The organism is Pseudomonas citrullilanati (genome assembly GCF_030580855.1).
Lineage (GTDB): Bacteria > Pseudomonadota > Gammaproteobacteria > Pseudomonadales > Pseudomonadaceae > Aquipseudomonas > Aquipseudomonas citrulli.
In genome coordinates, this window is the sequence record NZ_JAUQOP010000031.1 from 1 (window position 1) to 57671 (window position 57671).

Consider the following 57671-nt stretch of genomic DNA (forward strand, 5'->3'; position numbering starts at 1 on the left):
GCTTTCGACTGGAAGATCGCCATCGCGAGCAAGCTCGCTCCCACAGTGGATGTCTTGTGAATACAAAACTTGTGTTCGCTGAAAATCCAACTGTGGGAGCGAGCTTGCTCGCGATGAGGCCGGCACAGTCACCATGAATGTAACGGCCTCACCGCGACGGTCAGAGCGCCTCGCGCCCCGGCACGCCATCCACCAACCGCAGGATCCCCAGCGGGTTGGCGTTCTTCAACGGCTCGGGCAACAGGCTGTCAGGATAGTTCTGGAAGCACACCGGCCGCAGGAAGCGATCGATCGCCAGGGTCCCCACCGAGGTGCCGCGGGCATCGGACGTCGCCGGGTATGGCCCGCCGTGAACCATCGAATCGCACACTTCCACCCCGGTCGGATAACCGTTGAGCAGGATGCGCCCGACTTTCTGCTCCAGCAGCGGCGTCAGTTCACCGAAGCGCTCGAAATCCGCCGGCTCGCCGATGATCGTGGCCGTCAGCTGACCGTGCAGGCCATTCAACGCGGCGGTCAGTTGCGCCTGGTCGGCCACTTCGACGAACACCGTGGTCGGGCCGAACACTTCTTCCTGCAACGCCTCGTCACCATTGATCAACAGGCTGGCATCGGCCTTGAACAGCTGCGGCTGGGCCTGGTTGCCCTGTTGCGTGCGCCCGGCCAGGTGTTCGATGCCCGGGTGGGCGAGCAACTTCTGCAAGCCCTTGCCGTAGCTTTGCAGGGTGCCGGCGTTAAGCATGGTCTGCGGCGCCTGGTCGCCGATCAGCGTGGCCACTTGTTGGGTGAACGCGGTGAACTCCGCCGAGCGAATGCCAATCACCAGGCCCGGGTTGGTGCAGAACTGGCCGCAGCCCTGCACCACCGAGGCGGTAAGGTCGCGGGCAACGCTGTCGGCACGGGTCGCCAGTGCCTGGGGCAGGACGATCACCGGGTTGATGCTCGACATTTCAGCGAACACCGGGATCGGCTGGGGCCGCGCCGCCGCCATGTCGCACAGCGCCCGTCCGCCCTTGAGAGAACCGGTGAAGCCCACGGCCTGGATGGCCGGGTGCTTGACCAGCCACTCGCCGACGCCGCCACCGTAGATCATGTTGAACACGCCCGCCGGCATGGCGGTTTTCTCCGCCGCGCGGATGATCGCATCGGCGACCTGTTCGGCGGTCGCCATGTGTCCGCTATGAGCCTTGAACACCACCGGGCAACCGGCGGCCAGGGCCGCTGCGGTGTCGCCACCGGCCGTGGAAAACGCCAGGGGGAAATTGCTCGCGCCAAACACCGCCACCGGCCCCAGGCCGATGCGGTATTGGCGCAGGTCCGGACGCGGCAACGGGGTGCGCTCCGGCAACGCGCGGTCGATCCGCGCGCCATAGAAATCGCCCCGGCGCAGGACTTTGGCGAACAGGCGCATCTGGCCGCTGGTGCGACCGCGCTCACCCTGGATCCGGGCGGTAGGCAAGGCGGTTTCACGGCACACCACGGCCACGAACTCGTCGCCCAGGGCGTCCAGTTCGTCGGCGATGGCGTCGAGGAATTCAGCGCGGCGCGCGGCGCTCAGGCTGCGGTAGGCCGGGTACGCGGCGGCCGCGGCCTTGGCGGCGGCGTCGACTTCTTCGGCGGTGGCCTGGATGAAATCATGGGGCAACGCTTCGCCCGTGCTGGCGTCGAGGCTCTGCAAGCGAGTCTGGCCGGCTGCGCTGCGCGCGCCACCGATGTAGTTGTGGCCAAGGATCTGGTTCATGCAAGTCTCCTTCTAGAGTGTGCCGATAGTACCCGGGTTGAACACCGCGTCCACCGGGGCGATGCCGTTGACCAGCGGCGCGCCGAACTCGGCCTGGCTGATTTCGAACACGTCCCCCGGCTGGGTGCGGATGCCGTCGGCGAACGACAGGGTCGCGGTGCCGAAGAAGTGGACGTGTACATCCCCCGGACGCAGGAACTGACTGTACTTGAAATGATGGAATTCCAGGTTTTCGAGGCTATGGCACATGTTGGCCTCGCCGCTGAGGAATTCGTTCTGCCACAGCACCTCGCCGTTGCGCAGGATGCGACTGGTCCCGGACAGATGTTGAGGCAGTTCGCCCACGCGAAGTTCCGGGCCGAAGCTGCAACTGCGCAATTTCGAGTGGGCCAGGTACAGGTAATTCTTGCGCTCCATCACGTGGTCGGAAAACTCGTTGCCCACGGCAAAGCCCAGGCGGTAGGGCTTGCCGTCGAAACCGATGACATACAGGCCGCTGATTTCCGGCTCCTCGCCGGCGTCCTCGGCGAACGGCGGCAGCGGGAACGGCTGGCCCGGGCGCACGACGATGCCACCGTCGCCCTTGTAGAACCATTCCGGCTGCACGCCAGCCTGGCCCGCTTCAGGCTTGCCCCCCTCCACGCCCCACTTGAAGATGCGCATGGTGTCGGTCATGGCCGCCTCGTCGCCGGCCTGCTGGTGCATCTTGTCTCGGGCCGAAGCGCTGCCCAGGTGGGTCAGGCCGGTGCCGCTGACGAGCAGGTGCGCCGGGTCCGGGTGATCCAGCGGCGGCAGGATGCGCAGCTCGCCGAGCAATTGCCCGTAGTCGTGACTGGCGCCCAGGCCCAGGCCTTCGACCTGCTGCCCAAGCTTGATACCCGCCTCGATGGCGGCCAGCGCCAACTCACGCACGGTTCCCGCGCCCTGCACTTCCCGCACCCGATCGCCCTCGACCACGCCGACGCGGCGTTCGCCGTTGCTCAATTCGAACTGAACTAAACGCATATTCCTCTCCCTGCACACATCGCTTGAATGACACACTGATCCCTGTGGGAGCGAGCTTGCTCGCGATTGCAGTCTGACAGTCCACATCATGGGTGAATGCAAGACCGCTATCGCGAGCAAGCTCGCTCCCACAGTTGATCGGGGTTACCCCTGAAATTCTTATGTACGCGTCGCCCCCCGGGCGCTGGCCGCGAACTGATCCGCCGGCAGCACGTGCTTGCGCTCCAGCAACCGATACACCACGCCGGTCAGCACCAGGCCGAACACCATCACGCAGGACAGGAAATACAGTCCCGACGCCAGGCTGCCGGTGTACTCCTTCAGTGCGCCGATCACGAACGGCCCGATGTAGCCGCCCAGGTTGCCCACCGAGTTGATCAGCGCGATGCCCGCCGCCGCGCTGGCGCCGGCAAAGAAGCGCCCCGGCAAGGTCCAGAACACCGCCGTGCAGGAAAACAGTGCGAACGCCACCAGGCACAGCGCCGCCAGTTGCAGCACCGGCACCGACAGCCAGGCACTGAGGAACAGGCCAATGGCACCCAGCACATAGAGCACCGCCAGGTGGCCGTAGCGATCGTTCAGGCGGTCGGAGCTGCGGGGGATGATCAGCAAGCCGATGATGCCGAAGATGTACGGCACCGAGGAGACGAAACCGGTCACCAGGTCACTGCCGCCGAACTGCTTGATCAACGTCGGCAGCCAGAGGCCCAGGCCGTAGATGCTCAAGGTCACCGGCAGGTAGAACAGCGCCAGCAGCAGGACGCGCTTGTCCTTGAGGGCGTGCAGCGGGTTGCCGTGGCGGGTCTGGCCGTATTCCTGCAGATCCTTCTTCAGCTCACCGGTCAGCCAGTCCTTCTCGGCCGGGTCCATCCACTTGACCTGTTGCGGGCCGTCGGGCAGGTAGCGCAGCACCGGCCAGGTCAGCAGCACCGCCGGCAGGCCGATGACGATGAACAACCACTGCCAGCCATGCAGGCCCAGCACCCCATCCATGCCCAGCAGGCCGCCGGACACCGGGCCGGTGATCATCATGGCGATCGGTTGGGAAAGAATGAACAGGCCCAGGATCTTGCCGCGATGGCGCACCGGGAACCATTGGGTGATGTAGTACAGCACGCCCGGGAAGAACCCGGCTTCGGCCGCGCCCAGCAAGAAACGCATCACATAGAAGCTGTTGGGCCCCTGCACGAACGCCATGCCGATGGTGATGGCGCCCCAGGTGATCATGATCCGCGCGAACCAGCGGCGGGCGCCGAAGCGTTCGAGCATCAGGTTGCTGGGGATTTCCAGCAGGAAGTAGCCGATGAAAAACAGGCCGGCACCCAGGCCGTAGGCGGCATCACCGATGCCAAGGTCGGCGCCCATGTGCAACTTGGCGAACCCTACGGCGGAGCGGTCCACGTAGGCGATCAGGTACAGCAGGATCAGGAAGGGAATCAGTTTCAACGTGATGCGACGAATAAGCCGCAGTTCCTGGCTCATGGGACCGTTCTCCGATTGTTGTTGTTATAGAACTCGGGGGATTTCTCTGGCGAACGACCGCCAGGATGATCCCTCCGTTGCACCGGACTATATAGTAATACTATTTACCCAACAACACTTCCAAACGGCGTAAATTGCGCTTATGTTACGCTCAAGCAAGAACAATATAGTCATACAATAAGAGAATCGATCATGTCTGATAAGAAACCCTCCCTGCGCTCGGCCCAATGGTTTGGCACCGCCGACAAGAACGGCTTCATGTACCGCAGCTGGATGAAAAATCAGGGCATCGCCGACCATCAGTTCCATGGCAAGCCGATCATCGGCATCTGCAACACCTGGTCGGAGCTGACCCCGTGCAACGCGCACTTCCGGCAGATCGCCGACCACGTCAAGCGCGGCGTGATCGAGGCCGGGGGCTTCCCGGTGGAGTTCCCGGTGTTCTCCAATGGCGAATCGAACCTGCGCCCCACCGCCATGCTGACCCGCAACCTGGCGAGCATGGACGTGGAAGAGGCGATTCGCGGCAATCCGATCGACGGCGTGGTGCTGCTCACCGGTTGCGACAAGACCACCCCCGCCCTGCTGATGGGCGCCGCCAGTTGCGACGTGCCGGCCATCGTCGTTACCGGCGGGCCGATGCTCAATGGCAAGCACAAGGGCCAGGACATCGGCTCGGGCACCGTGGTCTGGCAACTGAGCGAACAGGTCAAGGCCGGCACCATCACCCTCGACGATTTCCTCGCGGCCGAGGGCGGCATGTCCCGCTCGGCCGGCACTTGCAACACCATGGGCACGGCCTCGACCATGGCCTGCATGGCCGAAGCCCTCGGCACGTCGCTGCCGCACAATGCCGCGATCCCGGCGGTGGACGCGCGCCGCTATGTACTCGCGCACATGTCCGGCATGCGAGCGGTGGAGATGGTCCGCGAAGACCTGCGCCTGTCCAAGATCCTGACCAAGGAAGCCTTCGAGAACGCCATCCGGGTCAACGCCGCCATCGGCGGCTCCACCAACGCGGTGATCCACCTCAAGGCCATCGCCGGGCGCATCGGCGTGCAACTGGACCTGGACGACTGGACCCGCATCGGCCGCGGCATGCCGACCATCGTCGACCTGCAACCGTCCGGGCGCTTCCTGATGGAAGAGTTCTACTACGCCGGCGGCCTGCCCGCCGTGCTGCGCCGGCTCGGCGAGGCCAACCTGATTCCCCACCCGGGCGCCCTCACCGTCAACGGCAAGAGCCTGGGCGAAAACACTCAGGACGCACCGATCTACGGCCAGGACGAAGTCATCCGCACCCTGGACAACCCGATCCGGGCCGACGGCGGTATCTGCGTATTGCGCGGCAACCTGGCGCCGCTGGGCGCCGTGCTCAAGCCGTCCGCCGCCACCGCCGAGCTGATGCAGCATCGCGGGCGGGCGGTGGTGTTCGAGAACTTCGACGAGTACAAGGCCCGGATCAACGACCCGGAGCTGGATGTGGACGCCGACTCGATCCTGGTGATGAAGAACTGCGGGCCCAAGGGTTACCCGGGCATGGCCGAAGTCGGCAACATGGGCCTGCCGGCCAAGCTGCTGGCCCAGGGCGTGACGGACATGGTGCGCATTTCCGATGCGCGCATGAGCGGCACCGCCTACGGCACGGTGGTTTTGCACGTGGCGCCGGAAGCGGCGGCCGGTGGCCCGCTGGCGGCGGTGAAGGAAGGTGATTTCATCGAGCTCGACTGCGCCAACGGCCGTCTGCACCTGGACATTTCCGACGCCGAACTGGCCGCGCGCCTGGCCGACCTCGCACCGCCGCAACAACTGCTCGTGGGCGGCTACCGCCAGTTGTACATCGATCACGTGTTGCAAGCAGACCAAGGGTGCGACTTCGACTTCCTGGTCGGTTGCCGCGGGGCCGAAGTGCCACGCCACTCCCACTGACCCCCCCCCTCCCTGTGGGAACGAGCTTTTGTGGGAGCCGAGCTTGCTCGCGATAGCGGTGTGACAGGCAATAGAAATATTGACTGCAAGGCCCTCATCGCGAGCAGGCTCGGCGCCCACAAAAAGCTCGCACACAGGCCACTAGCGACCCACCCTCGCCGCGCTGCTATCATGCGCGCACTCCCTCCCACAGGATCGCGCCGCACTCCATGGACTACCGTAAACCTTCAGACCGCAAGAGCATGCACGCGCGCATCGTCCAGGAACTGGGCATGCAGATCGTCTCCGGACGCTTCAAGCCGGACGATAAATTGCCCGCCGAAGCCCTGTTGTGCGAAGAGTATGCCGTCAGCCGTCCGGTGCTGCGCGAAGCCACGCGGGTGCTGGTCGCCAAGGGCCTGGTGTATTCGCGCCCGCGCGTGGGCACGGTGGTCAAGGCGCGCCGGGAATGGCACATGCTTGACCCGGACGTGCTGCACTGGCTGATGCAAAGCAGCCCGCAAAACGAATTCTTCGGCTTGCTGACCAGCGTGCGCAGCATCATCGAGCCCGCCGCTGCCGCCCTGGCCGCGCAGTTCGCCACCGACGAGGACATCGCCGCCATCCGCGAAGCGTACGAACGCATGGACGCGGCCCCGACCCCCGAGGCCTTGCTGCAACCGGACCTGGACTTCCATAGCCGCATCGCCGACGCCACCCACAACGACCTGTTGGCCAACCTGTGCAACATGCTTTCGGTCGCCATCGCCGAAGCACTCAAGCATTCCAACCAGCGTCCGAATCTGCATGAACTGGCGATGCCGCGGCACAAGGCGATCCTCACCGCCATCGAGAATCGCGACGCCCTCGGCGCCCGCCACGCCACGCTGGTGCAATTGGATGATGCCCGCAGTGCGTTGAACGTGGTGCTGGGCAGCGATCCCGCCTGAGCGGCTACACGCTCCCCTTACCGAGAAGCCCTGGCACACCCTGTGCGCAACCGGGTGGTAGGTATCTACCACCGCCACAGGACAACGATGTCGATACTTGCCTGGTCGTCATTCCGACGACCATGGCATTTATGAAAAGGACTTCCCATGAGCCTTCCCTCCACGACGGACGTTGGCCCGGCGCTGGCCCGTAACGTCAGCCTGCAATTCGCCAGCCGCCCTACCTTCGAGCAGGCGGCGCAACGCATGCTCGAACAAGCGATCCAGAAAAAATACCCGCAACTGAACCTGGACCTCGGCCGGATACAACTGGCCACGCCGGACGCGACCCACCGTGCCTGGCAATTCCAACCCTTCATGCCCCGCGTCCTGGATTACCTGGCCCAGGGCGTCCCGCTGGACCTGCGCCCCCAGGGCAACCTCGATTGCTACCTGTCCGATGTTTTCCCGCGTCGTCTGCGCTCGGGCGATGAAAAGGTCGACATCAAGGTCGTCGAGAAGCTGGTCCTGGAACTGCCCTGGACCGTGCCGATCGACCTGGAAGATGAATTGACCCGCTACTGGAGCGGCGACCTGGGCACCGAGGGCAGCGTCGATATGGCCACCCCCACCAGCCGCTGGCAATGGCTCAGCGACGTGCTTCGCAATTTGCTGAGTATCCGCGCGCTGCAACAGCCGGACCTCACCGACGCGGCACGCGCGGCGCTGGACCAGGTCGTCCGCTGGCCGGATCGGGCCCAGCGCCTGGGCCTGGCCGACCAGGTGCCCGTGCACGCCTACAGCCTGGAAACCCGGCTCACCCAGGGCACCTCCAGCAGCGTGCTGCCCAGTGGCGATATTCTGCTGACCTATGTGACACAGGGCAGCAGCGCCCTGTTGCTGTGCAGCCCCGGCAGCGTGGTGCGGGCGTTCCCCTCCCTGGAGGCCTTCGACAAACATTGGGGCGAGTCGATCGCCAGGCGCTACGTCGTCGACACCGTCACCTGCGTGCGTCACGAGATCGACGGCCATGCATTCGACAGCCAGGCCGCCATGCTGCTGGAGCAGCAACTGGCCGAGCTGAGGCGCGTTCGTTTACCGAGCCGGATTGGCCTGCAAGCGTTGAAGACGCTTTACCGCGATTTGACTGATCCGGCGCGCTTTCTGCTGGACGAACCAACCCCCGTAGCCAGCACATCGGCTCGTCTCAAACCACTCGTGCCCGCCTGGCTGCAGAAGGCCTCCGTCGTCGATCAAACGACCTTCCAGCACTTGAGCCTGGCACTCGCCAGCGCGAAGAAACGTCATCAGGGCCGTACATTTCTCAGCGACGTGCAGGACATCGAAACCTTCACCACCCAAGCGCTGCTGGAGCGCATGCGACAAGCGAACGACAGCCATCCGGACCCGGTGCCCGCGAGCCAGTTCCTGCCTGGCGATATCGTCCTGACGTTCACCGTATCGGCCGGTTATCCCGGCACCATCGGTATCACCCAAGAGCAGCGAATGAGCCTGGTCGAATTGGCCATCAAGAACCTCGTGGCCCGCCCCAGCGGCAACGCCAAGCTCAGTCATCGCCTGGGCCTGGCGTTGCCGGCCTGGCTGACGACCGATTTCATTTCCCGCAAGGGCGGCTTGATCGAACAGGTGGACATTGGCGCGAACTATCCACGCTACCTGCAAGAGCAACTGCTCGGCGGCACGCCCCAGGTACAGGCTCGACAGCGGATGTTCGCCGAACAGATCCCGGCCCAGTTGCGCCTGGAAGCGCTCAAGCAGGCGCTCAACAATGAAGATGGCATGACCCGTGAAGGCCTGCGCGTGCTCGAAGCGCTGCTGCAACAGGATGCGCAAGCCAACGACCGTGCCGTGACCCTCCGCCCCCTGGCCGTGCTGCGCAAACCCCAGGCCCGGCCGGATGTCGTGACCAACATGTTCGTCATCGAGGCCCAGGACACCCGGGTCGGCCCGCACCTGCTGTATCGCCCGCTGTACACACCCGCGCTGCAGCAATTTCCGACCCGCGAAGCACTGTTGCAGGCGATCACCCGCACCGGTGCGCTGCAAGACAGCGTCCTCACCTGGATGACCGACGCGGCACGCCCGGTGTATGCGAACGGCGGTTTCCTGGAACCGCATATCGTGCGGTTTTTCCCCGGCGACGAGTTCAGCGCCCCGGACAAACCCGCCCCGGCGACACTCGCCACCGACGACGCACTGGCGCAATCGCTGCTTCGCGACGAGTTGATGCCATACCTTTATGACTGCAACGCCCGGGCACTGGTCATCCAGGCCGACCGGACCTCGGTCTCCAACAGCGAAAGCCGCTGGGCGGTGCTCCTGGAGGGCGGCAGCCTGCTGTTCAACACGCTGTTGACCCCCTTGCTGCGCGGCCCGGCCATGACGACGTTCTGGCTATGGTCGCTGATGGCCAGTGCCAGCCACGACATCCCGGCCCTGAGCAACGCAGACCCGATCGCCCGCGAACTCGCCGCGGTGGATCTGTTGGTCAACCTGGCCATGTTGGTGATGCAGTTTCCCGCGACCCACGCGCCTGCCCATGAACCGTTAGCCGAGTCGATCGCCGACCAGACCATGCAACTTCCGGCGCCACGGGCCATAGCCGAGCGGTGGCCCGCACCACCCCCGCCAAGCATCGTGGAGAGTACCGTCGCCTTGCCAGGCGAGCGTGCCGAAACCGCCGGCAAGATCCTGGACGTGAGCTTCTCCAGTGCCCGTCATCGCCTGACGCCGGATCAACGCAGCCGGCTGCTGCGCTTGCAGGTGCCGCGTCCGGCCTCGCTGCCCGACCCGATCGAATACGGTCCCTACACGGGCCTGTATGTCATTGCCAACCAATGGCATGCCCTGGTTGAAGAAAGCCTGTACCGGATCAGCCCGGAAGCGGACGGCAGCGCCATCATCATTGACCCGCTCGACCCGTCCAAACGGGGCCCCTCGTTGCGGGCCGATGGCCACGGCCATTGGAACTTCGACCTGCGCCTGCGCCTGTTGGGCGGTGCACCCCCCAAGCGCCAGAAGGATTTGAGTCGCCTCAACATCCAACGCGCCACCGAATTGGTCGAGGAGTTGGAACAGTGCCTGGCGCAAGACCGCGACCGACAGAAAGCGGTGGACGTCGCCCAGGAGGTGTTGACCCGGCTCGAGGAGGGCGCGCACTACACCGAGGCGCAGCGCGCGCCCAAGCGCAAGCTGTTCTACGACCTGCTCACCGAGCAGATCGACAGGAACCTGAAACTGCTCAAGAGCGCCCCCGAACGCGCCAGCCTGAACATCCCGTTGCCTGCGGAGCTGGTTCGCGCGCTGATGGAAAACGTGGTGAACGGCGCTCGCAAGGCCTTTCTCGTCACCGTGATGGAGGACGACGCGCTCAATGCCACCCACTCGCACTTTCATGGCGAGCAGGGCGTGATATGGGCGTTCCTCCACGATCAGGAAGGCTACTTCAGGTTCCTCGAGACCAAGAGCGACATCCATGAACGCTCCATCCATTGGCTGGAACTCAAGGACGAATACCTGGAGAAACTGCTGAACCTGGATGCCGCGGGCGCCCAGGTATACGAACGCCTGACCAAGGACCGGCCGCTGGATGAACGGGACGCGATCGGCACCCGGGCCCTGCAGTTGACCACGCTGCCGATACTGGCGATCAACCACCCCGGATCGGACCTCACCGAGCGCATGCTTCACCTGGTCAAGCCACTGGCGCTGCAGATCCGCTCGCACACCGAACTGCGCCACTACGAGCTTCCACCCGCGGAACAGCTCGAGGTGCTGGGCAGCCTGACCGAGTACTACGGCAAGACCCTGGATGCCCTGCAAGGCATGAAGACCCTCTATGCCGACGATCTCAACGAGCTCTACTTCGACAAGCTGCTCAAGCTCGTGGACAGCCTGTATCAGGACGTATCCGGGAAATTGGCCGCGCTCGTCAAGCCAGAACCGAAACCACGCCGCCGTCCGCCCAAACGCGCCAAGGCGCAGGCTGAGCGTCTACAAAAAAAGGTCATCAAGACCCGTCACAGTGGGGTCCTGATCGGCGACCTGAAACCGGCGGGTACGGATTTGCCCATCGAGACCGTCGAACTGCGCTCGCAAGTCAACAACGAGGTACTGGCGACTTATTCGCGCCATGAAGACGTCTGGGATGTGGTCGACGTACGCCGACCGGCACCGGCACCTGTCCCTGCAACCCGGTCCATCAAGGTCATCAAGCGTGCTGCGCGGGCGCTGCTCGACGAGTTGGAAGAACGCCTGCGGCGGGCGCAGAGCTACCAGAAATACTGTCGCCATCCCCAGGAAATCGAGGAGATCATGAACAACGAGGCGGACCGCTTCCGTGTCGTCGACGAAGAACTTGGCAAGGCCCTCGCCGCTTCCCCGGCGTCACGCACGCCGGCGGACCAGGCCCTGAGCGAGCAACTGGTGAACGCCATTGGCCGTCTCAGGGCCAGGGGCAGCCAACTGCGGACCGAACTGAGCCTGCAATTGCCACCCACCGACGGCAACTTGACCTATCTGTTCGAAAAGAACCTGATCCAGGTCGCCCTGCTCGGCGAGCGCAAGCCCTTGAAAGGCGCCCGCAAGGACTTCCTCCAGGAATACGCGATCAACGACCGCGACGGCTTTCCCCTCTGGTACGCGCATTTCCATTACGAAAAAGCGGACACGCCAAAAGCCGACTACAGCGTTGCCCACCTGAAAACCAAGGAACAACGCCGGGAGCACTACCAGTCGCTGCTGGCCAAGGCCGACAACCCCTACGCCGTGGTGAATGTGCATCGGGGGCAGATTGGCAAGGCCCTGGCACAAGGTAAGTTCCTGCCGTTGGCGCCCTGATCCCGGAAACCGCACCTAGGTGAGTGAACACCTTGTGGCGAGGGGATTCAGCGAAACGTCGCACCGCCCCGTTGGGCCGCGAAGCGGCCCCAATTAGGCTGACGCATAAATCTGACTCATTGCGCAGGCCGGTGGGGGCTGCTTTGCAGCCCATCGGGGATAAATCCCCTCGCCACAAAGGCTCCTCATCCGGGCGGGGATCAGTGGGCAAACAACGAATTGCCCTTCTGCCCCGCCAGTTTCTCAGGCTTGATCAGGAACCGCGCCAGCGCCGGCAGCAGCCACAGGGCGCCGAACATGTTCCACAGCAACATGAACGTCAGCATCAGGCCCATGTCGGCCTGGAACTTGATGGCCGAGAAAATCCAGGTGCACACGCCAATGGCCAGGCACAAGCCGGTGAACAGTACGGCCTTGCCGGTGGATTTCAGCGTCTGGTAGTAGGCCTCCTGCAACGGCAACCCGGCCCGCAGGAAGCTTTCCAGGCGGCTGTAGATGTAGATGCCGTAGTCCACGCCGATCCCCACCCCCAGGGCCACCACCGGCAAGGTCGCGACTTTCACGCCGATGCCCATGAACGCCATGAGCGCGTTGCCCAGCACCGACGTCAGCACCAGCGGCAGCACGATGCACAAGGTTGCCGCCCAGGAGCGGAAGGTGATCATGCACATGGTCGCCACGCAGATGTACACCAGGATCAGGATGGTCAGTTCCGATTCCTTGATCACCTCGTTGGTGGCCGCCTCGATACCGGCGTTACCGGCGGCGAGGATGAACTCCAGGCCATCGCGGTTGTTTTCCTTGGCGAACGCCTGCACCGCCGCGACGGCGCGGTCCAGGGTCTCGGCCTTGTGATCGTTGAGGAACACCAGCACCGGCGCCAGGGAGCAACTGTTGTTGTACAGGCCATCGGCCCGGGCAATGGAGTTGTTCAGCACGTCGCGGTTGCGCGACAGGGTTTCCCACTTGAGGTTGCCCTCGTTCATGCCCTTGATCATCTGCTTGGACACGGTCACCAGGGAAATCGCCGACTGCACGCCCTCGGTGTTCTGCATCTTCCACATCAGCTCGTCGATCGGCGCCATGGCCTCGTAGCGCGAGCAGCCCTCGGCCTTGGTCTTGACCATCACCACCAGCACATCGGAACTGGTGGAGTAATTGCTGATGATGAAATTGTTGTCCTGGTTGTAGCGCGAGTCCGGACGCAGTTCCGGCGCGCCCTGGTCCAGGTCGCCGATCTTCAGGTTCTGGCTGTACCAGAGGCCGCCGCCGAAGGCGATCACGGCCAGGGCGATGGACACCGGCGCGACCTTGGCGCTGGCGAAGTTCGACAGCGCGCGCCAGAACGGATGCTCGCGGGTCGCGTCTTTCTTGCTGCGCTCGATGGCCCGCTTGCTGATGCCGACATAGGAGATCGCCACCGGCAGCAGGATCAGGTTGGTGAACACGATCACCGCCACGCCGATGGACGCGCCGATGGCCAGTTCGCGGATCACGCCGATGTCGATGATCAGCAAGGTGATGAAGCCGACGGCGTCCGCCAGGATCGCGATCATCCCTGGCAGGAACAGTTGGCGGAAGGTACGCCGCGCCGCCGTCAGGGCATTGTCGGCCTCGCTGGATTGCAAGGCGATGCCGTTGATCTTCTGCACGCCGTGGGAAATCCCGATGGCGAAGATCAGGAACGGCACCAGCATCGAGTAGGGATCGAGGCCGAAACCGGCGGCGTGCATCAGCCCCAGTTGCCAGACCACCGCCACCAGCGTGGTGCTCAGGACCGCGATGGTGCTGCGCATGCAGTGGGTGAACCAGTACAGCAGCACCAGGGTAATGACGAAGGCCACGCCGAAGAACATCACCACCATGATCAGGCCGTCGATCAGGTCGCCGACCTTCTTGGCGAAACCGACGATGTGGATCTGCACGTTGTGGTTCTGCGCCTCGAACTTGTTGCGGATCTTGTCTTCAAGCTCGTGGGAAAACTTCTGGTAGTCCAGGGCCAGCAACTTGCCCTGGTCCTGCGGGTCCGGATAGGACTCCAGCAGCGGGATGTCGATGATGCTCGACTTGAAATCGTTGGCCACCAGGCGCCCGACCTGGCCGGACTTGAGGACGTTGTTGCGCAGCAGGTCGAGGCTGTCGGCCGAGCCGTTGTAGCTCTGGGGGATCACCTCGCCACCGGCGAAGCCCTCTTCCGTCACTTCGGTCCAGCGCACGCTCGGGCTCCACAGCGACTTGAGCCCGGAACGGTCGACGCCGGAGATGTAGAACACCTCGTCGTGGATCTGGCGCAAGGTCTCCATGTATTCCTTGGAGAAGATGTCGCCGTCGGTGGCCTCCACGGAAATGCGCACCGTGTTGCCCAGGTTCGCCAGGTCATTACGGTGCTCCAGCATCTTCTCGATGAAGGGGTGCTTGAGCGGGATCATCTTCTCGAAGCTGGTGGACGGCCGGATCAGCGTGGCCTGCCAGAACAGGAAAATGCTGACCAGCAGGCAAATGACGATCACTGCCGGGCGGTTGTTGAAAATCAGGCGCTCGAGGAACGTCGCCTTGTCTTGGTGATGACTGCTCATGGGGTCCGCCTTCTTGTTTTTGTGCCCGTCGTGCAGGCTCGACTCATTTGCTCAGTTCAGCACCGGTGGCCGTGGTGGCGCGTACGCCACCCTGCCCCGCCAGGATCAGGTTGCCATTGCCTGCCGCCGTGACCGCGGCCACGGAAATGCGGTCCGGGCGGTTGTACACGCTGAAGCTGGCCCCATCGTCGGTGCTGCGCACCACGCTGCCGCCGTTGCCGACGATCACGATGGAACCGTCCGCCAGCAGCGTGCCCCCCGACAGGCCGAACTCCAGGGCGCCGCGGGCGGCCTTGAGTTCGACCTGCTCCCAGGTGCCGCCAAAGTCGGTGGAGCGATAGAGGTTGCCGCGCAAGCCGTAGGCCAGCAGCGTGGAAGGCTGGGCGGTGCCGATGACGCCGAACAGCGAGCCTTCATAGGGGCCTTCGAGCTTTTCCCAGGTCTGGCCCCAATCGGCGGAGCGGAACATGCTGCCAGCCTCGCCGACGATGAACAGCCCGGCGTCCTTCACGGCGGTGATCGCGTTGAGGTGGAACTGGTCTTCGTTATCGAGGCGATCGCTGGCGTCTTCCCAATGCTTGCCCCCATCGGTGGTTTCGAACAGCGCGCCATAGGCGCCCACGGCGAAGCCAGTGTCGGGGTCCTTGAACCAGACGTCCAACAGCGGCGCTTCGCGCTTGAGTTCTTCGAATTGCTTGGTCCAGGTGCTGCCACCGTCGTCGCTGGCCAGGATCTGCGCGTCATGGCCCACGGCCCAGCCGTGCTTGTCATCGACGAAGAAGACGGCGGTGAGCATCTGGCGGGTCGGCACCTTGGCCTGGGTCCAGGTACTGCCCTGGTCGTCCGAATAGACAATGTGGCCCCGATCACCGACTGCCACCAGGCGCTGGCCGGCGTGGACCACATCGAGCATCAGGGTTTTGCTGGCCTTGGCCGATTCGACGGAATAGATGACATCGGACGTCGACGCCGCGACAGCCATCACCGGTGCCGACAACACCGCAGAGCCCAGCAGCGAGAGCGCCGCAGCCAGCAGCGCGACTCTGCGCAGCACTGGCGGGCGACAGCGGCCCACCGCCATGACAGGCTCATTCATAGACCTTTCCCCCATTATTATTGTTATGGCTTGGTACGTTGCCAGTCCTGGAGCATTGTCCTGAAACCTGCAATCTAGAGCCACTTCGGAAGCTGACCTATCCTATCGGGCTTTCGAAAGGTCTGACAATCGACGCCACGTTATCTTTTGTTAACCACGGGGGATTGGCGCTGGGGGTGAATGGCGGGGTATTCGGTGGGGTGATGACCAGGACACCTCCCTCCAGCACAAGACAGCCATTACAACGGCCTCCTATATGGCTCATTCAAAATCAATATAAAACCCTGTTATTTCTGACAGTAGCCCTCTTCCCTTTCCTGATCGACACTCGCCACACCGAGCGGTGACCTCCGATAGATAAACCATTCGCTGATTGAATAACAATTGCAAGAGAAGCGAACACCATGACAACCACTGAACATGTTAATAATGAAAAAAGCTTCGATGTAGAACCCTATAACACCTACATCATGGATACGCCTACCGTAAGAAGGCTGCTGGAAGGAACAGGGCATTCATGGGACATGAACCTGCCTTCCTTCAATTTCACCAATAAATACAGGGGTGCCACCTTTATAAACTACAAAGTAATGGGGAGTATTGGGCATAGCAATAAATATTCTGCCAGCGTTACCTTCCATGATGACCTTAGACTCTTAAGCACTGAGTTCATTAAAGAAACAGATGATCCAGCACCAGAAAAGGAAGAAGCCTTGGTCAATGCGCTGAGCCTGAACATTCTACTTGCCAGAAACTATACAACGACTGAAAGCTTCTACGCGCTGGCCATTCTTGGTTCTGGAAAAGAACTTAACTTTTCTAAAATAGGCATTTAGCCGAATCACTGGGCCACGCCGATAAAGTCGATAAAACCTCAACGCACTGGCCAACTGGCTTTTGACGCTGTCGCGAACTTGCTGGCGATGAAGGCACTGCGGTCCGCCAGGCAGACCGCGCGCCTCCAAGGTTACGCCAGGCTCTTGCTCACCACCTCGAACACATCGCTGGACAGCCCGCCGGACGCCAGGATGCGTTCCAGCTCGGCTTTCATCAGCGCCTGGCGGGCGCTGTCGTATTTGCGCCAGCGGGTCAGCGGCGCGAGTTGGCGCGAGGCGATCTGCGGGTTGAAGCCGTTGAGCTGGATGACCAGGTCGGCCAGGAAGCGATAGCCGGAGCCGTCGGCGGCGTGGAAGTTGATCAGGTTCTGCCCGGCGAATGCGCCGATCAGCGCCCGCACCTTGTTCGGGTTCTTCAGATTGAACGCCGGGTGTTCCATCAGTGCCTTGACCCGCGCCAGGCCGCCCGGCAACGGGCTGCCGGCCTGGACGCTGAACCATTGGTCCATGACCAGCGGGTTGCCCTTGAAGTTTTCCGCGAACACTTCCAGGGCGCGGGCCTTCTCGGTTTCGAATGGCGAATTGACCAACACCGCCAGCGCGGTCAGGCGTTCGGTCATGTTGTCGGCGGTGTCGAACTGCTCCAGGGTCGCGCTCAGCACTTCGGGCCTGCCGGTGAGCATCAGGTACGACAGCGCGATGTTCTGCAACGCGCGACGGGCGAAATGCTCGGCCTCGGCCACGTAGGACGTGCGTTTCGACAGGTCACGGTTGGCCTCATAACGCAGCCACAAGGCTTCGAACAGGTTCTCGGCCAACTGCTGGCGGGCAAACTCGCGGGCGGCGTGGATCGCCTCGACGTCCGCCACCTCGCTGATTTCCGTCAGGTACGCTTCGCTCGGCAGCGAGAGCATTTCCGCGACCATGGCCTGGTCCAGGGATTCGTCCGACAGCACACTGCGCAGCGCGCTGACCAGCCGCGGATCCAGCGTCAGCGTGGCGCCCTGCTGGTGCTGGCCGATCAACTCCTGCAACACCTGCACCGACAATTGCTGGCCGGCGTCCCAGCGGTTGAACCCGTCGCTGTCGTGCTGCATCAGGAACATCAGCTGGTCGCGGTTGTACGGGAAGCTCAGCTTCACCGGCGCCGAGAAACCGCGCAGCAGCGATGGCAGGGGTTGTTCGGCGATGTCGACGAAGGTGAAGGTCTGCTCGGCCTCGGTCACCGAGAGCACCCGGGACGTGCCGCTCGCCGCCGCTTCCCCGGCCAGGCGCAACGGGATTTCGGCGCCCTTGCCATCCAGCAGGCCCAGTTCGACCGGAATCACGAACGGCAGCTTTTCCTGCTTGTCCGGGGTCGGCGGGCAGCTCTGGCTGAAGGTCAGGCTGTAGGTCCTGGCCGCGGCGTCGTAGGACTCGGTCACCGCCAGTCGTGGCGTACCGGCCTGGCTGTACCAGCGCTTGAACTGGCTCAAGTCGACGCCGTTGGCATCTTCCATGGCCTTGATGAAGTCGTCGCAGGTCACGGCCTGGCCGTCGTGACGCTCGAAGTACAGGTCGCTGCCCTTGCGGAAGCCTTCCGCCCCCAGGAGCGTGTGGATCATGCCGACCACTTCCGAGCCCTTTTCGTACACGGTCAGGGTGTAGAAGTTGGAGATCTCGATGAAGCTGTCCGGACGCACCGGGTGGGCCATGGGGCCGGCGTCTTCAGCGAACTGGTGGGTGCGCAGGTAGGCCACGTCCTGGATACGCTTGACGGTGGCGGAGTTCATGTCGGCGGAGAAACCGGCGTCGCGGAACACCGTGAAGCCTTCCTTGAGCGACAGTTGGAACCAGTCGCGGCAAGTCACGCGGTTGCCCGACCAGTTGTGGAAGTATTCGTGGGCGACGATGGCCTCGACCCGCTGGTGCGCGGCGTCGGTGGCGGTTTCGGCGCGGGCCAGCACGGCGCTGGAGTTGAAGATGTTCAGGCCCTTGTTTTCCATGGCCCCCATGTTGAAGTCGTTGACCGCGACGATCATGAAGATGTCCAGGTCGTACTCGCGCCCGTACACCTCTTCGTCCCAGCGCATCGACTTCTTCAGGCTGGTCATCGCGTGCTGGCACTTGTCGATGTTTTCCGGCTCGACGTAGATACGCAGCGCCACGGTGCGTTGGTTCATGGTGGTGAAGGTGTCTTCGACGCACCACAGGTCACCGGCCACCAGGGCGAACAGGTAGGCCGGCTTCTTGAACGGGTCTTCCCAGGTCGCCCAGTGCCGGCCGTCCTCGCCGGGGCCGCTGGCGATCGGGTTGCCGTTGGACAGCAGCACCGGGTAGCTGTGCTGCTCGGCCACCACGGTGGTGGTGAACTTGCTCATCACGTCCGGGCGGTCGAGGTAATAGGTGATCTTGCGGAAACCCTCGGCCTCGCACTGGGTGCAGAACATGCCACCGGACTTGTACAGGCCTTCCAGGGCGGTGTTGGTTTCCGGGTGGATCCTTACGGTGGTGTCGACGGTAAAGGCCTGGGCCTTGGGCTGGACGGTCAGGTGGCTGTCGTCCAATTGATAGTCGCCCGGGGCCAGGTCGCTGTCATCGAGCTTGATCGAGACCAGCTCCAGGTGCTGGCCGTCGAGCACCAGCGGCGGCAGGCCGGCACCGCGCTCGGGGTTGCGGCGCATCACCAGTTGCGCATGGACCAGGCTGTGGTCCTCGAACAACTCGAAGGTCAGGTGCGTCTCGTCGATCAGGTACTCGGGCGCCTGATAGTCCTTCAGGTAGATCATCTTCGGTTGTTCGGTGCGCATGGGTCGAATCCTTCTACTGATGCACGGCGAGCTGGTAGGCCGTGTATTTACGAATGTTGATCACGCCGGTATCGAAAATCAGGTACTGGCCCTTGATTCCCAGCAACGTGCCCTCGGCGATCGGGTCCTTGTCCAGGTTGAAGCTGACGATCTTGGCCGGGTACTGCATCACCGGATAACGGATCTCGACGGGCTCGACGTCCGCTATGGTCTGGATCGCCTGCAAGCCGAATCGTTCCTGCAAGGCCTGCAAACCCTGGGCGCAACTTTCAAACAGCGCATCGCGGATCTGCGGCAAGTCCACCGCGACGGCGTCGCCCTTGAGCAAGGCGCGCCAGTTGGTCTTGTCCGCCACCTGGCTGCGGAACAGGTCCTCGACGAACCCCGATTGCTGGCGGGTGGCGACCCGCAGGATCGGCAGCGCCTGGCTGGCGCCCTGGTCCAGCCAGCGGGTCGGCAACTGGGTGGCGCGGGTGATGCCGACCTTCACGCCGGACGAATTCGCCAGGTACACCACGTGGTCGGTCATGCAGAACCGCTCGCCCCACGCCGGCTCGCGGCAGGTGCCCGCTTCGAAATGGCAGCGCTCGGGGCTCATGATGCACACATCGCACTGCGCCAGCTTGGTCATGCACGGGTAGCAATAGCCCTGGCTGAAGCTGGTCTTGGTCCGGCGCCCGCAATGGCTGCAATGGATCGCGCCGAGGAACTCCAGGCGCAGCGTGCTGCCGATCAACGGGTTGACCGGCACCTCGACATCGCCCAGGCGAAAGGCATATTGAACGGTCGGCCCGTCATCGAGGCGTGCCGACATCTTGCTGATTGCACCGCGGCCAATCTCGATCAATGGATGGCGTCCGACTTGAACAGGATATTCGGCACCTCGGTCGATTTCGACTGGCACTCCTGCGGGCCCATGTAGCCGGTACGCTCTTCTTCGGGCAGGTTCTGGATTTCCCAGGCGATCATCGCCTGCAGCGACAACTCGCGCTGTTCGGCGGTGAGTTTGTTGCCATCGGCCCATTTGCCGATTTCCACCGCCAGTTTCAGGCTGCGGTAGATGTCGGGGGTGATGTTCTGGATCATTTCGTTGAACGAGGACATGGGTTCTCCGCGCGTTCGTTTAAGGGCCAATATAAATAAGGTCGACTGTCGGGCACGGTCCTACCGCCGGGACATTTTACGCCGGGCGAACAACCCGCCCAACAAGCCCGTGAAGCAACCGATGAGCAACCCGCCCACATGGGCGCCGTTGGCGATCTCGCCGAAACCGATCAGCGAGACCAGCCCGGACAGGCACAGCGCCAGCCACCCCAGCATCATTGCCAGGACCCCACGGGGCAGCCGATAGGCCGGGTTCGGCGCCAGCCATTGATAGATCCAGCAATGCCCCAGCAGGCCATACAACACACCGGACAAGCCGCCAAACAGCGACGGGCCGCTGACCAGGTACTGGACGAAATTGGACACCAGGCTGAACAGCAGCGTCAGCCCCAGCAGGTTGATGCCGCCCTGGCGCGCTTCGATCCGGCGCCCCAGCTCCCAATACCACAGGCCATTCATGGCGATGTGCAGGAAACCGAAATGGATCAGCATCGGCGTCACCAGGCGCCACCACTGCCCCGCCGCCAGGCTGTCGGCCAGGGGGGTGAACTGGATGTAGTCGCCGGCGATGCGAAATTCGAGGAAGGTCAGCCAATGCAATGCCTGGAGATTCTCGCCCAACAGGGTCACCACGCCCACGGCGAGGCTCAGCAACAGCACCAGCGCGGTGATCGGGCTGCGGGTCACCTGCTCGACGAAACCCGGCCGTTTCGGCGGGGTGCCAATGATCGGCAATTCCAGCGACTGGTCGGGATCGCCGTCCGGAAAACGTCCGTAGAGGATACGCACATCGTCGCCGATGTCGTCCGGCACCCAGAGCACTTGCTCGCCCGCCTCTTCGCTGACCCGGTGAGGCACCTGCAGGCGTTGCAACAGCGTGACGAAACCGCTCAGGTCCGCGGTCAATGGCAAGCGCACCACGGCGACCAGGTTCACTGCACCACCTCGGGCCGCTCGACATCGACCCAGACAAACTTGTGCGGGTCCAGGCGGGTTTCCTGGTCGAGCCGGTAGGCGACCAGCTTGCCGTAGAGCACCGCGCTGTAGTCCAGGCACGCCAGGTTCGGCCGGATGGGCGCCGGCTTGCCGCTGCGCCAGTAGTGACCGACGAACAGCAACGGTTCATCGATGCCGTAGCGCAACAGGTTGTTCTTCTCGTCGGGCGACAATGGCCTGCGCGCCACCGGTTCGGGCAGCGCATCGGGCTGGAACACGATGTCCCCATAGGTCTTCGGGTCGTCTTCCCAGAACTTGGTGCGAAAGAACGACCGGGTCAGGCCATCGCCACCCGTGAGGGTCATGCCATGGGGCAGGCGCATGTCCGTGCCGCGCAGCAGGCGGTCGAACACCGTGCAGGCGAAGCTGCCCGATTGCGCCGAGGCCTGGAGGAAATGCTCGTCGATGCAGCCGTCGGGGAACAACCCCCGCAGCGGCTCGATCAGGCCGGCATCCCAACAGGCATGCACCACCCGGAACCGGCCCGCGTCGACAAACAGCGGCAGCTCATAGAACCACTCGAGGAAATCATGCCAGTCGCCAGGGTGCTGCTCGAACTGGGTCAGCGTCTCGTTGAGCAGGCGGGCATGGCGCGGGGTGTGTTCGCGCACGTAGCGCTGGCCGCTGCCGGGCAACGCCGGGGTGCTCCAGCCCAGGGCGTTGAATTCGTGGTTGCCCATGATACACAACGCCTGGCCGGCCTCGACCATGTCGTGGACGATGTGCAGCGCCTCGCGGATCCGCGGCCCACGGTCGATGATATCGCCCAGGAACACGGCCATGCGCGACGGATGCCGCCAGACCCCGCCCTGCTTGTGGTAACCGAGTCGGTCCAGCAGGTGTTCCAGGGTCAGGGCGCATCCGTGCACGTCACCGATCAGGTCGTAACTGCGCGCAGGATCGAGCATCAGTCGCCTCCACCCCCCAGCCGACTGCCCCAGCCGAGCTTGGTCCGGCAGACTTCATAGTAGTTGTGATCCAGCGGGTGGATCAGGCGCAGCTTCTGCGCTTTCTTGCTGACGGTGATGGTGTCACCCGGCGCGCAGGTGAAATGGTTCTGGCCGTCACAGGACACTTGCGGGTAGATCTGCATATCCTTGGACACGACGATTTTCAGCTCACTGTTGCCATCGACCACGATGGGTCGCCCAGACAAGGTATGGGGGTACATGGGCACAATCACAATAGCGTCGAGCTTGGGGTGCATGATCGGGCCGCCCGCAGACAGCGCGTAGGCCGTGGACCCTGTGGGGGTGGCGACGATCAGCCCGTCGGCCTTCTGGCTGCAGACGAACTGGCCGTCGATGTACAGCTCGAATTCGATCATCCGGGTCGACTTGCCCGGGTGCAGCACCACGTCGTTGAGGGCGTCGCCCTGGCCGATGGCTTCGGCGTGGCGGCGGACTTCGGCTTGCAGCAGGAAGCGGTTTTCCACCAGGTAGTGGCCGTCCAGCACCTCGGCGACCTTGATTTCCAGCTCGTCCGGACGGATATCGGTCAGGAACCCCAGGCTGCCGCGGTTGATCCCCAGCACCGGAATGTTGTGCCGCGCCAGCGCCCGTGCGGCCCCCAACAGGCTGCCGTCACCGCCGACCACGATCACCATGTCGCAGACTTCGCCAAGCATCTTGCGTGAAGACGTTTGCAAGCCATGGCCAGGCAACACCTCGGCGATGGTGTCTTCGAGGATCACATGCAGGTGTCGCTCCAGGAGGAAGCGTTTGAGACGGCGAACGGTGTCCAGCACCTGCGAACTGCCCAGGCGACCGATGATGCCGATATTGCGAAATTGCTCCATGAGGCTCCTGCGAGGGTCTGCGGCGGGCGAAAATCACGATTATGGGCGAAAGCGCCCGTTAGACAAAATTCTTTAAGCCTTCGCCGCAACGGCTATGCTCGCAAAATGATCCTGTTCCCTGAATTGCTGGACCTGCCCCGCCGCCTGCGCCACCCCGAGGTGCGCGACCTGGCGTGGGCGCTGCTTGCCCCACCGATGCTCATCGACACGCCCTGGCCCCAGCGCCATCCGCTGACCCGCAGTGACTGGGTACGCAACCCCGATCGCCTGGAGCACTGGCTGAGGCAACTGGACCGTGACAGCTACTCGCTGTTGCAGTGGCTGTCCCAGGGGCGAACGCGGCGCCTGGGGTTGTATTACGAACGGTTGTGGCAGTTCGCCGTGCAACATGCACCGGGCATCGAGCTGATCGCCGCCAACCTGCCGATCCGGCGCGAAGGCCATACCCTGGGCGAGCTGGACCTGTTGTTGCGCGATGACGAGGGCATCCATCACCTGGAACTGGCGATCAAGCTCTACCTCGGCCCCCGACAGGGGAATGGCCAAGACACCGCGCAATGGCTGGGCCCGGGCAGCCACGACCGGCTCGACCGCAAACTGACCCACCTGCGCGAACACCAGCTGCCGATCTCGGCGCGCCCGGAAAGCCGCGAGGCCCTGGCGGCGCTGGGCATTGAAGCGTCGGGGGGCGAATCGCTGCGGTCCGAACTCTGGCTGGGCGGCTACTTGCTCTACCCCTGGCCAAACCCGGCCGAACCGCCGATGGGCGCCCACCCCCGGCATTTGCGTGGCCGTTGGCTGCATCAGCGCGACTGGCCGGCATTCGTCGCCCAACGTCCGCCGGGGCGCTGGCAACCCCTGCCCCGCGCCGCCTGGCTGGCCCCGGCGCATTATCCGGCCGAGCAAACCTGGAGCGGCGCGCAGCTGGAGGCCTGGCGGATGGCCCTGGACCCCATGGCCCCCGCGCAACTGCTGGTGCGCCTGGGGGAAAACAGCGAGGGCGAGTGGGAAGAAGCCGAACGGGTGTTCCTGGTGGCGGATCTTTGGCCGGATGTGCCGGGGAGTGGTTGAGTGTCGCGGCGCCTGTCAGGGCCTCATCGCGAGCAAGCTCGCTCCCACAGGTCATGTGCAGATCATCAATGCTGCAAGCTACACAAATCCACTGTGGGAGCGAGCCCGCTCGCGAAGGGCGCGCCTCGGTCTAGAAGGACAACCGCACCGCCAACGCCGCCAGCGTCACCAGCAACACCGGCGCCGTCAGCACGATCCCGACCTTGAAGTAATAGCCCCAGCCGATCCGGATATCCTTGCGCGCCAGCACATGCAGCCACAGCAACGTGGCAAGGCTGCCGATCGGGGTGATCTTCGGGCCCAGGTCGCTGCCGATGACGTTGGCGTAGATCATCGCCTCCTTCACGGCCCCGGTGGCCTGGCTGGCGTCGATGGACAAGGCGCCGATCAGCACCGTCGGCAAATTGTTCATGACCGACGACAACAGCGCCGTCAGCAGGCCGGTGCCCATGGCCGCGCCCCACACCCCGTAGGCCGCGAAGCCGTCGAGCCAGTGGGCGAGATAGCCGGTCAGCCCGGCGTTGCGCAGGCCGTAGACCACCAGGTACATGCCAAGGGAGAAGATTACGATCTGCCACGGCGCCTCCTTCATCGCCTTGCGGGTGGAGATCTTGTGGCCACGGGCCGCGACGCCCAGCAGCAACGCGGCGCACACCGCCGAGATCGCGCTGATGGGAATGCCCAGCGGCTCCAGGGCAAAGCAGCCCACCAGCAGGATCACCAGGACCGCCCAGCCGGCGTAGAAAGTCGCCTTGTCATGGATCGCCGTGGCCGGATCGTCCAACTGATGGGGGTCATAATCGCCGGGGATGTCGCGCCGGAAGAACCACAGCAGGATCCCCAGGCTGGCCGCCACGCTCACCAGGTTCACCGGCACCATGACCGCCGCGTAGCGGTTGAAGCCAATGCCGAAGAAGTCCGCCGACACGATGTTCACCAGGTTCGACACCACCAGCGGCAGGCTCGCGGTGTCGGCGATGAAGCCGGCGCCCATCACGAACGCCAGGGTCGCCGCCGAGGAAAAGCGCAGCGCCAGGAGCATCGAGATCACGATCGGGGTCAGGATCAGCGCCGCCCCGTCGTTGGCGAACAACGCCGACACCAGCGCACCGAGCAACACCATGTAGGCAAACAGCTTGCGCCCACTGCCCCGGCCCCACCGGGCCACGTGCAGGGCCGCCCAAGCGAAGAACCCGGCCTCGTCCAGCAACAGGCTGATGATGATCAACGCGACAAACGTGCCGGTGGCATTCCAGATGATCTGCCACACCAGCGGGATGTCGGCCAGATGCACCACTCCGCTGAACAAGGCCAACAGGGCGCCTAACGTGGCGCTCCAGCCAACGCCGAGCCCCTTGGGTTGCCAGATCACCAGCGTGATGGTCAGCAGGAAAATCAATGACGCGATGAGCATGCGCTACAGCCTTGGAAAAACGCCTCCACGCACCCGCAACGCCACGCACGCGTGGAAGTGGTCGGCCGGCGCCGTGGAAGACAATCGACGGGATAATAGAGGCCGGGCTTGAGGATCATGCCTGGCGGACAACGGGCGAATATAGTCCAGAATGCCGCACTCTGGCGAGAGCGCTCGCCCCCTCGCCAGGGTGCCCGTCTGGCCGATCAGGGCTTCAGGCCTTTTTATGCTGCTCGACCCATTTGCCATAGGCGTCGATGAATTTCTGCAGGAACGGCTTCAACGACGCCGACAACTGGCCTGCCTCGTCGAACGCCGTGCCGGCGCCGCTCAGGTAGCCTTCCGGTTGCTGCATGCAGGGCACGTCGAGGAACACCAGGGACTGGCGCAGATGATGATTGGCGCCGAAGCCACCGATGGCCCCCGGTGACGCGCTGATCACCGCGCCTGGCTTGCCGCTCAGGCAACTCTGGCCATAGGGGCGCGAGCCAACGTCGATGGCGTTCTTCAACGGTGCCGGCACCGACCGGTTGTACTCCGGGGTAACGAACAACAGTGCGTCCGCCGCGCCCACCCGCTGGCGGAACGCAGCGTAGGCGGCCGGCGCTGGCGTCACATCGATGTCTTCGTTATAGAGGGGCAAGTCGCCAATCTCGACGATCTCCAGCTTCAAATTGGCAGGCGCCAGGTCGGCCAGCGCCAGGGCGATCTTGCGGTTGATCGATGCCTTGCGCAGGCTGCCCACCAAAACGGCCACGGTGTAGACATTACTCATGAGAGGCTTCTCGACTATCGGCTCAAAGGATCTGTAGTTATAGATGATCGGCGTTACATTTGGACCAGTGGAACGCCGAAATCCCGTTGGCTGGACTATTTTTTTCTTGTGGGAAAACTTACCGCGTTTGCCCAAGGTCTACAGAACCGCAAATCGAGTGATCTATTTCCAGAGGTTCTAAGCAATGGCAGCAGTACTTGTCGGACAATTCCATGCACGAGACGCCGAAGGCCGCGTCTATTCGGTGCATGAGTTCCAGGAATCGACCCCGTCGCCCGAGGGATATGGCAAGGAGCCTGTCACCACTTATAAGCTGGCCATTGGTGATCGCGTCAACAAACTCGACGAAGACCGGTTCCTGCTGGTGCAGTCGGGCATCGAACTCATCCGCGAACCTGAAGCGCAAATCGCCTTATAACCGTTGTTATGAGCAGAAGTCTTGCCGGGACTTGGGTTAGGATTCGGCCACCCCATGGCTTATCCGCCGAATACGGACTTCTTGCATGCGTTTACGCCACATCGAAGTGATCCAGGCGCTGCTGCAGACCAGCCACCTCGGCACGGCGGCCGAATGGCTGCAATTGCCGGTGGCAGAGGTCGAGGCCACCCTGCGCGACGCCGAGGCGCAACTGGGCTTCATGTTGTTCGCCAGCGTGCGAGGACGCTTGCAGGCGACGCGGGAAACCCTCGAACTGCGCGACGCCATCACACGGGTGTATGACACCCTTGAGCCGGTGCAGCGACTGGCCAGCAGCCTGAAACATTACCAGGCGCCACCGCTGCGCATCATCTGCACCCCACCGCTGGCCCAGCAATTGGTGCCCCAGGGCATCGCCGCCCTGCGCCGACGCTTTCCAGATACCCCGTGCACCCTGCTCAGCCAGCCAACCCGCGCCATCGTCCAGAGCCTGCTCCTGCGCGAAAGCGACCTGGGGCTCAGCCTGCACAATCCGCAACATCCCGACATCCATTGCCAGGCGATCGCCCAGGGCAAGCTGCAGTTGCTGGCCCCCCATGGCTGGCTGCAACCGCGACAGAAATACATTTCAGTTCAGGATCTGGCGGGCCAATCGCTGGTGGGACTCGAAGGCCACGACCCGTTGAGTCCGGCATTCGAGCACAAGCTGGGGGCCTTGCGCCCGGCGCCGGTGGTCCAGATCCGCGTCCAGACCCACCAGATGATGCGCGCCATGGTCGAGGCCGGCGAAGGCCTGGCCATCGTCGACCCGTTCACCGCCTCGGGCGCCAAGGGTGCGGGCCTGGACACCTGCCCGCTGTCGCCCGCCATCATGATCGACCTCTATGCGCTGCGCCTGAACGGCAGCGAGCCCTCGCCCGCCATCCAGTCACTGCTCGAACTTGTCACGGAACAAGCCGAGGCGCTGCTGGGCCACTGATCGCCATGCCCAGTGGATCGTCGAACAGTCGATACCAGAACAGCGCCACTTCGGCGGTGTGGCGGTCGATGCCGCGATAACGCAGGTGGTCGATCCCCCCCAGCACATAGCCGCAGCGCTCGTAGAGCCGGCAAGCGCCCAGGTTGTTGTTCTGGGTTTCCAGCATGATGCCCGGCAGCTTCTTCTTGCGGCTCCAGAATTGCGCGACGTCGAGCAAGGCCCTGGCCACCCCGTGGCGACGGGCCGGCGCGTGCACCGCCAGTTCGTCGATGTGGGCGAAACCGTTCCAGTTGGTACTGACCACCAGGTGCCCCACCGGCTGGTCATCCAGGTACGCCATGAAGATCTCGCTGTCTGGGGCATCGCGGAAGCTGCTGAACTCCTCGGGATCGATGCCGTAGCACTTGCGATAGGGAACGATCGGCGTCACCGGCCACTGGCTCACCGGGCGACCGACCTGCGCCGTGCCGTAGTCGCTGACTTCGAAGCTGAAGTCGCTGCCCCAGATATAGGCGGCGAAACCGTCATCGACAATGCGCACCGACAGCCCGGGGTGCTTGGGGTTCATGACCGGTTGCATACTGGGAAACGTCCTCATTCCTTGAGACAACCAACGGCGCATTGTCCATTGCCCTTGCCTTTCAAGTCTTCACTCATCAAGCGGGATCCGTAGCCTGCCCGCCACCTCAGGTTAGAAGGTCGCGGCGATTGTGGCGAGAAATGAACGATGGATGATCCCTGTGGGAGCGAGCTGGCTCGCCCCACAAGAGGGTCTCATCAGTGCGTCGCGGCCTGCGACTCAGCCAACTGCGTCCACAGTGCCGGAGCACCGGCCGACTTGGCGATGGCTTCCAGACGTGCGGCATGTTCGGCCAGGTCGCTTTCGCTGGCCCGGATGATCCGCGCCGGGCGGCGATCCGCCGGCAGGCGCCGGATTTCCGTGGCCTGGCTGCCCGCTCCCTCGCCGGAACCGTTGCCATCCGAGGCGTTACCGGCCAGGGACAGGCTGGTCTGGCCACCGGTCATGGTCAGGTAGACGTCGGCCAGGATCTCCGAGTCGAGCAAGGCGCCGTGCAGCTCGCGGCCGGAGTTGTCGACGTCGTAGCGCTTGCACAAGGCATCGAGGCTGTTGCGCTGCCCCGGGTGCCGCTCCCGGGCCATCACGAGGGTATCGAGGATGGTGCAATGCTGGCTGATGTCGGCGCGGTCGTGCTGGCCTGCCAGGGCGAATTCGTTGTTGATGAAGCCGACGTCGAACGCTGCGTTGTGGATGATCAACTGCGCGCCCTTGATGAATTCGAAGAACTCATCGGCCACTTCGGCGAACCGCGGCTTGCCCACCAGGAACTCGTTGGTGATGCCGTGGACGCCGATGGCGCCCTCGTCGCTTTCGCGGTCCGGTTGCAGGTAAACATGGAAATGGCGACCGGTCAGGCGCCGGCCGATCAGCTCGACACAACCGATTTCGATAATCCGGTGACCATCGGTCACCGGCATGCCGGTGGTTTCGGTATCCAGTACTACAGATCTGTTGGCCATCAGGGTTCAGCTCTCAGCGGGCAGGCTTGCAAAAGCGCGGATGTTAACACGCTCTTGTAGGGGAGTTAGCCGCAGACTGCCTTTGTGGCGAGGGGATTTATCCCCGCTGGGGCGCGAAGCGGCCCACTCGATCTGCCTGACCAGCACTGTGTCAGGATTTGGGGCTGCTTTGCAGCCCAGCGGGGATAAATCCCCTCGCCACAACGCCATCCACTCCAGATCCTGCCGAAGTGGGAATCACCCCTGCTTGTAACCCCGCACCTCATCCACCCCGCGGTTGGCCAATTGGTCGGCCCGTTCGTTGCCCGCATGGCCGATGTGGCCGCGCACCCATTTCCAGGTCACGTTGTGGCGGTTGACCTGCTCGTCCAATTGCTTCCACAGGTCGGCGTTCTTCACCGGCTCCTTCGCGGCCGTCTTCCAGCCGCGCTTCTTCCAGTTGGCCATCCACTCGTTGATGCCTTTCATCACGTACTGCGAGTCGGTCACCAGCAACACATCGCACGGGCGCTTGAGCTCTTCCAGGCCGCGAATGGCGCCCATCAGTTCCATGCGGTTGTTGGTGGTATTGGCTTCGCCGCCCCAGAGCTCCTTCTCCACGCCCTTGCACACCAGCAATGCCCCCCAGCCGCCCGGGCCGGGGTTGCCCTTGCAGGCGCCATCAGTAAAGAGTTCCACGCTATCGCTCATGCCAATCTATCCAGGAAAAATGCAGGGGCCCGTCGGTCGAAGCCGACAACGCCCGTGGCCGACGTGTCGGCCAGACCAAGAAAACAAGTTTACGGCTCGATGTGGCGACGATTGACCTTGGCCATCGGCAAGGGAATCAGCTTGCCCATCGGCTCGCGTCGCGCCTGGCGCACCGGGCGCAGCCCCACGGCGATCTTGCGCGCCACCAACAGGTAGAAGCCGCCGCCGGACAGTTGCCAGTCGCCGGCCTTGCGCTCCCAGCCGGCCAGACGGGCCTGCCACTTGGGCGACGCAAGCGGCGGACGATAGCACCCGAAGCGGCGTTTCTCCAGCGCAAAGCCCAGCAGGTTGAGCCAGTCGCCCACCCGCGAGGCCGAGATGCAACGGGCCTGGCGCAGGGCGTCCTGGGCGAAGACATGGCGCAGGCCCCAGCTGCTCCAGGGATTGATGCCGATGATCAGCAGGTGCCCACCGGGGCGCACGCTGCTCGCCGCTTCACGCAACAGGCCGTGGGGCGACAGGCAGAAGTCCAGGCCATGCTGCATGACCACCACATCGGCGGCATGCTCGCTCAGCGGCCAGGCCTGCTCCTCGCAGACAATTTCCACCCCGGGCAAGGGCGCGCCCAGGCGCACATTGCGCTGGACCTGCGGCGCCGAAGGCGGGGTCTGCGCCGACGGCCCGTAGTGCACCAGGTAGCCACCGAAGAACCGGCCCAGCTCCTCTTCGAGCATGCGCCGCTCTTCATCCAGCAGGAATTGCCCGACAGGACCGGACAGCCATTCACGGGCGGCGCTGATCAACGCCAGCCAGTCGGGATCGGCCTGGGCGAACGCTTCATCGGTCATTGCATTCTCCAACGCGTCAGGAAGTTCTAAGATGCGCCTTTGTTTTCAGCTTGGCGAATTCCGCGATGATACAGATCAGTGCCCTGCCCGCGTTCACCGATAACTACATCTGGTTGTTACAGGATCACTCGACCCAGCGCTGCGCGGTGGTCGACCCGGGTGACGCCGCGCCGGTCCAGGCCTGGCTCGACGCGCATCCCGGCTGGGTGCTGGGCGACATCCTGGTCACCCATCATCACCACGATCACGTCGGTGGCGTCCAGGCACTGAAAACGGCGACAGGCGCCACCGTCCATGGCCCGGCCGGGGAAAACATCCCGGCGCGGGACACTGCCCTCGAAGACCACGACAAAATCAATGTGCTGGGCTGGGACTTCGAGGTCTTCGCCGTGCCCGGCCACACCCTGGGGCATATCGCCTACTACCACCATGGCCTGCTCTTCTGTGGCGACACCTTGTTCGCCGCCGGCTGCGGCCGCCTGTTCGAAGGCACCCCGGCGCAGATGCATCAATCCCTCAGCCGCCTCGCCGCGTTGCCGGAAGACACCCTGGTCTACTGCACCCACGAATACACCCTCGCCAACCTGAAATTCGCCGCGGCCGTCGAGCCGGGCAACCCGGACATCGCCGCGCGCCTGGCCAAGGTCAGCCAGCAACGCAGCGACGGCATCATCACCCTGCCCTCGACCCTGGCCCTGGAAAAACGCACCAACCCGTTCCTGCGCACCGCTGAAACATCCGTTAAACAAAAAGCAGACGAACGGAGCGGCCAGCGAAACCAGACGCCGAGTGAGGTTTTTGCGGCCTTGAGGGCTTGGAAAGATACGTTCTAAGGCCGCTGAGGTTTGATACAAAAATTCTGAATGGTTGACCTGTTGGGGTGCGCTTTCTAGAATCGCCCGACATTTTCGCCCGGAACTTACTTCCAGCCAATGTCGTCATCCATACGTAGGTCCGTCCAGTCAGACACGTTGACCCGCTTGGCCCAGGCCATCGCGGTGGCCGTGTCCGCCACGCTGGCGGGCTGCCAGAGCTCGGGCCAGGTGCCGCAAACCGACGCGGCCCATACGCCGAACCTCGCTGCCCGGGCGAAGCAGAAGCCGTTGTGGCTCAGCGAAAAGCCCAGCCCCCAGGTGCCCCAGGACATCTGGGAACGCATGCGCCAGGGCTTCCAGTTGCAGGAAACGGCCGGCGTCAATCCCCGTATCGAGCAGCAGCGCCTGTGGTTCGCCAGCAACCCGTCATTCCTCGAAGGTGCCGGTGAACGCGGCAGCCTCTACATCCATTACATCGTCGAGCGCCTCGAAGAACGTAACATGCCGCTGGAGCTGGCCCTGCTGCCAGTGATCGAAAGCGCCTACAACCCCATGGCCTACTCCCGGGCCAACGCGGTGGGGCTGTGGCAATTCATCCCGTCCACCGGGCGTTACTTCAACCTGCGCCAGACCCGTTTCTATGACGGGCGTCGCGACATCACCGCCTCCACCACGGCCGCCATGGACTACCTGACGCGCCTGCACGACATGTTCAACGGCGACTGGCTGCTGGCCCTGGCGGCCTACAACGCCGGCGAAGGGACGGTCAGCCGCGCCATCGAGCGCAACGAGAAGCTCGGCCTGCCCACCGACTACTGGAACCTGCCGCTGCCCGCCGAGACCCAGGCCTATGTGCCCAAGCTGCTGGCGTTGTCCCAGGTGGTGCTCGCCCCCGATGCCTATGGCGTGAACCTCAACCCGATCGCCAACGAACCTTACTTCCAGGTCGTCGAGATCAACCAGCGCATGGATCTGTCCAAGGTCGCGGCGGTGGCCAATATCGACGAGGACGAGCTGTTCCAGCTCAACCCGGCGTTCAAGCAACGCACCACGATCGACGGCCCGCAGCACTTGCTCGTGCCCACGTCCAAGGCCCAGTTGCTGACCGCCAGCCTGTCGACCATGCGCCCGGAAGAGTTGATCAGCCCGCGCTCGCTCAAGCCGGTCTTCGAAACCGCCGATGACGGCGAAGTCGAGGGGGCCCGGCGCAGCTACCGCGTCAAGCGCGGCGACAACCTGGCCCAGATCGCCAAGGCCAACAATGTCCAGACCAAGGACCTGCAACGCTGGAACAAGCTGAGCGGCAACAAGCTCAAGGTCGGCCAGACCCTGGTGATGCAGGACACCAAGGCGCCCAAGGCCAGTGGCAAGCGCATCAACACCGTGGTGGCCGCCAACAGCAAGGACCAGAAGAAGCAGACCCAGTACAAGGTCAAGCAAGGTGACTCGCTGTACGTGGTGGCCAAGCGTTTCAACGTCGAGATGCAACACCTCAAGCGCTGGAACCCGCGGATGGGCAACGCGCTCAAGCCAGGGCAGATGCTGACGGTCTATTCCCCGCATTGACACCGGGGTTCCTGTAGCGAGGGGCTTGTTGTGGCGAGGGGATTTATCCCCGCTGGGCTGCAAAGCAGCCCCCAGGAGCTATCTGATACAGCGAGTCATCAGGTTTTAGGGCCGCTTCGCGCCCCAACGGGGATAAATCCCCTCGCCACGACAGCCTTCTGCCCTGCGACTATCACCGCCTGCACAAGCCCGCCGCCTTTTTCCTGCCCATACAAGCTGTTACTGTACAGGCCATAAAGCCAAAGCCGCCTGGATCGGATCTCAGACTTGATACGTCCCCTCCTCTTGCTCCTGATCAGCCTGGCCTTGAGCCCTTGCGCCAGCGCCACCATCAGCGAAAGCCATGGCTATGCGCAGTTCGGCACGCTCAAGTACCCGGCCAGATTCACCCACTTCGACTGGGTCAACCCGCAAGCGCCCAAGGGCGGTATCTTGCGGGTCATGGCATTCGGCACCTTCGATACCCTCAACCCATACACCTTCAAGGGCAGCAGCCCGGTGTCCACGCCTAACTTCCTGCAGTACGGCATCAACGAGCTGAACGAGCCGTTGATGGTCGGCACCGGCCAGTACGCGCCATCCGGCGATGAGCCGACGTCCAGCTACGGCCTGATCGCCCAGTCGGTGGAGTACAGCGAAGACCGCAGTTGGGTGGTGTTCAACCTGCGCCCCGAAGCGCGGTTCCATGATGGCGTGCCGATCACTGCCTACGACGTGGCCTTCTCCTACCGGACCCTGCTCAAGGACGGTCACCCGCAATACCGCACCAACCTGCAGGAAGTGCTGCGGGTCGATATCCTCAACCCGCTGAAGATCCGCTTCGTCTTCAAGCGCTCTGGCAATCCCCTGCTGATCCTGCGCCTGGGGGAATTGCCGGTGTTGCCCCAGCATTATTGGAAAGGCCGCGATTTCAAGGCCACGACCTTCGAGCCGCCCCTGGGCAGCGGGCCGTACCGCATCACCAAGGTGCAACCCGGTCGCCAACTGGTGTTCGAGCGGGTCAAGGATTACTGGGGCAAGGACCTGCCGGTCAATCGCGGCAAGTACAACGTCGACCGCATGGACGTGGAGTTCTACCGCGACAGCGACGTGGCGTTCGAGGCGTTCAAGGCCGGCGAATTCGACATCTATATCGAGCATCAGGCCAAGAACTGGGCCAACGGCTACGAATTCCCGGCGGTCGAGCGTGGCGAAGTGATCAAGGCGCAGATCCCCCACCAGATCCCGACCCAGACCCAGGGCCTGTTCATGAACACCCGGCGCGCCACGTTCGCGCAGGTCAAGGTGCGTGAAGCCCTGGGGCTGATGTTCGATTTCGAGTGGACCAACCGCACGCTGTTCAGCAGTGCCTACAAGCGCACCCTCAGCTATTACCCCAACAGCGAATTCTCCGCCAGCGGCCTGCCCGTGGGCCATGAGTGGCTGCTGCTCAAGCCCTACCGCGACCAGTTGCCGCCGCGCCTGTTCACCGAACCTTTCAGCCTGCCCCAGACCGACGGGCGCGGTATTCCCCGGGAGACCCTGCGCAAGGCGCTGGGGTTGCTGAAAGAAGCCGGCTGGACCCTCAACGGCCAGCGGTTGCTGGACGCCGACAGCCGCCCGCTGAGTTTCGAGATCCTGCTGGTGAACCCGAACCTGGAGCGCATCCTGCAACCTTACGTCGAGAACCTCGCCAGCATCGGCATCCAGGCCCGGCTGCGCACCGTCGACCGCGCCCAGTACAAGCAGCGCCTCGACCAGTTCGATTTCGACATGATCCTGCTGACCCTCAACCAGACCCTGAGCCCGGGCCTGGAGCAATGGCAGTACTTCCACTCCAGCCAGGTCGGGGTCAAGGGCAGCAAGAACTACGCCGGCATCGCCGACCCGGTGGTCGACCATTTGCTGGAAAGGCTGCTGGCCGCCCAGACCCGGGATGAACAAGTGGCGGCCGGCAAGGCCCTGGACCGCGTACTGCTCTGGCAGCACTACTGCATTCCCAACTGGTACCTGAACTATCATCGCCTGGCGTACCGCAACCGGTTCGCCTTCGTCACCACGCCGCCCTACACCCTGGGCCTGAGCGCCTGGTGGCTGAAATCTTCGGAGAAAGATCAATGAAGCCTTTCCGTGCCCTGCTCCTGCACACCGGCGGCCTGCTGTTCGCCGGTCTGGCCTGGGCCGCGCCGCAGCACGCCCTGACGTTGTACAACGAACCGCCGAAATACCCGGCCGACTTCAAGCACTTCGACTACGTCAACCCCGACGCCCCCAAGGGCGGCATGTTCCGCCAGGGCGGCTTCGGTGGTTTCGACAGCCTCAACCCCTTCATCAGCAAGGGCATGCCGGCCGATGACATCGGCCTGATCTACGACACCCTGGCCAAGCAGGGCCTGGACGAGCCCTTCACCGAATACGGCCTGGTCGCCGAGAAAATCGAGCGAGCCCCGGACAATGCCTGGGTCCGCTTCTACCTGCGCCCCGAGGCCCGGTTCAACGACGGCCATCCGGTGCGCGCCGAAGACGTGGTGTTCAGCTTCCAGACCCTGACCAAGGACGGCGCGCCGATGTTTCGCGGCTACTACAACGACGTCGCCGAAGTCATCGCCGAAGACCCGCTCAAGGTCCTGTTCAAGTTCAAGCACACCAATAACCGCGAATTGCCGCTGATCCTCGGCCAACTGCCGGTCTTGCCGAAACACTGGTGGGCCGATCGCGACTTCAACAAGGGCAACCTGGAAATCCCCCTCGGCAGCGGCCCCTACAAGGTCACCGAAGTGAAGGCCGGGCGCTCGATCCGCTATGAACGGGTGAAGGATTACTGGGGCAAGGACCTGGCGGTCAACCGCGGTTTCTACAACTTCGACGTATTGACCACCGACTACTACCGCGACAACACCGTGGCGGTGGAGGCCCTGAAGGCCGGGCAGTTCGACTTCTGGCTGGAGATGACCGCCAAGAACTGGGCCAACGCCTACAACATCCCGGCCGTCACCGAGGGCCGCCTGATCAAGGAACAGATCCCCAACGGCAACCCCACCGGCATGCAGGGCTTCGTCTACAACCTGCGCCGGCCGGTCTTCCAGGACGTGCGGGTGCGCAAGGCCTTGAGCCTGCTGCTGGATTTCGAATGGACCAACAAGCAACTGTTCAACGGCGCCTACGCCCGTACCCGCAGTTATTTCGAGAACTCGGAAATGGCCGCCACCGGCCTGCCCGGTGAAGACGAGCTGAAAATCCTCGAACCCCTGCGCGGCCAGATTCCCGAGCAGGTCTTCACCGAAGCCTTCCAGCCTTCGATGTGCGACGGCAGCGGCATGATCCGCGACCAGCAGCGCAAGGCCTACCAACTGTTGCAGGAAGCCGGCTGGCGCATCGTCGACGACAAGATGGTCGATGCCCAGGGCAAACCGGTGGTGCTGGAGTTCCTGCTGGCCCAGACCGAATTCGAACGGGTGCTGCTGCCGTTCAAGCGCAACTTGAGCGACCTGGGCATCGACCTGGTGATCCGCCGGGTGGACGTGTCCCAATACATCAACCGCGTGCGCTCCCGGGATTTCGACCTGGTGGTGGGCAGCTTCCCGCAATCGAGCTCACCGGGTAACGAACAGCGTGAATTCTGGATGTCGGCCGCCGCCGACAAGCCCGGCAGCCGCAACACCATGGGCTTGAAGGACCCGGCGGTCGACCAGTTGGTGGAACAATTGATCAACGCCGATTCGCGCAAGAGCCTGGTGGCTCACGCCCGGGCGCTGGACCGGGTGCTGCAATGGGGTTACTACGTGATCCCCAACTGGCACATCAAGACCTGGCGCGTGGCCTACTGGAACCACATCGGCCACCCGGCGGTGACCCCGACCTATGACATCGGCACCACCACCTGGTGGGTCAAGCCGGATACCAAGCCTGCCCTGGAAGTCGAAAAACAAGTGATGGAACAACAGACCAACGCTGCTCCTGTGAGCGTGGAGTAACCCGATGCTGGCTTATACATTCAGACGGTTGCTGCTGATCATCCCGACCCTGTTCGGCATCCTCTTGATCAACTTCGTCATCATCCAGGCCGCGCCCGGCGGCCCGGTCGAGCAGATGATCGCCAAGCTCGAAGGGTTCGAAGGCGCCACCAGCCGCATCGCCGGCGGCGGCGCCGAGGTGTCGGTGGCCGGCTCCACCTACCGCGGCGCCCAGGGCCTGGACCCGAGCCTGGTCAAGGAAATCGAGCGGATGTACGGCTTCGACAAGTCGGCTCCCGAGCGCCTGTGGATCATGATCAAGAACTACGCCCACCTGGACTTCGGCGACAGCTTCTTCCGCGACGCCAAGGTCATCGACCTGATCAAGGAAAAGATGCCGGTGTCCATCTCCCTCGGGTTGTGGAGCACGCTGATCATGTACCTGGTGTCGATCCCGCTGGGGATCGCCAAGGCCACGCGGCACGGCAGCCATTTCGACGTCTGGACCAGCTCGGCGATCATCGTCGGCTACGCGATCCCCTCGTTCCTGTTCGCCATCCTGCTGATCGTGGTCTTTGCCGGTGGCAGCTATTTCGACTGGTTCCCGTTGCGCGGGCTGACTTCGAACAACTTCGATGAACTGACCCTGGGTGGCAAGATCCTCGACTACTTCTGGCACCTGGCCCTGCCGGTGACCGCCCTGGTGATCGGCAACTTCGCCACCATGACCCTGCTGACCAAGAACAGTTTCCTCGACGAAATCAACAAGCAATACGTCGTCACCGCCAAGGCCAAGGGCCTGACGCGCCGCCGGGTGCTCTACGGCCATGTGTTCCGCAACGCCATGCTGCTGGTGATCGCCGGTTTTCCTTCGGCGTTCATCGGGATCTTCTTCACCGGCTCCCTGCTGGTGGAAGTGATCTTTTCCCTCGACGGCCTCGGGCTGATGAGCTTCGAGGCGGCCATCAACCGCGACTACCCGGTGGTCTTCGGCACTCTATTCATCTTTACCCTACTGGGGCTGGTGGTGAAACTGATCGGCGACCTGACCTATTCCTTTGTCGATCCGCGCATCGACTTCGAAAGCCGGGAGCATTGAGATGAACCTCTCCCCGCTCAATCGCCGCCGTTTCGAACTGTTCAAGGCCAACAAGCGTGGCTGGTGGTCGCTGTGGCTGTTCCTGGCGCTGTTCATACTCAGCCTGGGCGCCGAGCTGATCGCCAACGACAAGCCGCTGGTGGTGCATTACGACGGCGGCTGGTATTTCCCGGCCCTCAAGCGCTACCCGGAAACCACCTTCGGCGGCGAATTCCCGCTGGAAGCCAACTACAAGAGCCCGTACATCCGCGAACTGCTGGCCGCCAAGGACGCATGGGTGCTGTGGGCACCGATTCCGTTCAGCTACCAGAGCATCAACTACGACCTGAAGGTCCCGGCCCCGGCGCCGCCTTCCGCCATGAACTGGCTGGGCACCGACGACCAGGGCCGCGATGTACTGGCGCGGGTCATCTACGGCTTCCGCATCTCGGTGCTGTTCGCCCTGACCCTGACCGTGCTCAGTTCGATCATCGGCGTGATCGCCGGCGCCCTGCAGGGCTTCTACGGCGGCTGGGTCGACCTGGCCGGCCAGCGCTTCCTGGAGATCTGGTCCGGCCTGCCGGTGCTGTACCTGCTGATCATCCTGGCCAGTTTCGTCCAGCCGAACTTCTGGTGGTTGCTGGGGATCATGCTGCTGTTTTCCTGGATGAGCCTGGTGGACGTGGTCCGCGCCGAGTTCCTGCGCGGGCGCAACCTGGAATACGTGCGCGCCGCGCGGGCGCTGGGCATGCAGAACGGCGCGATCATGTTCCGCCACATCCTGCCCAACGCCATGGTCTCGACCATGACGTTCATGCCGTTCATCCTCACCGGCGCCATCGGCACCCTCACGGCCCTGGACTTCCTCGGCTTCGGCTTGCCGGCGGGTTCGCCGTCCCTGGGCGAACTGGTGGCCCAGGGCAAATCCAACCTCCAGGCCCCGTGGCTGGGGATCAGCGCGTTCGCCGTGCTGGCGCTGATGCTGAGCCTGCTGGTGTTCATCGGCGAGTCCGCGCGCGATGCCTTCGATCCGAGGAAATGACATGACTGACAACCTGATCGAAGTCCGCGACCTGGCGGTGGAATTCATAGTCGGCGAACATCGCCAACGCGTGGTCGAGGGCGTCAGCTTCGACATCCGCCGCGGTGAAACCCTGGCCCTGGTGGGTGAAAGCGGCTCGGGCAAGTCGGTGACGGCCCACTCGATCCTGCGCTTGCTGCCCTACCCGCTGGCCCACCACCCCACCGGGAGCATCCAGTACGCCGGCCAGGATTTACTGGGCTTGAAGGAAAAGACCATCCGGCATATCCGCGGCAATCGGATCGCGATGATCTTCCAAGAGCCGATGACCTCCCTCAATCCGCTGCACTGCATTGAAAAGCAGATCAACGAAGTGCTCGGCATCCACAAGGGCTTGAGTGGCAAGGTCGCGACCCGGCGCACCCTGGAGTTGCTGGAGCTGGTCGGCATCCCCGAGCCGCACAAGCGCCTCAAGGCCCTGCCCCATGAATTGTCCGGCGGCCAGCGCCAACGGGTGATGATCGCCATGGCCCTGGCCAACGAGCCGGAACTGCTGATCGCCGACGAGCCGACCACGGCCCTGGACGTCACCGTCCAGCTTAAAATCCTCGATCTGCTCAAGGATCTGCAGGCACGATTGGGCATGTCGCTGCTGCTGATCAGCCACGATTTGAACCTGGTGCGAAGAATTGCGCATCGCGTATGTGTCATGCAGCGCGGTTGCATCGTCGAACAGGCATCGTGCGAAGAATTGTTCCGCGCGCCGCAGCATCCGTACACTCGGGAACTGCTTGGGGCGGAACCCAGCGGCACCCCGGCGGACAATGTCGTTGGCCCGCCGCTGTTGCAGGTCGAGGACCTGAAAGTCTGGTTCCCGATCAAGAAGGGCCTGTTCAAGCGCACGGTGGACTACATCAAGGCCGTGGACGGTATCCGCTTCAGCCTGCCCCAGGGCCAGACCCTGGGCATCGTCGGCGAGAGCGGTTCGGGCAAGTCCACCCTGGGGCTGGCGATCTTGCGATTGATCGGCAGCCAGGGCGGGATCCGGTTCGAAGGCAAACAGTTGGACAGCCTGACGCAGCAGCAAGTAAGGCCGCTGCGCCGGGAGATGCAAGTGGTGTTCCAGGACCCGTTTGGCAGCCTGAGCCCACGGATGTGTGTCAGCCAGATCGTTGGCGAAGGCCTGCGGATCCACCGGATCGGCACCGAAGCCGAGCGGGAACAAGCGATCATCGCGGCATTGAAGGAGGTAGGCCTGGACCCGGACACCCGGCACCGCTACCCCCATGAATTTTCCGGAGGGCAACGGCAGCGTATCGCCATTGCCCGGGCCCTGGTGCTCAAGCCGGCGTTGATCCTGCTGGATGAACCCACGTCGGCCCTGGACCGTACCGTGCAACGCCAGGTGGTGGAGCTGTTGCGGTCGCTGCAAACCAAGTACAACCTGACGTACCTGTTTATCAGCCATGACCTGGCTGTCGTCAAAGCGCTGAGCCACCAGTTGATGGTGGTCAAGCATGGCCAAGTGGTCGAACAAGGTGATGCCCGCAGCATATTCGCCGCGCCGCAACACCCCTATACACAGCAGTTGCTGGAGGCCGCCTTCCTGGCCCCAACGACTGCCGAATAACCTGAAAGAGGAGCAACACATGGGTTTTCTCGCCGGTAAGCGCGTACTGATCGTCGGTGTCGCCAGCAAGCTGTCCATCGCATCCGGCATCGCCGCCGCCATGCATCGCGAGGGCGCTGAGCTTGCCTTCACTTATCAGAACGACAAACTCAAGGGTCGTGTCGAAGAGTTCGCGCAAGGCTGGGGTTCGAGCCCTGAGCTGTGCTTCCCGTGCGACGTGGCCAGCGATGAAGAAATCGCCAAGGTCTTCGAAGCGCTGAGCAAGAAGTGGGACGGCCTGGACTGCATCGTGCACTCCGTCGGCTTCGCCCCGGGCGACCAACTGGACGGCGACTTCACCGAAGCCACCACCCGCGAAGGCTTCCGCATCGCCCACGACATCAGCGCCTACAGCTTCGTCGCCCTGGCCAAGGCCGGTCGCGAAATGATGAAGGGCCGCAACGGCAGCCTGCTGACCCTGTCGTACCTGGGCGCCGAGCGCACCATGCCGAACTACAACGTCATGGGCATGGCCAAGGCCTCCCTGGAAGCCGGCGTGCGCTACCTGGCCGGCTCCCTGGGCCCGGACGGCACCCGTGTCAACTGCGTATCGGCCGGTCCTATCCGCACCCTCGCCGCTTCCGGCATCAAGAACTTCCGCAAGATGCTGGCCGCCAACGAAGCGCAGACCCCGCTGCGTCGCAACGTCACCATCGAAGAAGTCGGCAACGCCGGCGCCTTCCTGTGCTCGGACCTGGCGTCGGGCATCAGCGGTGAAATCATGTACGTAGACGGCGGCTTCAACACCACCGCCATGGGCAACCTCGAAGAGTAATCTTCACCGCCCGAGAAAACGCCGCGGCGCCTGTAAAGGCCCCGCGGCGTTTTTCATTGCCGAGCGTTATCCTGGGCGGGATGCACCGGCGCCTTCGCGAGCAGGCTCGCTCCCACAGGTTCCAGTGGTGATCCCGGATTCAACGTACGTTGAAAACCCCTGTGGGAGCGAGCCTGCTCGCGAAGGCGCCCGGTCAGACTACCCCTTATCCCCCGGCTACCGCCGTTGCGCCTGTTTCTCGGCGTACATCGCGGCATCCGCATCGGCCATCAGGTCCTCGATGGCGCGGTGGCGCTGTGGGTCGTATTCGATCTGGCCGACGCTGAAGCGAATGTCATAGCCTCGCCGCAGCATCGCATTGCGCTCACCGAGGATTTCCTTGAGTCGCGCCATGATCGCCGTGGTCTCGACATGGGACGCGCCGGTGAGCAAGGCCACGAACTCGTCGCCGCCCAGGCGGCCGATCACGTCACTTTCGCGAAAGGCGATACGCAGCACATCGGCAAAGGTCTTCAGCGCGGCGTCGCCCTCGGCGTGGCCGTACCGGTCATTGATGGGCTTGAAGTCGTTGAGGTCGAAGAACAGCAGCGTCGCCGGTCGTGACAGGCGCTCGCAGACGCCCAGGGCATGCTGGGCCAGCGTCATGAAACCGCGCCGATTGGACAGCAGCGTCAGTTCGTCCATGCTCGCCATCTGCACCGCGATCATTTCCTGCTCGGCCATGCTCGCCAGGTCGCGCAGCAGTTCGCGCTCTTCTTCGTCGAGCGTGCGCGGGCGGGTGTCGATCAGGCACAACGTCCCCAGCTTGCTGCCATCCTCCAGCCCCAGCGGTTGCCCGGCGTAGAAGCGAACGCCGGGCGGGCCCGCGACCAGGGGATTGTCGCGAAACCGCTCATCCAGCTCCGTATCGCTGACCTCCATGATCTGGTCCTGCAGGATCGCGTGGCCACAGAAGGACACCGACCGCGGCGTTTCGCTGGCATCCATGCCCGCGTTGGACTTGAACCACTGCCGGTCGGCATCCACCAGCGACACCAGCGCGATGGGCACGTCGAACAGGCGCCGGGCAAGCCGGGTCAGGCGATCGAAGCGCTCCTCGGGCGGCGTGTCGAGCAGCTTGAGTGACCGCAGGTTCTTCACACGAACCGCTTCATTGTCAGGTTTGCCTGGCTCGAGCATCGGGGACTCCATCGACGGAACTTCTCGAAGTCTAGCCCAGACCGAAGCCGGACGGGGCGCGAATCGGCTGTGCATCGACCCCCAGCGCTTATACACTGCGAGCCAGGTTCTAGCAGAGTACAGCAACCGATGAAGCCCCCTATCCCCGACGCCGCCCCCCGCTTCTGGCGCGATCCGGCCCTGCCATTCATCGAGGCCCGGGCCATCGCCGACGGGCGCAAGGTCTGCTACTCGCGCCACGCCCACGATCACTTCTCCATCGGTGCGATCACCGCCGGCCGCAGCACCTACATTCACGAGCACGCCAACTTCCAGGTGGCAAGCGGCACGGTGGTGTTGATGAACCCCGGCGCCGTCCACGCCTGTAACCCGATCGACGACCAACCCTGGTCATACCTCATGTTATACGTGGACAGCCAATGGCTGAGGGACCTGCAACGGCGTATCGGCTTTGACCAGGGCCTGGAGTTCCAGGGCTTCGCCACCACCCACAGCCGCGATGTCGAGCTGTTCACGGCATTGCAGGGGTTGTACGGGCAACTGGTGGATGAGCGGCTCGACACCCGCCACAAACACGCCGCCGCCGAGGCCTTCTTCACCGACCTGCAGCAGCGGCTCAACCCGGCCGGTCGCCCGGACCGGGGCAGCCATCCGGGGTTGATGCGGGCGGCGCAGTTCATCCATGACCACTGCACCGAAGCCCTGAAGCTCGAAGACATCTGCGCCGCCGCGCAACTCTCGCCGTCCTACCTGAGCCGGGCCTTCAAGCGCCATTACGGCATGACGCCCCACGCGTTTCTGGTCAATCGACGGATCCAGTTCGCCCGCCGCCAGTTGCGCGAAGGCCGGTTGATCGCCGATGTCGCGCTGGACTGCGGGTTCGCCGACCAGGCGCACTTCCAGCGAGCCTTCAAACAGCACTTGGCGGCCACGCCCGGGCAGTATCGCGGCTGAAACAGGGGGATCAACGAAACCCTGTGGCGAGGGGATTTATCCCCGCTGGGGCGCGGCGCGGCCCTCAAACTAGGCAACGCGTTTTGCCAGCGAGAATAGGGTTGGTTTTGAAAGGGGCCGCTGCGCAGCCCAGCGGGGATAAATCCCCTCGCCACAGGTGTGCGTTGCTTTCAGGAGAACAACAGGTACACCGCACTGGCCACCAGCAGTCCCGCCATCATCCGATTGAAAAGACGCAAGATCGCCGGATTACTTAGCCAGGTGCGCAGGAAACTCCCGGCATAGGCCCAGCACGCCACCGAGACGTAGCAGATCACCAGGTAGATCGCCGCGAATTGCCAGACCAGCCGTGCCTCGCCGTCCGCCACGAATGCGCCCATCCCTGCCACGCACGCCAGCCAGGCCTTGGGGTTGAGCCATTGCATCAGCGCGCCGTAGAACATCGATGGCGCCCGGCCCGCGTCTTCGCCGCCCAGGTCGCCGTTGTCCATCGCCAGCTTCCAGGCCATGAACAACAGGAACCCGACGCCGCCCCATTGCACCACCCGGGTCAGCGCAGGCCAGCGCTGCAACACTTCGTGCAAGCCCAGCCCCATCAGGACCAGCAGCAAGACGAACCCGAGGGTCGCGCCAGCCACGTGCCGCAAGGTGGCGCGAAACCCGTAGCGGGCCCCGGAGCCGAGGGCGACGATGTTGACCGGGCCCGGGGTAATGGACGCCACCAGGGCAAAGGCCGCCATGGATAGGATCAGACTCATTGCATACCTTCTTCATGTCTGTGAGTGATGGCCAGGGTAAAGGGCGAGCCGATGACGGTATTGAACAAAACTGCCCATTCAGGCGCAGAGGGAAATTCACTGTCGATTTTCCGGTGGAGTCGTTGCGGACGCGGCTCTATGCTCAACCCATGAACCTACAAGACACGCTGCTCCCGCCCCACGCCGAAATGGTCCGAGCCATGCTCGAACGCGACACCGCCTACGAAGGGGTGTTCTTCACTGCGGTCAAGACCACCGGCATTTTCTGTCGCCCCAGTTGCACGGCGCGCAAGCCGAAGCCGGAAAACGTGGAGTTCTTCGCCCACGCCGACGAAGCCCTGTCCGCTGGCTACCGCGCCTGCTTGCGATGCAAGCCGCTGGATGCCGCCGCCATCGCCCCGGACTGGATCCAGGCCCTGCTCAAGGCCGTGGACGCCGAGCCCGAGCTACGATGGACCGATGCCCTGCTGCTGGAGCAAGGCATCGAGCCGCTGAAGCTGCGACGCTGGTTCAAGCAGCATTTCGGCATGACGTTCCACGCGTACCTGCGCACCCGCCGGCTGGGCATCGCCCTGGGCGGAATCAAGGCCGGCGCGTCCATCGACCACGCGGCCTTCGATTCCGGCTACGAGTCCCTGAGCGGCTTTCGCGATGCCTTCGTGAAGTCCTTCCACATCACGCCGGGACGCGCCGCCCTCAGCGAACCCTTGCTGTTCACCCGCCTGACCACGCCGCTGGGGCCGATGCTGGCCATGGCCGAGCGACGCGGCCTGGTGCTGCTGGAGTTCCTCGATCGCCCGGCCCTGACCAAGGAACTGGAAGAGCTGCAGCAACGCTACGGCTACACCCTCGCGCCGGGACACAATGGGCATTTGCAACAGATCGAAAGTGAACTGGCGGACTACTTCGCCGGCAAGCTCACGGCGTTCAGCGTGCCGTTGCACATGCCCGGCAGTGCGTTCGCCGTGCGGGTCTGGGCGCAGCTGCAAAAGATCCCTTATGGCGAAACCCGCAGCTACGGCAGCATCGCCTCGCTGCTCGGCAACCCTGGGGCCAGCCGCGCCGTGGGCCTGGCCAACGGGCAGAACCGCCTGGCCATCGTCGTTCCTTGTCATCGGGTGGTCGGTGCGGACGGCGCGTTGACCGGCTATGGTGGTGGGCAGCCGCGCAAGGCCTTCCTGCTGCGGCTGGAGCATGCCGCGCGCCAGGTGTCATTGCCCCTGGCGTTTTGATCGTCCCTACAAGAGCCAAAGATGCCCGTTCCCTACCATGACGCCAGTGTTTTCCTGGCCCAGCTCGATGAAGACTGGCGACGGCATGTCGAAGCCACCGGCCCCTGCCTGTTGCAGCCCAGGCCGACCCGGGATCCTTATCAGGCCCTGGTGCGGGCGATTGCCTACCAGCAATTGCACGCCAAGGCCGGCGATGCGATTCACGGGCGGTTGCTGGCGCTGTTCCCGGGCCAGGCCTTCCCGACGCCCGAGCAGCTCCTGGCGACCGACGTGGCGCAGATGCGCAGCTGCGGCTTTTCCGCCAGCAAGATCACCACCATCCACGGTATTGCCCAGGCGACCCTGGACGGCCTGGTGCCGGACTACGCCACCGCGCTGGCCATGGACGATGAAACCTTGATCGAACGCTTGGTCACCTTGCGCGGCGTGGGCCGCTGGACCGTGGAGATGCTGCTGATCTACAGCCTGGAGCGACCCGACATCCTCCCCGTGGATGACTTCGGCGTGCGCGAAGGTTACCGGCGGCTGAAGGGCCTGGCCCAACAACCCAGCCGCCGGCAGATGCTGGACATGGGCCAGGCCTGGAGCCCTCACAGGACGGTGGCGGCGTGGTATTTGTGGCGGGTGCCTGGCCGCTAGACCGTGTCATCGTTCATCGCGAGCAGGCTCGCTCCCACAGGGGATGTGTGAGCTTCCCTAATCCAATGCGGAAGCGAGCCTGCTCGCGATAGCGTCCGCCCATCAGACACAAATTCAGCTGCCCGGAAACAGCAACCGTCTAGGCTGTCATGAACATTCCAATCCCACTGGAGGTTTCCATGCAGCTCAAAGGATCCTGCCACTGCGGCGCCGTGTCGTTCAGCCTGGCCTGTCCCCACCCCTACCCTTATCAGCGCTGCTACTGCTCGATCTGCCGCAAGACCCAGGGCGGTGGCGGCTTTGCGATCAACCTGGGCGGCGATGCCCGGACCTTGAAAGTGACAGGGCGCAAGCACATCTCGGTCTACCACGCGCGGCTCAAGGAGGACGGTGACCAGCGAGCCCATCGCAGCAGCGCCGAACGGCATTTCTGCTCCCTCTGCGGTTCGGCGCTGTGGCTGTTCAGCCCAGAATGGCCGGACCTGATCCACCCTTTCGCCTCGGCCATCGACACCCCGCTGCCGGTACCGCCGGAGCACACCCACCTGATGCTGGGGTCCAAGGCGCCCTGGGTGGAAGTCGAGGCGCATCCAAAGGACCAGCAATTCGAGGTCTATCCCAAGGAGTCCCTGGCCCAGTGGCATGAGCGTTTGGGCCTGGTTCGCTGAGGCGCTTTTCGCGAGCAGGCTCGCGAAAGCCTCACACCCAACACCGCCCGGCTACGGCAGGACCGGCACCCCACTGTGAAACCGGAATTCCACATCCGGTGATTCGATCAACGCCTGCTCGGTTTCGCGCACCTTGTCGATCACCTGGGCAATGTCCTTGGCGTCGCCGTACTGGTAGGCCAGCTTCAGGTAGCCCTGGAAATGCCGGGCCTCGCTTTTGAGCAGGCCGAAATAGAATTTGCCCAATTCTTCGTCCAGGTGGGGCACCAGCGCCTCGAAACGCTCGCAACTGCGTGCTTCGATGAAGGCGCCCACCACCAGGGTGTCCACCAGCTTGACCGGCTCATGACTGCGCACCACCTTGCGCAACCCCGAGGCGTAGCGCCCGGCGGACAACTGGCGCAGGCCGATCTTGCGCTTCTTCATCAGCCGCATGACCTGTTCGTGGTGCACCAGTTCTTCCCGGGCCAGGCGCGACATCAGGTTGATCAGGTCGACGTGGGAATGGTACTTGGCGATCAGGCTCAGGGCGGTGCTGGCGGCCTTGAACTCGCAGTTCTTGTGGTCGATCAGCAGGGTTTCCTGGTCGGCCAATGCCGCCTGGACCCAGCCATCGGGGGTGCGACAGCCAAGGAACTCGTGGATTTCGGGAAGGATCATGGGGCTCACGGGCAAAGGTAATCGAGCGAAGGGCGCCGATTATACCGGCCTGCCCCGAGACCACCAGCCACGCGCGTTGATATGCATCAAGTCGACGGTTGGGCCACACCAACTATAGTTGAGCAACGCCATGCCTTTTCATTGCAGGAGACGCCGATCATGCAAGCCATTCGCAGCATCCTGGTGGTCATCGAACCCGAACACGCGGAAAGCCTGGCGCTCAAGCGCGCCAAGTTGATCGCCGGCGTGACCCAGGCCCACCTGCATCTGTTGGTCTGCGACAAGAAGCACGACCATGCCGGCCTGCTCAGCGTGCTGAAGGCCGGGCTGGCGGCGGACGGCTACAGCGTGACCACCGAACAGGCCTGGAACGAAAGCCTGCATGAAACCATCATCGACGTGCAGCAGGCTGAAGGCTGCGGCCTGGTGATCAAGCAGCATTTCCCCGACAGTCCGCTGAAGAAAGCCCTGCTGACCCCGGCGGACTGGAAACTGCTGCGCCACTGCCCGACCCCGGTGCTGCTGGTGAAAACCGCCGGCTCCTGGAAAGACAGGGTGATCCTCGCCGCCATCGACGTGGGCAATGCCGACGGCGAACACCGCCACCTGCACACCACCCTCATCGACCATGGCTACGACATCGCCGGCCTGGCCAAGGGGCACTTGCACGTCATCAGCGCCCACCCTTCGCCAATGCTCTCGGCGGCCGACCCGACGTTCCAGCTCAAGGAGACCATCGAGGCGCGTTATCGCGAACAATGCCGGGCGTTCCAGGCCGAGTTCGACATCGACGACCAGCACCTGCACATCGAGGAAGGCCCGGCGGACGTGTTGATCCCGTTCATGGCCCACAAGCTCCAGGCGGCGGTCACCGTGATCGGCACCGTGGCCCGCTCCGGCTTGTCCGGCGCCTTGATCGGCAACACCGCCGAAGCCGTGCTCGATACGCTGGAAAGCGACGTGCTGGTGCTCAAGCCCCAGGAGGTCGAGGATCACCTGGTGGAGTTGGCGGTGAAGGAATAACGGACGCTGGCGATAAAGCGCGCCCCTGGAGAGAACGGCCCTTGTGGCGAGGGGATTTATCCCCGCTGGGGCGCGCAGCGGCCCTGAAACCAGGCACCACGGTGTACCGACAAGAATAGGATGGCTCTGGAAAGGGGGCTGCTTCGCAGCCCAACGGGGATAAATCCCCTCGCCACAGATAAATCCCCTCGCCACAGATACAACCCCTCGCCACGGATAACCCCGCCATAAGGTCGGTTCAGCTGCTTCTGGTGGAGCGTTCAGTGGCCAAACGCATCCTTCAGGAACCCCGGCGCGATGTAGCGCTGGTAATGGGCTTCGGACAGGAGGAAAAATTCCCGATCGATGGCGTCCCGCAGGTCCGGCAGTTCCCAGTCGCGGAATTCCGGCAGCAGCGCCATGCCGTAGGCCTCCAGGTTGTTGATGACCCGCGCGCCCCGCGCGATCAACTGATAGGCCCAGCAATACTCCGACTGGTGCGCCACGAAGCGGATCTTGCGGTCTTCGAGCTGGCGGCGCAGCAGGCCGGGGTCGAACACCTCCAGCTTGGCCACCATCACCTGCACCAGCAGTTGCTCCAGGCGCATCCACACCGCCCGCTTCTGGTCCTCGTCGTAGCCGTTCCAGTGGATCACTTCATGGTGGAACCGCTTGCAGCCCCGGCACACCAGGTCACCGTAGACAGTGGAGCAAAGGCCGACGCAAGGGGTCTTGATGAGCTGGTTGGGCATAAGGAAAAGCACACGCGAAAGCAGGACAGGCGGGCATGTTAGCCCTTTGTCTAAGATTGATCACCCCTCAAACTTCCCGGCCGAACTTACCTTTAATTTTTTTTTGCCGTAGAATCAGCCAGCCTTTTAAGGCGCCAATGTCCGTTAGAAGCTGTTTTCAAAGCGTCACGAGCACAGTCGTTCCTTCAGAGCGGTGTTGGCGAAGGGTCTTTCCAGCGGGGAAAGCCCAACGCCAACCCTCATCAGCTCCCCGTTCTGCAGGCGTAAAACTTTGAAAGCAGCTTCTGTGAGAAACCCCGGAAACCCTGGCAGGGTGGCCCAAAAAGCCCCTCGCGCGCATGAGTACCGTGGGTTTCTGGATGAGCGTCCCGGACACCCATTTGGGACCACTGATGAGGGTAATAACTGTGCTTGAAGCCTACCGCAAACATATCGAAGAGCGCGCCGCACTGGGTATCGTTCCCCAGCCGCTTAACGCCGAACAAACCGCAGGCCTGATCGAGCTGCTGAAGAATCCTCCGGCGGGCGAAGAAGCTTTCCTCGTTGACCTGATCACCAATCGCGTTCCACCTGGAGTCGACGAAGCCGCCTACGTCAAGGCCGGTTTCCTCTCCGCACTGGCCAAGGGCCAGGCCCAGTCCCCGCTGCTGGACAAGAAGCGTGCCGTCGAGCTGCTCGGCACCATGCAGGGTGGCTACAACATCGTGACCCTGGTCGAGCTGCTGGACGACGCCGAACTGGCGCCAGTGGCCGCCGAAGAACTCAAGCACACCCTGCTGATGTTCGATGCCTTCCACGACGTGGCTGAAAAAGCCAAGAACGGCAACGTCCACGCCAAGGCCGTGCTGCAATCCTGGGCCGAAGGCGAGTGGTTCAAGAAGCGCCCGGTACTGGCCGACAAGATCAGCCTGCGGGTCTTCAAGGTTCCCGGCGAAACCAACACCGACGACCTGTCCCCTGCCCCGGACGCCTGGTCGCGTCCTGATATCCCGCTGCACGCCCTGGCCATGCTGAAAATGGCCCGTGACGGCATCGTCCCGGACGAGCAAGGCAAGACCGGCCCGATGAAGCAGATCGAAGAAATGCGCGGCCAGGGCTTCCCGATCGCCTACGTCGGCGACGTGGTCGGTACCGGTTCCTCGCGTAAATCGGCAACCAACTCGGTGCTGTGGTTCTTCGGCGACGACATCCCGTACGTGCCGAACAAGCGTGCCGGTGGCTTCTGCTTCGGCAGCAAGATCGCCCCGATCTTCTACAACACCATGGAAGACGCCGGCGCCCTGCCGATCGAATTCGACGTGTCGAACATGAACATGGGCGACGTGATCGACCTGTACCCGCATGCGGGCAAGGTCTGCAAGCACGGTACCGACGAAGTCATCACCACGTTCGAAATGAAGACCCCGGTCCTGCTCGACGAAGTCCGTGCCGGCGGCCGTATCCCGCTGATCATCGGCCGTGGCCTGACCGAGAAGGCTCGTGCCGAACTGGGCCTGCCTCCGTTCGACCTGTTCAAGAAGCCTGAAGCACCGGCCGAAAGCACCAAGGGCTTCACCCTGGCGCAGAAGATGGTCGGCAAGGCGTGCGGCGTAGCCGGTGTGCGTCCTGGCACCTACTGCGAACCGAAGATGACCACCGTGGGTTCCCAGGACACCACAGGTCCAATGACCCGTGACGAACTGAAGGACCTGGCGTGCCTGGGCTTCTCCGCCGACCTGGTGATGCAGTCCTTCTGCCACACCGCGGCCTATCCAAAGCCGATCGACGTCACCACCCACCACACCCTGCCTGACTTCATCATGACCCGCGGCGGCGTTTCCCTGCGTCCGGGCGACGGCATCATCCACTCGTGGCTGAACCGCATGCTGCTGCCGGACACCGTCGGTACCGGTGGTGACTCCCACACCCGTTTCCCGATGGGCATCTCGTTCCCGGCCGGTTCCGGCCTGGTCGCGTTCGCCGCGGCTACCGGCGTCATGCCGCTGGACATGCCGGAATCGATCCTGGTGCGTTTCAAGGGCAAGATGAAACCTGGCATCACCCTGCGTGACCTGGTTCATGCCATTCCGTACTTCGCCATCCAGCAAGGCCTGCTGACCGTCGAGAAGAAAGGCAAGAAAAACGCCTTCTCCGGCCGCATCCTGGAAATCGAAGGCCTGGAAAACTTGACCCTGGAACAGGCTTTCGAACTGTCCGACGCCTCGGCCGAACGTTCGGCTGCCGGTTGCACCATCAAGCTGTCGAAAGAGTCGATCACCGAGTACCTGCAATCCAACATCACCCTGCTGCGCTGGATGATCGGCGAAGGCTACGGCGATGCCCGGACCCTGGAGCGTCGTGCCCAGGCGATGGAAGCCTGGATCGCCAACCCTGAGCTGATGGAAGCCGATGCCGACGCCGAATACGCCGAAGTCATCGAAATCGACCTGGCCGACATCAGCGAGCCCGTGCTCTGCGCGCCGAACGACCCGGACGACGCCCGCCTGCTCTCCAGCGTCGCTGGCGAGAAGATCGACGAGGTGTTCATCGGTTCGTGCATGACCAACATTGGTCACTTCCGCGCCGCCGGCAAGCTGCTGGACCAGGTCAAGGGCCAGCTGCCAACCCGCCTGTGGCTGTCGCCGCCGACCAAGATGGACGCTCACCAGCTGACCGAGGAAGGCTACTACGGCATCTACGGCAAGGCCGGTGCACGGATGGAAATGCCAGGCTGCTCGCTGTGCATGGGTAACCAGGCACGCGTAGAGCCGAACTCCACCGTGGTATCGACCTCGACCCGTAACTTCCCGAACCGCCTGGGCGACGGCGCGAACGTCTACCTGGCATCGGCCGAACTGGCGTCCGTAGCTTCGATCCTGGGTCGCCTGCCGACCGTCGAGGAATACATGGAATACGCTGGCAAGATCGACAGCATGGCAGCGGACGTGTACCGCTACCTGAGCTTCGACCAGATCGCCGAGTTCCGTGAAGCGGCTGCAAACGCCAACATCCCGGTCGTCCAAGCCTAAGGCTTAGACGCTCGACTGAAAACGCCGCCCTTCTTGCGAGGGGCGGCGTTTTTTTTATGCCGGTATTTTTGATGCAAGCTGTCATGCCGCCATCGCGAGCAAGCTCGCTCCCACAGGGAATTGTGGGTGTTCACGGCATCTGCACAACGACACAAAACCCTGTGGGAGCGAGCTTGCTCGCGATGAGGCCGGCACATCCAACATCACTGCAAGCTGACCCACCGCTTTCGCCAGCAAGCCCGCTCCCGCAGGGGATTGTGGGTGTTCACGGCATCTGCACAACGACACAAAACCCTGTGGGAGCGGGCTTGCTCGCGATGAGGCCGGCACATCCAACATCACTGCAAGCTGACCCACCGCTTTCGCCAGCAAGCCCGCTCCCACAAGGGGGCGGGCGTTTCAGGCCATCAAGGAGTAAACCAGCGCGGTAATCGCCACCAGCCCCACCAACACCACGAAAACATTGGACGTCTGGCCGCGATAGCGGGCCATGGCCGGGACCTTGCGAATGGCGTACATCGGCATCAGGAACAGGATGGCCGCGATCACCGGGCCGCCCAGGGTTTCGATCATGCCCAGGATGCTCGGGTTGAGGGTGGCGACGACCCAGCACACCACCAGCATGAATGCGGCCGTGAGGCGATCGAGGGTCTTGGCGGCGGGACGGCGGCCGCTCTTGACGATCAGGCCCTTGAGCCCTTCGCTCGCGCCGATGTAGTGCCCGAGGAACGACTTGGAGATGGCCACGAACGCAATCAACGGCGCCGCAAAGGCGATGGTCGGGTTGCTGAAATGGTTGGCCAGGTACGACAGGATCGACAGGTTCTGCGCCTTGGCCTCGGCCAGTTGTGCCGGGGACAGGGTCAGCACGCAGCTGAACACGAAGAACAGCACCATCACCACCATCAACACATGGGCGCGAGACAGGATCTGCGCACTGCGCGCCTCGGCGTTAGCGCCGTGGCGACGCTTCTGGTCCACCGCGAACGCCGAGATGATCGGCGAATGGTTGAACGAGAACACCATCACCGGGATCGCCAGCCACAGGGTATGCAGCAGCGCCGAAGGTTCAGGCAGCGTGGACGCGGTGGTCAGGATGCCACCGTTCCAGTGCGGGATCAGGAACACCGCCAGGAACAGCAACGCGACGATGAACGGATAGACCATCAGGCTCATGGCCTTGACGATCGCCTGCTCGCCGCAACGCACCACCGCCAGCAGGCCGAGGATCAACACCAGGGACAGCACCGCCCGGGGCGGCGGCTGGATGTGCAGCTGGTGTTCCAGGAAGCTGCCCACGGTGTTGGTCAGCGCCACGCTGTAGATCAGCAGGATCGGGAAGATCGCGAAGAAGTACAGCAGCGTGATCAACGCACCGGCCTTGAGGCCGAAGTGCTCTTCCACGACGTCGGTGATGTCGGCGCCATCACGGCCGGACAGCACGAAACGGGTCAGGCCCCGGTGGGCGTAGAACGTCATGGGGAACGCCAGCAACGCCAGGATCAGCAGCGGCCAGAAACCGCCCAGGCCGGCGTTGATCGGTAGGAACAGCGTCCCCGCACCGATGGCGGTGCCGAATAGCCCGAGCATCCAGGTGGTGTCCTGGCGACTCCATTGGCCGAGGGTGGCTGGGGCTGTCGTTTCAAAGCGCTCGTCGACGCTATTGGCCTGATCATTCATCCGGTCGGATCTCCGCGTTCCGGTCACATGCACCCGGCCAGGACGAGTCGGAAAACCCCGACAGGCAGCGCCCTGGCCGAAACAGGGGCGCGATTGTCCGGGATTCACGAGCAGAAGCAAAGGCTTAGCTGAGGAGCGGTGGTGCGGATAGGGAATCGATCGGCCACCTCGTCAGGGAAGGTATCGCGCTATGCCAATGCCATGAATACCGCCGATGGCGTGCCCCGATACCACAATCTTCCCGTCCGCCTGCAGCCCAACCCGCGAAGACATCACCACCCCACCCTCGGCAAAATCAGTGATGACCCTGCCGCTTTCGCCAAAATCGACATCCAATTGCCCATCCGCCAGATAGCGAATCAGCGTGATCGAGCCCTCCTTGTAACCCGACACCACGATCTTTCCATCGGACTGGACGACCACACTGGTACTGATGGCTGCGCCGGTCTCCCCGATGCCGGTCACTTGCGGCCGCCCCTCGTTGAAGGAAGGATCAGGGCGACCCTGCGGATCGAGCCGGGTCACCAGGGACCGGGTGCCTTTGACATCGAAGTCAGCCCGGCCTGCGGCAACGATCTTCCCGTCTGGTTGCAGGGCAAGTCCATCTATTTGGCCTCGCCAGGCGGTTTCGACGGCGATCGTGGCGTATCCGCCGACCCCGAAGCCGGGGTCGAGCTTACCGTCGCGATGAAAGCGCGCAATCATCGGCATTTCACTCGGGTCCGATCCGCCCACGAGGATACTTCCGTCCTGTTGGACCCGCGTGCAATGAAACGCCTGCCGTTGCGTGAGTACGATTCCGCCCAGCCCGAAGGCGGGATCGAGTGCACCGGTCGCGGTGAGACGCAGCACCACCGCCTTGTAGACATTGAAGTCATAGATCACTCTGGACGTCGCGATGATCTTCCCATCCGGCTGAATCGCAACGGCATGTGCTTCATCGTCACCCCCCAGCACGTTGACAAACGCCATGCCGCCCGCACCGAACGTGCTGTCCAATCGACCGTCCGGCAAGAGGCGCACGAACACCAGCACCCATTCGGGTGGTCCTTCCAACGTACCCAAGACGATGATTTTTCCATCATCCTGCGAGGCAAACAGCGTATCCAGAATTCCGGAGCCCGGAACCAGCGGAATTTGCATCATCCCTTCGTTGCCAAAGCTCCCGTCCGGTGCTCCGTCTGAAAGAAGCCTCGCCAGCACGAGTTGATCCCTGAGAACAGTCCCGACAGACAAGATTGTGCCGTCCGGTTGCGGCACGGCGGTTCCTCGCAGCACTGATCCCGGAAAACTGATACCAACCTTGCCAGCATTACCAAAATCCCGGTCGAGGCTGCCTGCTGCAGCCGGGGTGCTGCCAGATTTCGCGTTCATGATTCAACTCCTGCAATCAGTGGTCCATAGGCGGCAAGCTTGAGCTGTGCGCTACAAAAACTGCGTTGCGGGAGGGCTCAACAAGGGGTGGGCCGTCGGACTTGTGGGTCGTTACGAAGGGCTCATTGGCAAATGCCGTCGACATGACATATGCCTCACCCCCCAAATCCAGACTGGATCCAAGGGTAGAAGGAAGGTCAATCGGCCCTACGGTCTTCTCGACGACAGCACAGGTTGCTCAGGGAAGGGGAAATCGTGACTGCGGCCCGGAATATGTTCCGTGACAAGCGTAGCTTGCTGATCGCAGCTTGCAACCTCGAGCGGCTTTGCTTGCGTGAGTGCACATTAAAAAGCCAAGCCCCCTGCCCTCGGCTCCTACAATCAGGTTGAATAGTCGAGTTCGCCAAGCGCCCAAAGGAGCACAGCATGCCCGTCACCGTCCTGGTACTGGTTGAAACCGTGAATGAATACCTGCCGATCCTCGAACGCCAGGGCTATCACTTGGAACTGGCCCCTACGCCTGCCGAACGCAAGGCCGCGATCTTCGAACATGGCGACCGGTTCAGCGCGGTGCTGACCCGCGGCCCCCTGGGCTTGACCGCGGAGGAAATCGCCGCCCTGCCCAACCTGCAGATCATTTGCGTGATCGGTGCCGGTTACGAGCAGGTGGACCTGCAGGCCGCGCGCAACCGCGGCATCGTGGTCACCAACGGTGCCGGGGTCAATGCGTCCTCGGTGGCCGACCATGCCATGGCGTTGCTGCTGGCACTGGTGCGCGATATTCCCAGGGCCGACGCCAGCGTACGCCGGGGCGAGTGGCCCAAGGTCATGCGCCCTTCCCTGGCCGGCAAGCGGCTGGGCGTGCTGGGGCTGGGGGCAGTGGGCATGGCGATTGCCAAGCGGGCCGCCCTGGGCTTCGACATGAGCGTCAGCTACCACAATCGCCGGATGCGCAACGACGTGCCCTACACCTTCTGTGCCACACCGACGGAGCTGGCACGGGCGTCGGACTTCCTGATCGTCGCCACCCCCGGCGGCCTGGACACCCGTCAGTTGATCAACAAGCAGGCCCTCGATGCCCTCGGCCCGAATGGCTTCCTGGTGAACATCGCCCGGGCCAGCGTGGTCGCCACCGCCGAGTTGATCAGCGCCCTGGAGCAGCGGCGGATCGCCGGGGCGGCCCTGGATGTGTTCGATCACGAACCCGAGGTGCCGGATGCGCTGAAGAACCTGCCCAACGTGATCCTCACCCCCCATGTGGCCGGCCTGTCACCGGAAGCGACCCGGGGTACGGTGGAGCTGGTGGGCCAGAACCTGGACGCATTCTTCTCGGCCAAACCGGTGCTGACGCCGGTCCCGCTGCCCGAGCCGACCCATTGAGCCATGGCGGGAGCAACGATCAAAGCACGCCAAGCAACGTCCACAGCCGGCGGGATTCGGCATCGGCGCTGATCAGCTCCGCCAGCAGTTCGCTCAACGGTTTGTTGCCCCACTCCACGCCCCGCCGGATCAAATAGGGCACCGGGCTGTGGGGCTCGGTGCGGGCCAGGTAACCGGCGATGACCAGCAATTGGCGATAGGCTTCTTCGCGGCTGGCCGGTTCCTGGAAAACCTGGGCCGGTGCGGCCGGTGACGGTTCGACCGCCGTTGCCAGGGTCGGTGAAGCAGGCACCGGCGCCACGCTGGGTTGCTGTGGGTGCATCGCAATGAACTCCTCTACCAGGGCCAGCCAGGCCTGCATCACATCCACCAGGGGTTTGTAGCTCGGCGCCAGGTTGCCCAGGCGGGCGTCGCTCCAGGCTTCGAGCCGTTGCAGGTGTTGCAGGCCCAACATCAGACTGCCCTGGCGATGCAGCCAGAACGCCAGGGGTGTACCGCGAACCCACTCGCCCAGTTTGTTTTGCTGGGTACGCGCCGCCTCGACCGCTGCCTTGGCGCTCTTGCTGTCGTTGCCCAACACCAACTGGCGTTGCAGGCGCCGCCAGTCATCCAGGCAGAAACCGGCGTAGGCCGGGTCGCGCTCATCGAACAGCGGGACCCGGGTCAGCAACACTT

The 57671-nt window shown here is 63.5% G+C and carries 46 protein-coding genes (1 of these 46 running past the window's edge); 22 read left to right on the forward strand and 24 right to left on the reverse strand.

Going from position 1 to position 57671, the window contains the following annotated elements; translation table 11 throughout:
• Positions 1–160 precede the first annotated feature (160 nt).
• The 3 genes from Q6A48_RS18990 to Q6A48_RS19000 form a co-directional block, all read right to left on the reverse strand.
• Positions 161–1741 (reverse strand): aldehyde dehydrogenase (NADP(+)), encoded by a 1581-nt coding sequence (locus tag Q6A48_RS18990; protein ID WP_304555759.1) that lies wholly within the window; start codon positions 1739–1741, stop codon positions 161–163.
• Positions 1742–1753: 12 nt separating this feature from the next.
• A complete protein-coding gene (araD1, locus tag Q6A48_RS18995) occupies positions 1754–2746 on the reverse strand; it encodes an AraD1 family protein (protein WP_304555760.1) in 993 nt (330 codons plus the stop codon).
• Positions 2747–2905: 159 nt separating this feature from the next.
• Positions 2906–4228 (reverse strand): MFS transporter, encoded by a 1323-nt coding sequence (locus Q6A48_RS19000; protein WP_304555761.1) that lies wholly within the window; start codon positions 4226–4228, stop codon positions 2906–2908.
• Between the two features lie 192 nt (positions 4229–4420).
• Between Q6A48_RS19000 and Q6A48_RS19005 the strand changes: the two genes are divergently transcribed.
• From Q6A48_RS19005 to Q6A48_RS19015, 3 genes are all read left to right on the forward strand, one after another.
• The gene (locus Q6A48_RS19005; protein WP_304555762.1) at positions 4421–6157 is read left to right on the forward strand and encodes an IlvD/Edd family dehydratase; all 1737 of its coding nucleotides are present in this window, start codon (positions 4421–4423) and stop codon (positions 6155–6157) included.
• A 209-nt stretch (positions 6158–6366) separates the two neighbouring features.
• Complete coding sequence (locus Q6A48_RS19010) at positions 6367–7086, forward strand: FadR/GntR family transcriptional regulator (RefSeq protein WP_304555763.1); 720 nt, start codon at positions 6367–6369, stop codon at positions 7084–7086.
• 147 nt (positions 7087–7233) lie between these two features.
• Positions 7234–11925, forward strand: a complete 4692-nt coding sequence (locus Q6A48_RS19015) for a dermonecrotic toxin domain-containing protein (protein ID WP_304555765.1) — start codon at positions 7234–7236, stop codon at positions 11923–11925.
• Positions 11926–12125: 200 nt separating this feature from the next.
• Here the strand turns inward: Q6A48_RS19015 and Q6A48_RS19020 are convergent, their stop codons facing one another.
• The gene (locus tag Q6A48_RS19020) at positions 12126–14501 is read right to left on the reverse strand and encodes an efflux RND transporter permease subunit (protein ID WP_304555766.1); all 2376 of its coding nucleotides are present in this window, start codon (positions 14499–14501) and stop codon (positions 12126–12128) included.
• 43 nt (positions 14502–14544) lie between these two features.
• Positions 14545–15597: a WD40/YVTN/BNR-like repeat-containing protein gene (locus tag Q6A48_RS19025; protein ID WP_304555767.1), complete on the reverse strand. Its 1053-nt coding sequence runs from the start codon at positions 15595–15597 to the stop codon at positions 14545–14547.
• Between the two features lie 404 nt (positions 15598–16001).
• Between Q6A48_RS19025 and Q6A48_RS19030 the strand changes: the two genes are divergently transcribed.
• Positions 16002–16433 carry a hypothetical protein gene (locus tag Q6A48_RS19030; protein WP_304555768.1) on the forward strand — a complete coding sequence of 144 codons (432 nt, stop codon included), beginning with the start codon at positions 16002–16004 and terminating at the stop codon, positions 16431–16433.
• Between the two features lie 131 nt (positions 16434–16564).
• Here the strand turns inward: Q6A48_RS19030 and pepN are convergent, their stop codons facing one another.
• From pepN to Q6A48_RS19060, 6 genes are read right to left on the reverse strand one after another with little or no spacing between them, the layout of a single operon-like run.
• A complete protein-coding gene (gene pepN / locus Q6A48_RS19035; protein WP_304555769.1) occupies positions 16565–19222 on the reverse strand; it encodes an aminopeptidase N in 2658 nt (885 codons plus the stop codon).
• 13 nt (positions 19223–19235) lie between these two features.
• Positions 19236–20069: a DUF2797 domain-containing protein gene (locus tag Q6A48_RS19040; RefSeq protein WP_304555770.1), complete on the reverse strand. Its 834-nt coding sequence runs from the start codon at positions 20067–20069 to the stop codon at positions 19236–19238.
• Positions 20066–20326: a YeaC family protein gene (locus Q6A48_RS19045; protein ID WP_304555771.1), complete on the reverse strand. Its 261-nt coding sequence runs from the start codon at positions 20324–20326 to the stop codon at positions 20066–20068. Before Q6A48_RS19045 ends, Q6A48_RS19040 begins: the two co-directional genes overlap by 4 nt.
• A gap of 60 nt (positions 20327–20386) precedes the next feature.
• Complete coding sequence (locus tag Q6A48_RS19050) at positions 20387–21262, reverse strand: rhomboid family intramembrane serine protease (RefSeq protein WP_304555772.1); 876 nt, start codon at positions 21260–21262, stop codon at positions 20387–20389.
• Positions 21259–22233 (reverse strand): metallophosphoesterase, encoded by a 975-nt coding sequence (locus tag Q6A48_RS19055; RefSeq protein WP_304555819.1) that lies wholly within the window; start codon positions 22231–22233, stop codon positions 21259–21261. Before Q6A48_RS19055 ends, Q6A48_RS19050 begins: the two co-directional genes overlap by 4 nt.
• Positions 22230–23120, reverse strand: a complete 891-nt coding sequence (locus Q6A48_RS19060; protein WP_003180647.1) for an NAD(+) kinase — start codon at positions 23118–23120, stop codon at positions 22230–22232. The genes Q6A48_RS19055 and Q6A48_RS19060 overlap by 4 nt, the downstream gene beginning before the upstream one ends.
• 105 nt (positions 23121–23225) lie before the next feature.
• On the opposite strand from Q6A48_RS19060, the gene Q6A48_RS19065 reads away from it, so the two are divergent.
• Complete coding sequence (locus Q6A48_RS19065) at positions 23226–24191, forward strand: DUF1853 family protein (protein WP_304555773.1); 966 nt, start codon at positions 23226–23228, stop codon at positions 24189–24191.
• 130 nt (positions 24192–24321) lie between these two features.
• On the opposite strand, the gene Q6A48_RS19070 is transcribed toward Q6A48_RS19065, so the two are convergent.
• A complete protein-coding gene (locus Q6A48_RS19070; protein ID WP_304555774.1) occupies positions 24322–25605 on the reverse strand; it encodes an arsenic transporter in 1284 nt (427 codons plus the stop codon).
• 214 nt (positions 25606–25819) lie between these two features.
• Positions 25820–26380, reverse strand: coding sequence for an NADPH-dependent FMN reductase (locus Q6A48_RS19075; protein ID WP_304555775.1), 561 nt, complete (start codon positions 26378–26380; stop codon positions 25820–25822).
• Between the two features lie 184 nt (positions 26381–26564).
• Here Q6A48_RS19075 and Q6A48_RS19080 point away from each other — a divergent pair, with 184 nt between their 5' ends.
• Both Q6A48_RS19080 and Q6A48_RS19085 read left to right on the forward strand, forming a co-directional pair.
• The gene (locus Q6A48_RS19080) at positions 26565–26798 is read left to right on the forward strand and encodes a hypothetical protein (protein ID WP_304555776.1); all 234 of its coding nucleotides are present in this window, start codon (positions 26565–26567) and stop codon (positions 26796–26798) included.
• An 85-nt stretch (positions 26799–26883) separates the two neighbouring features.
• A complete protein-coding gene (locus Q6A48_RS19085; RefSeq protein ID WP_304555777.1) occupies positions 26884–27777 on the forward strand; it encodes a LysR substrate-binding domain-containing protein in 894 nt (297 codons plus the stop codon).
• On the opposite strand, the gene Q6A48_RS19090 is transcribed toward Q6A48_RS19085, so the two are convergent.
• The 4 genes from Q6A48_RS19090 to Q6A48_RS19105 all read right to left on the reverse strand — a co-directional run bounded on the left by Q6A48_RS19090 (position 27743) and on the right by Q6A48_RS19105 (position 30854).
• Positions 27743–28357 (reverse strand): GNAT family N-acetyltransferase, encoded by a 615-nt coding sequence (locus Q6A48_RS19090; protein ID WP_304555778.1) that lies wholly within the window; start codon positions 28355–28357, stop codon positions 27743–27745. The two genes, Q6A48_RS19085 and Q6A48_RS19090, sit on opposite strands and share 35 nt — an antisense overlap.
• Before the next feature lie 197 nt (positions 28358–28554).
• Complete coding sequence (gene dnaQ, locus Q6A48_RS19095) at positions 28555–29316, reverse strand: DNA polymerase III subunit epsilon (RefSeq protein ID WP_304555779.1); 762 nt, start codon at positions 29314–29316, stop codon at positions 28555–28557.
• 237 nt (positions 29317–29553) lie between these two features.
• On the reverse strand, positions 29554–30006 hold the full coding sequence (gene rnhA / locus Q6A48_RS19100; RefSeq protein WP_042729981.1) for a ribonuclease HI: 453 nt from the start codon (positions 30004–30006) through the stop codon (positions 29554–29556).
• An 89-nt stretch (positions 30007–30095) separates the two neighbouring features.
• Entirely contained in the window at positions 30096–30854 is a 759-nt protein-coding gene (locus Q6A48_RS19105; RefSeq protein ID WP_304555781.1) for a class I SAM-dependent methyltransferase, read from the reverse strand.
• A gap of 65 nt (positions 30855–30919) precedes the next feature.
• Here Q6A48_RS19105 and gloB point away from each other — a divergent pair, with 65 nt between their 5' ends.
• The 8 genes from gloB (at position 30920) to fabI (ending at position 41710) form a co-directional block, all read left to right on the forward strand.
• The gene (gene gloB / locus Q6A48_RS19110; RefSeq protein ID WP_304555782.1) at positions 30920–31687 is read left to right on the forward strand and encodes a hydroxyacylglutathione hydrolase; all 768 of its coding nucleotides are present in this window, start codon (positions 30920–30922) and stop codon (positions 31685–31687) included.
• Positions 31688–31786: 99 nt separating this feature from the next.
• Positions 31787–33235, forward strand: a complete 1449-nt coding sequence (locus Q6A48_RS19115; RefSeq protein WP_304555783.1) for a transglycosylase SLT domain-containing protein — start codon at positions 31787–31789, stop codon at positions 33233–33235.
• A 270-nt stretch (positions 33236–33505) separates the two neighbouring features.
• Positions 33506–35335, forward strand: a complete 1830-nt coding sequence (locus Q6A48_RS19120; protein ID WP_304555820.1) for an extracellular solute-binding protein — start codon at positions 33506–33508, stop codon at positions 35333–35335.
• Positions 35332–37188 carry an extracellular solute-binding protein gene (locus Q6A48_RS19125; RefSeq protein ID WP_304555784.1) on the forward strand — a complete coding sequence of 619 codons (1857 nt, stop codon included), beginning with the start codon at positions 35332–35334 and terminating at the stop codon, positions 37186–37188. Before Q6A48_RS19120 ends, Q6A48_RS19125 begins: the two co-directional genes overlap by 4 nt.
• Before the next feature lie 4 nt (positions 37189–37192).
• On the forward strand, positions 37193–38266 hold the full coding sequence (locus tag Q6A48_RS19130; RefSeq protein ID WP_304555785.1) for a microcin C ABC transporter permease YejB: 1074 nt from the start codon (positions 37193–37195) through the stop codon (positions 38264–38266).
• 1 nt (position 38267) lies between these two features.
• Positions 38268–39287 carry an ABC transporter permease gene (locus tag Q6A48_RS19135; protein ID WP_304555787.1) on the forward strand — a complete coding sequence of 340 codons (1020 nt, stop codon included), beginning with the start codon at positions 38268–38270 and terminating at the stop codon, positions 39285–39287.
• A 1-nt stretch (position 39288) separates the two neighbouring features.
• Positions 39289–40896 carry an ABC transporter ATP-binding protein gene (locus tag Q6A48_RS19140; RefSeq protein ID WP_304555789.1) on the forward strand — a complete coding sequence of 536 codons (1608 nt, stop codon included), beginning with the start codon at positions 39289–39291 and terminating at the stop codon, positions 40894–40896.
• Between the two features lie 19 nt (positions 40897–40915).
• Positions 40916–41710 carry an enoyl-ACP reductase FabI gene (gene fabI, locus Q6A48_RS19145; RefSeq protein WP_025213267.1) on the forward strand — a complete coding sequence of 265 codons (795 nt, stop codon included), beginning with the start codon at positions 40916–40918 and terminating at the stop codon, positions 41708–41710.
• Positions 41711–41926: 216 nt separating this feature from the next.
• Here fabI and Q6A48_RS19150 read toward each other — a convergent pair whose 3' ends face one another.
• A complete protein-coding gene (locus Q6A48_RS19150; protein WP_304555791.1) occupies positions 41927–42889 on the reverse strand; it encodes a GGDEF domain-containing protein in 963 nt (320 codons plus the stop codon).
• Positions 42890–43018: 129 nt separating this feature from the next.
• Between Q6A48_RS19150 and Q6A48_RS19155 the strand changes: the two genes are divergently transcribed.
• Positions 43019–43843: a helix-turn-helix transcriptional regulator gene (locus Q6A48_RS19155; protein ID WP_304555792.1), complete on the forward strand. Its 825-nt coding sequence runs from the start codon at positions 43019–43021 to the stop codon at positions 43841–43843.
• Between the two features lie 170 nt (positions 43844–44013).
• On the opposite strand, the gene Q6A48_RS19160 is transcribed toward Q6A48_RS19155, so the two are convergent.
• Entirely contained in the window at positions 44014–44601 is a 588-nt protein-coding gene (locus Q6A48_RS19160) for a LysE family translocator (RefSeq protein ID WP_304555793.1), read from the reverse strand.
• Positions 44602–44750: 149 nt separating this feature from the next.
• Between Q6A48_RS19160 and Q6A48_RS19165 the strand changes: the two genes are divergently transcribed.
• From Q6A48_RS19165 to Q6A48_RS19175, 3 genes are all read left to right on the forward strand, one after another.
• Positions 44751–45833: a bifunctional transcriptional activator/DNA repair enzyme AdaA gene (locus Q6A48_RS19165; RefSeq protein ID WP_304555794.1), complete on the forward strand. Its 1083-nt coding sequence runs from the start codon at positions 44751–44753 to the stop codon at positions 45831–45833.
• Between the two features lie 21 nt (positions 45834–45854).
• Positions 45855–46472, forward strand: a complete 618-nt coding sequence (locus Q6A48_RS19170; protein ID WP_304555795.1) for a DNA-3-methyladenine glycosylase family protein — start codon at positions 45855–45857, stop codon at positions 46470–46472.
• Between the two features lie 179 nt (positions 46473–46651).
• Positions 46652–47140, forward strand: a complete 489-nt coding sequence (locus Q6A48_RS19175; protein ID WP_304555796.1) for a GFA family protein — start codon at positions 46652–46654, stop codon at positions 47138–47140.
• 51 nt (positions 47141–47191) lie between these two features.
• Here Q6A48_RS19175 and Q6A48_RS19180 read toward each other — a convergent pair whose 3' ends face one another.
• The gene (locus Q6A48_RS19180) at positions 47192–47800 is read right to left on the reverse strand and encodes a MiaE family protein (protein ID WP_304555797.1); all 609 of its coding nucleotides are present in this window, start codon (positions 47798–47800) and stop codon (positions 47192–47194) included.
• A gap of 159 nt (positions 47801–47959) precedes the next feature.
• Between Q6A48_RS19180 and uspL the strand changes: the two genes are divergently transcribed.
• Positions 47960–48823 carry a universal stress protein UspL gene (uspL, locus tag Q6A48_RS19185; protein ID WP_304555798.1) on the forward strand — a complete coding sequence of 288 codons (864 nt, stop codon included), beginning with the start codon at positions 47960–47962 and terminating at the stop codon, positions 48821–48823.
• Between the two features lie 260 nt (positions 48824–49083).
• On the opposite strand, the gene Q6A48_RS19190 is transcribed toward uspL, so the two are convergent.
• Positions 49084–49554, reverse strand: a complete 471-nt coding sequence (locus Q6A48_RS19190; protein WP_304555800.1) for a DUF1289 domain-containing protein — start codon at positions 49552–49554, stop codon at positions 49084–49086.
• Positions 49555–49961: 407 nt separating this feature from the next.
• On the opposite strand from Q6A48_RS19190, the gene acnB reads away from it, so the two are divergent.
• On the forward strand, positions 49962–52562 hold the full coding sequence (acnB, locus tag Q6A48_RS19195; protein ID WP_304555821.1) for a bifunctional aconitate hydratase 2/2-methylisocitrate dehydratase: 2601 nt from the start codon (positions 49962–49964) through the stop codon (positions 52560–52562).
• A 399-nt stretch (positions 52563–52961) separates the two neighbouring features.
• Here acnB and Q6A48_RS19200 read toward each other — a convergent pair whose 3' ends face one another.
• Positions 52962–54242 (reverse strand): serine/threonine transporter, encoded by a 1281-nt coding sequence (locus Q6A48_RS19200; RefSeq protein ID WP_304555801.1) that lies wholly within the window; start codon positions 54240–54242, stop codon positions 52962–52964.
• A gap of 171 nt (positions 54243–54413) precedes the next feature.
• Positions 54414–55616 (reverse strand): hypothetical protein, encoded by a 1203-nt coding sequence (locus Q6A48_RS19205; RefSeq protein WP_304555802.1) that lies wholly within the window; start codon positions 55614–55616, stop codon positions 54414–54416.
• Positions 55617–56042: 426 nt separating this feature from the next.
• Between Q6A48_RS19205 and Q6A48_RS19210 the strand changes: the two genes are divergently transcribed.
• On the forward strand, positions 56043–56996 hold the full coding sequence (locus tag Q6A48_RS19210; RefSeq protein WP_304555803.1) for a 2-hydroxyacid dehydrogenase: 954 nt from the start codon (positions 56043–56045) through the stop codon (positions 56994–56996).
• A gap of 19 nt (positions 56997–57015) precedes the next feature.
• On the opposite strand, the gene tssA is transcribed toward Q6A48_RS19210, so the two are convergent.
• A protein-coding gene (gene tssA, locus Q6A48_RS19215) for a type VI secretion system protein TssA (protein WP_304555804.1) crosses the window boundary here: on the reverse strand, positions 57016–57671 show its 3' portion. Its footprint extends 427 nt past the window's final position; only the last 656 of its 1083 coding nucleotides appear in the window; the start codon falls outside the window, past its right edge; its stop codon occupies positions 57016–57018.

Excerpts from the sequence above, each read along its gene's own strand:
- Q6A48_RS19010 (WP_304555763.1), top strand. The coding sequence starts at position 6,367 with ATGGACTACCGTAAACCTTCAGACCGCAAGAGCATGCACGCGCGCATC.
- Q6A48_RS19140 (WP_304555789.1), top strand. The coding sequence starts at position 39,289 with ATGACTGACAACCTGATCGAAGTCCGCGACCTGGCGGTGGAATTCATA.
- Q6A48_RS19150 (WP_304555791.1), bottom strand. The coding sequence starts at position 42,889 with ATGCTCGAGCCAGGCAAACCTGACAATGAAGCGGTTCGTGTGAAGAAC.
- Q6A48_RS19170 (WP_304555795.1), top strand. The coding sequence starts at position 45,855 with ATGCCCGTTCCCTACCATGACGCCAGTGTTTTCCTGGCCCAGCTCGAT.
- Q6A48_RS19210 (WP_304555803.1), top strand. The coding sequence starts at position 56,043 with ATGCCCGTCACCGTCCTGGTACTGGTTGAAACCGTGAATGAATACCTG.
- Q6A48_RS19005 (WP_304555762.1), top strand. The coding sequence starts at position 4,421 with ATGTCTGATAAGAAACCCTCCCTGCGCTCGGCCCAATGGTTTGGCACC.
- Q6A48_RS19060 (WP_003180647.1), bottom strand. The coding sequence starts at position 23,120 with ATGGAGCAATTTCGCAATATCGGCATCATCGGTCGCCTGGGCAGTTCG.
- Q6A48_RS19090 (WP_304555778.1), bottom strand. The coding sequence starts at position 28,357 with ATGCAACCGGTCATGAACCCCAAGCACCCCGGGCTGTCGGTGCGCATT.
- Q6A48_RS19190 (WP_304555800.1), bottom strand. The coding sequence starts at position 49,554 with ATGCCCAACCAGCTCATCAAGACCCCTTGCGTCGGCCTTTGCTCCACT.
- Q6A48_RS19030 (WP_304555768.1), top strand. The coding sequence starts at position 16,002 with ATGACAACCACTGAACATGTTAATAATGAAAAAAGCTTCGATGTAGAA.
- Q6A48_RS19085 (WP_304555777.1), top strand. The coding sequence starts at position 26,884 with ATGCGTTTACGCCACATCGAAGTGATCCAGGCGCTGCTGCAGACCAGC.
- Q6A48_RS19065 (WP_304555773.1), top strand. The coding sequence starts at position 23,226 with ATGATCCTGTTCCCTGAATTGCTGGACCTGCCCCGCCGCCTGCGCCAC.
- Q6A48_RS19075 (WP_304555775.1), bottom strand. The coding sequence starts at position 26,380 with ATGAGTAATGTCTACACCGTGGCCGTTTTGGTGGGCAGCCTGCGCAAG.
- Q6A48_RS19160 (WP_304555793.1), bottom strand. The coding sequence starts at position 44,601 with ATGAGTCTGATCCTATCCATGGCGGCCTTTGCCCTGGTGGCGTCCATT.
- rnhA (WP_042729981.1), bottom strand. The coding sequence starts at position 30,006 with ATGAGCGATAGCGTGGAACTCTTTACTGATGGCGCCTGCAAGGGCAAC.
- Q6A48_RS19180 (WP_304555797.1), bottom strand. The coding sequence starts at position 47,800 with ATGATCCTTCCCGAAATCCACGAGTTCCTTGGCTGTCGCACCCCCGAT.
- Q6A48_RS18990 (WP_304555759.1), bottom strand. The coding sequence starts at position 1,741 with ATGAACCAGATCCTTGGCCACAACTACATCGGTGGCGCGCGCAGCGCA.
- Q6A48_RS19045 (WP_304555771.1), bottom strand. The coding sequence starts at position 20,326 with ATGTCCTCGTTCAACGAAATGATCCAGAACATCACCCCCGACATCTAC.
- Q6A48_RS19070 (WP_304555774.1), bottom strand. The coding sequence starts at position 25,605 with ATGCTCATCGCGTCATTGATTTTCCTGCTGACCATCACGCTGGTGATC.
- Q6A48_RS19105 (WP_304555781.1), bottom strand. The coding sequence starts at position 30,854 with ATGACCGATGAAGCGTTCGCCCAGGCCGATCCCGACTGGCTGGCGTTG.
- Q6A48_RS19115 (WP_304555783.1), top strand. The coding sequence starts at position 31,787 with ATGTCGTCATCCATACGTAGGTCCGTCCAGTCAGACACGTTGACCCGC.
- Q6A48_RS19165 (WP_304555794.1), top strand. The coding sequence starts at position 44,751 with ATGAACCTACAAGACACGCTGCTCCCGCCCCACGCCGAAATGGTCCGA.
- Q6A48_RS19205 (WP_304555802.1), bottom strand. The coding sequence starts at position 55,616 with ATGAACGCGAAATCTGGCAGCACCCCGGCTGCAGCAGGCAGCCTCGAC.
- Q6A48_RS19080 (WP_304555776.1), top strand. The coding sequence starts at position 26,565 with ATGGCAGCAGTACTTGTCGGACAATTCCATGCACGAGACGCCGAAGGC.
- Q6A48_RS19155 (WP_304555792.1), top strand. The coding sequence starts at position 43,019 with ATGAAGCCCCCTATCCCCGACGCCGCCCCCCGCTTCTGGCGCGATCCG.
- uspL (WP_304555798.1), top strand. The coding sequence starts at position 47,960 with ATGCAAGCCATTCGCAGCATCCTGGTGGTCATCGAACCCGAACACGCG.
- Q6A48_RS19135 (WP_304555787.1), top strand. The coding sequence starts at position 38,268 with ATGAACCTCTCCCCGCTCAATCGCCGCCGTTTCGAACTGTTCAAGGCC.
- Q6A48_RS19200 (WP_304555801.1), bottom strand. The coding sequence starts at position 54,242 with ATGAATGATCAGGCCAATAGCGTCGACGAGCGCTTTGAAACGACAGCC.
- Q6A48_RS19175 (WP_304555796.1), top strand. The coding sequence starts at position 46,652 with ATGCAGCTCAAAGGATCCTGCCACTGCGGCGCCGTGTCGTTCAGCCTG.
- gloB (WP_304555782.1), top strand. The coding sequence starts at position 30,920 with ATGATACAGATCAGTGCCCTGCCCGCGTTCACCGATAACTACATCTGG.
- Q6A48_RS19125 (WP_304555784.1), top strand. The coding sequence starts at position 35,332 with ATGAAGCCTTTCCGTGCCCTGCTCCTGCACACCGGCGGCCTGCTGTTC.
- Q6A48_RS19015 (WP_304555765.1), top strand. The coding sequence starts at position 7,234 with ATGAGCCTTCCCTCCACGACGGACGTTGGCCCGGCGCTGGCCCGTAAC.
- Q6A48_RS19020 (WP_304555766.1), bottom strand. The coding sequence starts at position 14,501 with ATGAGCAGTCATCACCAAGACAAGGCGACGTTCCTCGAGCGCCTGATT.
- fabI (WP_025213267.1), top strand. The coding sequence starts at position 40,916 with ATGGGTTTTCTCGCCGGTAAGCGCGTACTGATCGTCGGTGTCGCCAGC.
- Q6A48_RS19025 (WP_304555767.1), bottom strand. The coding sequence starts at position 15,597 with ATGAATGAGCCTGTCATGGCGGTGGGCCGCTGTCGCCCGCCAGTGCTG.
- araD1 (WP_304555760.1), bottom strand. The coding sequence starts at position 2,746 with ATGCGTTTAGTTCAGTTCGAATTGAGCAACGGCGAACGCCGCGTCGGC.
- dnaQ (WP_304555779.1), bottom strand. The coding sequence starts at position 29,316 with ATGGCCAACAGATCTGTAGTACTGGATACCGAAACCACCGGCATGCCG.
- Q6A48_RS19130 (WP_304555785.1), top strand. The coding sequence starts at position 37,193 with ATGCTGGCTTATACATTCAGACGGTTGCTGCTGATCATCCCGACCCTG.
- pepN (WP_304555769.1), bottom strand. The coding sequence starts at position 19,222 with ATGCGCACCGAACAACCGAAGATGATCTACCTGAAGGACTATCAGGCG.
- Q6A48_RS19000 (WP_304555761.1), bottom strand. The coding sequence starts at position 4,228 with ATGAGCCAGGAACTGCGGCTTATTCGTCGCATCACGTTGAAACTGATT.